Source organism: Ciceribacter lividus, assembly GCF_003337715.1.
GTDB lineage: Bacteria > Pseudomonadota > Alphaproteobacteria > Rhizobiales > Rhizobiaceae > Allorhizobium > Allorhizobium lividum.
In genome coordinates this window covers 56045-111798 of record NZ_QPIX01000002.1, presented here as the reverse complement: position 1 = coordinate 111798, position 55754 = coordinate 56045, and the positions used below count along the sequence as shown (strand labels likewise).

At 64.0% G+C, this 55754-nt stretch carries 55 protein-coding genes and 1 tRNA gene (1 of these 56 cut by a window edge); 30 read left to right on the top strand and 26 right to left on the bottom strand.

Annotated features, from left to right (window positions below):
* Window positions 1–785: the 3' portion of an ABCB family ABC transporter ATP-binding protein/permease gene (locus DFR48_RS04405; protein ID WP_114361946.1), read on the top strand. It extends 1099 nt beyond the left edge of the window; only the last 785 of its 1884 coding nucleotides appear in the window; its start codon lies beyond the left edge, outside the window; the stop codon is at window positions 783–785.
* A gap of 6 nt (window positions 786–791) precedes the next feature.
* Here DFR48_RS04405 and DFR48_RS04400 read toward each other — a convergent pair whose 3' ends face one another.
* Window positions 792–2099, bottom strand: coding sequence for a sensor domain-containing diguanylate cyclase (locus DFR48_RS04400; protein WP_114361945.1), 1308 nt, complete (start codon window positions 2097–2099; stop codon window positions 792–794).
* A 245-nt stretch (window positions 2100–2344) separates the two neighbouring features.
* Between DFR48_RS04400 and DFR48_RS04395 the strand changes: the two genes are divergently transcribed.
* From DFR48_RS04395 to DFR48_RS22345, 3 genes are all read left to right on the top strand, one after another.
* Entirely contained in the window at window positions 2345–3043 is a 699-nt protein-coding gene (locus DFR48_RS04395; protein ID WP_114361944.1) for a phosphatidylserine decarboxylase, read from the top strand.
* Between the two features lie 23 nt (window positions 3044–3066).
* On the top strand, window positions 3067–3918 hold the full coding sequence (pssA, locus tag DFR48_RS04390; protein ID WP_114361943.1) for a CDP-diacylglycerol--serine O-phosphatidyltransferase: 852 nt from the start codon (window positions 3067–3069) through the stop codon (window positions 3916–3918).
* Window positions 3919–4089: 171 nt separating this feature from the next.
* The gene (locus tag DFR48_RS22345) at window positions 4090–4224 is read left to right on the top strand and encodes a hypothetical protein (protein WP_256481253.1); all 135 of its coding nucleotides are present in this window, start codon (window positions 4090–4092) and stop codon (window positions 4222–4224) included.
* Window positions 4225–4238: 14 nt separating this feature from the next.
* On the opposite strand, the gene DFR48_RS04385 is transcribed toward DFR48_RS22345, so the two are convergent.
* Entirely contained in the window at window positions 4239–5003 is a 765-nt protein-coding gene (locus DFR48_RS04385) for an SOS response-associated peptidase (protein WP_114362309.1), read from the bottom strand.
* A gap of 147 nt (window positions 5004–5150) precedes the next feature.
* On the opposite strand from DFR48_RS04385, the gene DFR48_RS04380 reads away from it, so the two are divergent.
* The 8 genes from DFR48_RS04380 (at window position 5151) to DFR48_RS04345 (ending at window position 10195) form a co-directional block, all read left to right on the top strand.
* Window positions 5151–5573 carry an NUDIX hydrolase gene (locus tag DFR48_RS04380; protein ID WP_114362308.1) on the top strand — a complete coding sequence of 141 codons (423 nt, stop codon included), beginning with the start codon at window positions 5151–5153 and terminating at the stop codon, window positions 5571–5573.
* Window positions 5563–6003 (top strand): TIGR02301 family protein, encoded by a 441-nt coding sequence (locus DFR48_RS04375; protein WP_114361942.1) that lies wholly within the window; start codon window positions 5563–5565, stop codon window positions 6001–6003. Before DFR48_RS04380 ends, DFR48_RS04375 begins: the two co-directional genes overlap by 11 nt.
* Before the next feature lie 103 nt (window positions 6004–6106).
* Window positions 6107–6364 carry a hypothetical protein gene (locus DFR48_RS04370; RefSeq protein ID WP_170141799.1) on the top strand — a complete coding sequence of 86 codons (258 nt, stop codon included), beginning with the start codon at window positions 6107–6109 and terminating at the stop codon, window positions 6362–6364.
* Window positions 6365–6383: 19 nt separating this feature from the next.
* Window positions 6384–7151, top strand: coding sequence for a hypothetical protein (locus tag DFR48_RS04365; protein WP_114361940.1), 768 nt, complete (start codon window positions 6384–6386; stop codon window positions 7149–7151).
* A gap of 70 nt (window positions 7152–7221) precedes the next feature.
* Complete coding sequence (gene ygfZ, locus DFR48_RS04360) at window positions 7222–8058, top strand: CAF17-like 4Fe-4S cluster assembly/insertion protein YgfZ (RefSeq protein ID WP_114361939.1); 837 nt, start codon at window positions 7222–7224, stop codon at window positions 8056–8058.
* Window positions 8059–8079: 21 nt separating this feature from the next.
* Window positions 8080–8691 carry an HD domain-containing protein gene (locus DFR48_RS04355; protein WP_114362307.1) on the top strand — a complete coding sequence of 204 codons (612 nt, stop codon included), beginning with the start codon at window positions 8080–8082 and terminating at the stop codon, window positions 8689–8691.
* Window positions 8688–9224, top strand: a complete 537-nt coding sequence (locus DFR48_RS04350) for a tyrosine phosphatase family protein (protein ID WP_114361938.1) — start codon at window positions 8688–8690, stop codon at window positions 9222–9224. Before DFR48_RS04355 ends, DFR48_RS04350 begins: the two co-directional genes overlap by 4 nt.
* A complete protein-coding gene (locus DFR48_RS04345) occupies window positions 9221–10195 on the top strand; it encodes an NUDIX hydrolase (RefSeq protein WP_114361937.1) in 975 nt (324 codons plus the stop codon). The genes DFR48_RS04350 and DFR48_RS04345 overlap by 4 nt, the downstream gene beginning before the upstream one ends.
* Before the next feature lie 11 nt (window positions 10196–10206).
* Here DFR48_RS04345 and nadC read toward each other — a convergent pair whose 3' ends face one another.
* From nadC to nadA, 3 genes are read right to left on the bottom strand one after another with little or no spacing between them, the layout of a single operon-like run.
* Window positions 10207–11115: a carboxylating nicotinate-nucleotide diphosphorylase gene (gene nadC, locus DFR48_RS04340; protein ID WP_114361936.1), complete on the bottom strand. Its 909-nt coding sequence runs from the start codon at window positions 11113–11115 to the stop codon at window positions 10207–10209.
* 24 nt (window positions 11116–11139) lie between these two features.
* Window positions 11140–12732 (bottom strand): L-aspartate oxidase, encoded by a 1593-nt coding sequence (locus tag DFR48_RS04335; protein ID WP_114361935.1) that lies wholly within the window; start codon window positions 12730–12732, stop codon window positions 11140–11142.
* A 43-nt stretch (window positions 12733–12775) separates the two neighbouring features.
* Complete coding sequence (gene nadA / locus DFR48_RS04330; protein WP_114362306.1) at window positions 12776–13849, bottom strand: quinolinate synthase NadA; 1074 nt, start codon at window positions 13847–13849, stop codon at window positions 12776–12778.
* A gap of 245 nt (window positions 13850–14094) precedes the next feature.
* Between nadA and DFR48_RS04325 the strand changes: the two genes are divergently transcribed.
* The 4 genes from DFR48_RS04325 (at window position 14095) to DFR48_RS04310 (ending at window position 17628) form a co-directional block, all read left to right on the top strand.
* Complete coding sequence (locus DFR48_RS04325; RefSeq protein WP_114361934.1) at window positions 14095–14748, top strand: HD domain-containing protein; 654 nt, start codon at window positions 14095–14097, stop codon at window positions 14746–14748.
* Window positions 14749–14757: 9 nt separating this feature from the next.
* Window positions 14758–15606 carry an MOSC domain-containing protein gene (locus tag DFR48_RS04320; RefSeq protein ID WP_114361933.1) on the top strand — a complete coding sequence of 283 codons (849 nt, stop codon included), beginning with the start codon at window positions 14758–14760 and terminating at the stop codon, window positions 15604–15606.
* A 143-nt stretch (window positions 15607–15749) separates the two neighbouring features.
* On the top strand, window positions 15750–16970 hold the full coding sequence (locus DFR48_RS04315) for an MFS transporter (protein WP_114361932.1): 1221 nt from the start codon (window positions 15750–15752) through the stop codon (window positions 16968–16970).
* Window positions 16971–17373: 403 nt separating this feature from the next.
* On the top strand, window positions 17374–17628 hold the full coding sequence (locus DFR48_RS04310) for a hypothetical protein (RefSeq protein WP_114361931.1): 255 nt from the start codon (window positions 17374–17376) through the stop codon (window positions 17626–17628).
* On the opposite strand, the gene recO is transcribed toward DFR48_RS04310, so the two are convergent.
* Window positions 17556–18329 (bottom strand): DNA repair protein RecO, encoded by a 774-nt coding sequence (gene recO / locus DFR48_RS04305; protein WP_114361930.1) that lies wholly within the window; start codon window positions 18327–18329, stop codon window positions 17556–17558. The two genes, DFR48_RS04310 and recO, sit on opposite strands and share 73 nt — an antisense overlap.
* 156 nt (window positions 18330–18485) lie before the next feature.
* On the opposite strand from recO, the gene DFR48_RS04300 reads away from it, so the two are divergent.
* Entirely contained in the window at window positions 18486–19586 is a 1101-nt protein-coding gene (locus DFR48_RS04300; protein WP_114361929.1) for an AbrB family transcriptional regulator, read from the top strand.
* Window positions 19587–19601: 15 nt separating this feature from the next.
* Here the strand turns inward: DFR48_RS04300 and era are convergent, their stop codons facing one another.
* The 8 genes from era to rpoZ all read right to left on the bottom strand — a co-directional run bounded on the left by era (window position 19602) and on the right by rpoZ (window position 26548).
* On the bottom strand, window positions 19602–20549 hold the full coding sequence (gene era, locus DFR48_RS04295; protein WP_114361928.1) for a GTPase Era: 948 nt from the start codon (window positions 20547–20549) through the stop codon (window positions 19602–19604).
* Window positions 20550–20564: 15 nt separating this feature from the next.
* Entirely contained in the window at window positions 20565–21278 is a 714-nt protein-coding gene (rnc, locus tag DFR48_RS04290; RefSeq protein ID WP_114361927.1) for a ribonuclease III, read from the bottom strand.
* Window positions 21275–22018 (bottom strand): signal peptidase I, encoded by a 744-nt coding sequence (gene lepB, locus DFR48_RS04285; RefSeq protein ID WP_114361926.1) that lies wholly within the window; start codon window positions 22016–22018, stop codon window positions 21275–21277. The genes rnc and lepB overlap by 4 nt, the downstream gene beginning before the upstream one ends.
* Before the next feature lie 128 nt (window positions 22019–22146).
* Complete coding sequence (gene acpS, locus DFR48_RS04280; RefSeq protein ID WP_114361925.1) at window positions 22147–22551, bottom strand: holo-ACP synthase; 405 nt, start codon at window positions 22549–22551, stop codon at window positions 22147–22149.
* A 307-nt stretch (window positions 22552–22858) separates the two neighbouring features.
* Window positions 22859–23011, bottom strand: a complete 153-nt coding sequence (locus tag DFR48_RS04275) for a DUF3563 family protein (RefSeq protein ID WP_112686783.1) — start codon at window positions 23009–23011, stop codon at window positions 22859–22861.
* A gap of 161 nt (window positions 23012–23172) precedes the next feature.
* The gene (locus DFR48_RS04270) at window positions 23173–23745 is read right to left on the bottom strand and encodes a hypothetical protein (RefSeq protein WP_147273507.1); all 573 of its coding nucleotides are present in this window, start codon (window positions 23743–23745) and stop codon (window positions 23173–23175) included.
* 87 nt (window positions 23746–23832) lie between these two features.
* Window positions 23833–26052, bottom strand: coding sequence for a RelA/SpoT family protein (locus DFR48_RS04265; RefSeq protein WP_114361923.1), 2220 nt, complete (start codon window positions 26050–26052; stop codon window positions 23833–23835).
* A gap of 100 nt (window positions 26053–26152) precedes the next feature.
* On the bottom strand, window positions 26153–26548 hold the full coding sequence (gene rpoZ / locus DFR48_RS04260) for a DNA-directed RNA polymerase subunit omega (protein WP_112686777.1): 396 nt from the start codon (window positions 26546–26548) through the stop codon (window positions 26153–26155).
* Between the two features lie 298 nt (window positions 26549–26846).
* Here rpoZ and DFR48_RS04255 point away from each other — a divergent pair, with 298 nt between their 5' ends.
* The 3 genes from DFR48_RS04255 to DFR48_RS04245 all read left to right on the top strand — a co-directional run bounded on the left by DFR48_RS04255 (window position 26847) and on the right by DFR48_RS04245 (window position 30331).
* On the top strand, window positions 26847–27431 hold the full coding sequence (locus tag DFR48_RS04255) for a LabA-like NYN domain-containing protein (protein WP_114361922.1): 585 nt from the start codon (window positions 26847–26849) through the stop codon (window positions 27429–27431).
* Window positions 27432–27652: 221 nt separating this feature from the next.
* Window positions 27653–29167, top strand: coding sequence for a globin-coupled sensor protein (locus DFR48_RS04250; protein WP_114361921.1), 1515 nt, complete (start codon window positions 27653–27655; stop codon window positions 29165–29167).
* Window positions 29168–29251: 84 nt separating this feature from the next.
* Window positions 29252–30331 carry a bifunctional transcriptional activator/DNA repair enzyme AdaA gene (locus tag DFR48_RS04245; protein ID WP_114361920.1) on the top strand — a complete coding sequence of 360 codons (1080 nt, stop codon included), beginning with the start codon at window positions 29252–29254 and terminating at the stop codon, window positions 30329–30331.
* Window positions 30332–30356: 25 nt separating this feature from the next.
* Here DFR48_RS04245 and DFR48_RS04240 read toward each other — a convergent pair whose 3' ends face one another.
* Both DFR48_RS04240 and smpB read right to left on the bottom strand, forming a co-directional pair.
* Window positions 30357–30791 (bottom strand): DUF3830 family protein, encoded by a 435-nt coding sequence (locus DFR48_RS04240; RefSeq protein ID WP_114361919.1) that lies wholly within the window; start codon window positions 30789–30791, stop codon window positions 30357–30359.
* On the bottom strand, window positions 30791–31267 hold the full coding sequence (gene smpB / locus DFR48_RS04235; RefSeq protein WP_112686763.1) for an SsrA-binding protein SmpB: 477 nt from the start codon (window positions 31265–31267) through the stop codon (window positions 30791–30793). Before smpB ends, DFR48_RS04240 begins: the two co-directional genes overlap by 1 nt.
* 381 nt (window positions 31268–31648) lie before the next feature.
* Here smpB and DFR48_RS04230 point away from each other — a divergent pair, with 381 nt between their 5' ends.
* The gene (locus tag DFR48_RS04230) at window positions 31649–35230 is read left to right on the top strand and encodes an SIR2 family protein (protein ID WP_114361918.1); all 3582 of its coding nucleotides are present in this window, start codon (window positions 31649–31651) and stop codon (window positions 35228–35230) included.
* 174 nt (window positions 35231–35404) lie between these two features.
* On the opposite strand, the gene dapA is transcribed toward DFR48_RS04230, so the two are convergent.
* The gene (gene dapA / locus DFR48_RS04225) at window positions 35405–36289 is read right to left on the bottom strand and encodes a 4-hydroxy-tetrahydrodipicolinate synthase (RefSeq protein WP_114361917.1); all 885 of its coding nucleotides are present in this window, start codon (window positions 36287–36289) and stop codon (window positions 35405–35407) included.
* A 221-nt stretch (window positions 36290–36510) separates the two neighbouring features.
* Here dapA and DFR48_RS04220 point away from each other — a divergent pair, with 221 nt between their 5' ends.
* Window positions 36511–38577 (top strand): lytic transglycosylase domain-containing protein, encoded by a 2067-nt coding sequence (locus DFR48_RS04220; RefSeq protein WP_114361916.1) that lies wholly within the window; start codon window positions 36511–36513, stop codon window positions 38575–38577.
* Between the two features lie 88 nt (window positions 38578–38665).
* Window positions 38666–39553 (top strand): alpha/beta fold hydrolase, encoded by an 888-nt coding sequence (locus DFR48_RS04215; protein WP_114361915.1) that lies wholly within the window; start codon window positions 38666–38668, stop codon window positions 39551–39553.
* Window positions 39554–39655: 102 nt separating this feature from the next.
* Here the strand turns inward: DFR48_RS04215 and DFR48_RS04210 are convergent, their stop codons facing one another.
* Both DFR48_RS04210 and DFR48_RS04205 read right to left on the bottom strand, forming a co-directional pair.
* Window positions 39656–40642 carry a porin gene (locus DFR48_RS04210; RefSeq protein ID WP_114361914.1) on the bottom strand — a complete coding sequence of 329 codons (987 nt, stop codon included), beginning with the start codon at window positions 40640–40642 and terminating at the stop codon, window positions 39656–39658.
* Between the two features lie 258 nt (window positions 40643–40900).
* Window positions 40901–40991, bottom strand: a tRNA-Ser gene (locus tag DFR48_RS04205).
* 588 nt (window positions 40992–41579) lie between these two features.
* On the opposite strand from DFR48_RS04205, the gene DFR48_RS04200 reads away from it, so the two are divergent.
* A complete protein-coding gene (locus tag DFR48_RS04200; protein WP_114361913.1) occupies window positions 41580–42617 on the top strand; it encodes a porin in 1038 nt (345 codons plus the stop codon).
* Window positions 42618–42900: 283 nt separating this feature from the next.
* Window positions 42901–43833, top strand: coding sequence for a tyrosine-type recombinase/integrase (locus tag DFR48_RS04195; protein ID WP_114361912.1), 933 nt, complete (start codon window positions 42901–42903; stop codon window positions 43831–43833).
* Window positions 43834–43987: 154 nt separating this feature from the next.
* Here the strand turns inward: DFR48_RS04195 and DFR48_RS04190 are convergent, their stop codons facing one another.
* Both DFR48_RS04190 and DFR48_RS04185 read right to left on the bottom strand, forming a co-directional pair.
* A complete protein-coding gene (locus DFR48_RS04190; RefSeq protein ID WP_114361911.1) occupies window positions 43988–44797 on the bottom strand; it encodes an aldolase/citrate lyase family protein in 810 nt (269 codons plus the stop codon).
* 9 nt (window positions 44798–44806) lie between these two features.
* Entirely contained in the window at window positions 44807–46024 is a 1218-nt protein-coding gene (locus DFR48_RS04185) for an NAD(P)/FAD-dependent oxidoreductase (RefSeq protein WP_114361910.1), read from the bottom strand.
* 199 nt (window positions 46025–46223) lie between these two features.
* Between DFR48_RS04185 and DFR48_RS04180 the strand changes: the two genes are divergently transcribed.
* The gene (locus DFR48_RS04180) at window positions 46224–47258 is read left to right on the top strand and encodes a calcium-binding protein (protein WP_114361909.1); all 1035 of its coding nucleotides are present in this window, start codon (window positions 46224–46226) and stop codon (window positions 47256–47258) included.
* Between the two features lie 223 nt (window positions 47259–47481).
* Window positions 47482–48705 (top strand): acyl-CoA dehydrogenase, encoded by a 1224-nt coding sequence (locus DFR48_RS04175; protein WP_114361908.1) that lies wholly within the window; start codon window positions 47482–47484, stop codon window positions 48703–48705.
* Window positions 48706–48772: 67 nt separating this feature from the next.
* Here DFR48_RS04175 and fabF read toward each other — a convergent pair whose 3' ends face one another.
* The 4 genes from fabF to DFR48_RS04155 all read right to left on the bottom strand — a co-directional run bounded on the left by fabF (window position 48773) and on the right by DFR48_RS04155 (window position 52510).
* Complete coding sequence (gene fabF, locus DFR48_RS04170) at window positions 48773–50041, bottom strand: beta-ketoacyl-ACP synthase II (protein ID WP_114361907.1); 1269 nt, start codon at window positions 50039–50041, stop codon at window positions 48773–48775.
* A gap of 92 nt (window positions 50042–50133) precedes the next feature.
* Window positions 50134–50553 carry a MarR family winged helix-turn-helix transcriptional regulator gene (locus tag DFR48_RS04165; protein ID WP_114361906.1) on the bottom strand — a complete coding sequence of 140 codons (420 nt, stop codon included), beginning with the start codon at window positions 50551–50553 and terminating at the stop codon, window positions 50134–50136.
* A gap of 61 nt (window positions 50554–50614) precedes the next feature.
* Window positions 50615–51982, bottom strand: coding sequence for an MATE family efflux transporter (locus tag DFR48_RS04160; protein ID WP_114361905.1), 1368 nt, complete (start codon window positions 51980–51982; stop codon window positions 50615–50617).
* Between the two features lie 87 nt (window positions 51983–52069).
* Window positions 52070–52510: a glyoxalase superfamily protein gene (locus DFR48_RS04155; RefSeq protein ID WP_114361904.1), complete on the bottom strand. Its 441-nt coding sequence runs from the start codon at window positions 52508–52510 to the stop codon at window positions 52070–52072.
* Between the two features lie 301 nt (window positions 52511–52811).
* Here DFR48_RS04155 and DFR48_RS04150 point away from each other — a divergent pair, with 301 nt between their 5' ends.
* Window positions 52812–53159, top strand: a complete 348-nt coding sequence (locus DFR48_RS04150) for a hypothetical protein (protein WP_114361903.1) — start codon at window positions 52812–52814, stop codon at window positions 53157–53159.
* 78 nt (window positions 53160–53237) lie between these two features.
* On the opposite strand, the gene DFR48_RS04145 is transcribed toward DFR48_RS04150, so the two are convergent.
* Window positions 53238–53690, bottom strand: a complete 453-nt coding sequence (locus tag DFR48_RS04145) for a baeRF12 domain-containing protein (RefSeq protein ID WP_114361902.1) — start codon at window positions 53688–53690, stop codon at window positions 53238–53240.
* Window positions 53691–54015: 325 nt separating this feature from the next.
* Between DFR48_RS04145 and DFR48_RS04140 the strand changes: the two genes are divergently transcribed.
* Window positions 54016–54399: a PilZ domain-containing protein gene (locus DFR48_RS04140; RefSeq protein WP_114361901.1), complete on the top strand. Its 384-nt coding sequence runs from the start codon at window positions 54016–54018 to the stop codon at window positions 54397–54399.
* An 85-nt stretch (window positions 54400–54484) separates the two neighbouring features.
* Window positions 54485–55594, top strand: a complete 1110-nt coding sequence (locus tag DFR48_RS04135; RefSeq protein WP_114361900.1) for a pyridoxal phosphate-dependent aminotransferase — start codon at window positions 54485–54487, stop codon at window positions 55592–55594.
* The last annotated feature ends 160 nt before the right edge of the window (window positions 55595–55754 follow it).

Genomic DNA, 55754 nt, shown 5'->3' with positions numbered 1-55754 from the left:
ACGTGCATTTCGCCTATGATCCGCAGCGGCCGATCCTGAAGGGCATCTCCTTCGAGGTTCCGGCCGGCAAGACGGTCGCCGTCGTCGGCCCGTCTGGTGCAGGCAAATCGACGATCTCGCGTCTGCTCTACCGCTTCTACGACATCCAGAAGGGCTCGATCACCGTCGACGGACAGGACGTCCGCGACGTGACGCAGAAGAGCCTGCGCTCGGCGATCGGTATGGTGCCGCAGGATACCGTTCTCTTCAACGACACCATCGCCTACAACATCCGCTACGGCCGTCCCTCCGCGACCGACGAGGAGATCCAGGCCGCAGCCGAAGTCGCCCAGATCGCCCGCTTCATCAGCGACCTGCCGGACGGCTTCCAGACGAAGGTCGGCGAACGCGGGCTGAAGCTCTCGGGCGGCGAGAAGCAGCGCGTGGCGATCGCCCGCACGGTCTTGAAGGCACCGCCGATCCTCATCCTCGACGAGGCGACGTCGGCGCTCGACACGACGACCGAGCAGGAAATCCAGGCCGCCCTCGACGTGGTCTCGGAAAACCGCACGACGCTCGTCATCGCCCACCGGCTCTCCACCGTCATCGGTGCGGACGAGATCATCGTTCTCAAGGGCGGTGAGATCGCCGAGCGTGGTACCCACGGAGAACTGCTCGCGATGAACGGCCTCTACGCCTCGATGTGGAACCGCCAGCGCGAAGCGATCCAGGCGGAGGAGCATCTGCGTCAGGTTCGCGAGAGCGACGACATGGGCGTCGTGGTCCGCCGCACCCCGGCGGTCTGACCGTCGTCAGGCTTCGCTGGCGTAGCCGGACTGCCGCAGAGCGATGCAGATGCGGTTGCGGCCGGAGCGCTTCGCCCGGTAGAGCGCCTCGTCGGCCTCCTTCAGGGCGTCCCAGAGCGTGCCGCGCAACGGATCGAGCTCCGCGACGCCGATGCTGAGCGTGCCGGCCGGCTCGTCGACATCGGGAAGGAAACCGGCATCCGACACCTGCCGGCGCATCGAATCGGCGATCTCAGCCGCCTGCATCAGGGTGAAGCCGGGAAAGAGGGCGTAGAATTCCTCGCCGCCCGCCCGTGCAATGGTGATGCCGTCGCCGGCGCTGCCTTCGAGCAGGGCTGCGGTCGCGCGCAGCACCCGGTCGCCTTCCGCATGGCCGAACTGGTCGTTGATCGACTTGAAACGGTCGAGATCGATGACTGCGACCGAGACCGGACGCCCTTCCCTGCGGGCGAGCTCGATCGCCTCGGTGGCGATCTCGAAGAACTTGCGGCGGTTGTAGGCATTGGTCAGCGGGTCGCGCGCTGCGGCGTCGATCAGCCGCACTTCGAGACTCTTGCGGTCGGTGATGTCGAGCATGGCGCCGGCGATGCCGCGAAGGCGCCCGTCCTCTGAGACGATCGCGGCCTTGTGGAAGGCGACGTGATGGAGCGATCCGTCGGCATAGCGCACCTCGCACTCGTAGACCTGCTCGCCGCCGCGGGCGAGGAGCGCGTCATCGGCCTGCTGATAGCGGCGCGCCAGATCCTCCGGCGCCACGTCGTAGACGGAACTGCCGATCACCTTCTCGGTCGGCAGGCCGATGAACCCCTCGAATGCCTTGTTGCAGCCGACATAGATGCCCTCGCCGTTCTTGAAGAAGATCGGTGTCGGCAGGCTGTCGATGCAGGCCTGCAGGTGGTCGCGCTCGAGTTCGACATGGGCCAGCTCCCGGCGCATCCGCCGCCGTCTCGCAAGCACGGCACGGGCACGGGCGAGGCAGAGGGTCATATCGTCGAGGCGACCGAGCAGCAGAACGTCGTCGAAGCCCGCCTGCAGGATGTCGTCGGCGCGGGGCGCGCCGAAGGCTGCGTCGGCGACGCCGATCAGGTACTCGTCCGGTCCGAGGATCTGGCGGACCGCGACTGCCGTCGACACGGGATGCTCGGCGCCGAGCGGCACGAAGCAGATCGCCACGCCGGCCCCTTCGGGCTTGCCGGGACGAAGGTCGAACCCTTCCAGTTCCGGAGGGATCGAAACCTCCCCGGTGGAATGCCAGTAAAGCGGGGCGGCATCCTGCCGTGCATTCACCTCCGCAGTGCTGCAAAATCCGTGCATGAGGAACACTTCCCAAGTAGAAGGCGCAGCGACGAGCGCCGGAGCCGTGCCTGTGTTCGACGAACCCGCGCCGATACTAATAAGCAACCGTTGATACTTAGTACATGACAGTTGCCAACCCGCGAATGCATCGTCCAAGAATGATACAGATTGCCGCGCGCACTGTCTTTCGAGACTGCGCCATTGCCCCCGGCGGGCTTTCGCGGTAGTCAGCAGGCCTGATTTCCCGCGAGGAGACGATCCCCATGAATTTGCTCGACACCGTCCGCAACACCATCGTTCCGATTCACAAGGAAGGCTATCCCTTTGTCGCCGCCTTCTTTGCAGGGTCCTTGGTTCTCGGCTGGATTTCCGAGCCGCTGTTCTGGGTCGGCATGGTGCTGACCGTCTGGTGCGCCTATTTCTTCCGTGATCCCGAGCGCGTCACGCCGCAGGACGACGATCTCATCATCAGCCCGGCCGACGGCAAGGTGTCCTCGATCCAGATGGTCGTGCCGCCGGAAGAGCTGCAGCTCGGCAACCAGCCGATGCTGCGCATCTCCGTCTTCATGAACGTCTTCAACTGCCATGTGAACCGCGCGCCCGTCCGCGGCCGCATCACCAACATCGCCTATCGCGAAGGCTCTTTCCTCAACGCCGAACTCGACAAGGCGAGCCAGGAGAACGAGCGCAACGGCCTGGTGATCGAAACCACACACGGCAATATCGGCGTCGTGCAGATCGCGGGTCTCGTGGCCCGCCGCATCGTCTGCTGGGCGAACCCGAACGAAACACTCACCGCCGGCGAACGCTTCGGTCTCATCCGCTTCGGCTCGCGTCTCGACGTCTTCCTGCCGGCCGGCGCCGAACCGCGCGTCGCGCTCGGCCAGACGGCCGTCGCCGGCGAGACGGTGATTGCGGAATTCGGCTCGGCCAAGGGCCCCATCGTCAGCCGCCGCAGCTGATCGCCGTCGGCAAGGAGGGCGAGATGGAAGCGCAAGTACCGCCGAGCGAACCGAAGAACAGCCATGACGGCGCCCGTGGCCCGAGGCTCCGGGAAATACCCCTTCGCCTGATCGTGCCGAACCTCATCACGGTGCTCGCGATCTGCTCCGGCCTCACCGGCATCCGGCTCGCCTTCGAGAACCGCTACGAACTCGCGGTGACGCTGGTACTTGCCGCCGCCTTCATCGACGGCATCGACGGGCGCGTCGCGCGGCTGATGAAGGCGACGTCCAAATTCGGCGCCCAGATGGACTCCCTCGCCGACATCGTCAATTTCGGCGTGGCGCCGGCCCTCGTGCTCTACGTCTTCATCCTCGACCAGGCCCGCTCCATCGGCTGGATCGCCGCCCTGATCTACGCGATCGCCGCAGGCCTGCGCCTCGCCCGCTTCAACGTCATGGCGGAGCGCGAGCACAAGGCGCCCTGGCAATCGGAATATTTCGTCGGCGTTCCGGCCCCCGCCGGCGCCCTCATCGTGCTTCTGCCGATCTATCTCGGCTTCCTCGGCGTGCAGCCGACCGCGTCCGTCGCCTATGTCGCCGCCGGTTACACCGTGCTGATCGCCTACCTGCTCATCAGCCGGCTGCCGGTCTGGTCCGGCAAGTCCGAGACGCAGAAGATCCGCCGCGACCTCGTCCTGCCGGTGACGCTCGGCATCGTCGTCTATGTCGCACTTCTGATGAGCTTCACCTGGGAAGTGCTGTCGGTCACCGTCATCGCCTATCTCTGCACGCTGCCCTTCGGCGCCCGCGCCTGGCACAGGCGCTTCGGAACCCTGATCGTCATGGACGACGTCGGCGACGGCAACGAAGCGGAACTTGACCGCGGTCTGTGAAATCTCTATCCGCCTCCGGCCATCATCCGAGCGAATCACCGTCGTGTGCCTTGCTCTCGGATTATGTCCGCGTTGACCAAACGTGATTTGCCGGAACCGTCATTTCGACCAAGTTCTAAGGCAAAACCATAAAAAAATCATAGGGACTGGAAGCAATTCAGGAGAACGGAAATGACTGGGAAGAAGGCGGCTGACGCCGCGCCCCCGAAGCAGAATCTCGACGGCAACTATCGACCGCTCGGCCTGAAGGCCGTGATCGCGGCGGCGCTGATGTTGAAGCGCAATTCCTCGAAGAAGGCCGCATAGCTGATCGACGGCGGTCAGAACAACGACATCTGGCCTGACCCCGCCTCCCCGTCCGTCCTCTCGACCGGCGGCAGACTTTCGGCCACCGCCGCCTGAATTGCGGGCCCCGTGTTGCTCACCTTGTTGACGAGGTTCGACACGGGGACCGCCTCGAAGAAGTCTTCGGCGGGTGCCGCGAGAAGATCGGTGACCTCGCGCGGCTCGTAGGCGCGGCAATCGAGCCAGCGGTCATAGTCCTCCGGTGCGATCACCACCGGCATCCGGTCGTGGATGCGGGCGATGGAACGGTTGGAACCGACCGTCAGGATGGCGCCGGTGTCGACCTCGGAACCGTCCGGCGACGACCAGGTCTCCATCAGGCCGGCGAAGGCGATGACGCCGCCGTTGCGCGGCCTGATCCAGTAGGCCTGCGATTTCTCGTCGCTGCCCTTTTCCGGCCGGTGCCATTCGTAGAAGCCCGAGGCCGGGACGAGCACGCGACGATGGCGCATGGCCGCCTTGAAGGAGGCCTTGCCGATCGCCGTCTCCGCACGGGCGTTGATCAGCAGCGGAAAGTCGTTGGGGTCCTTCACCCAGGACGGCATCAGCCCCCAGCGGACAAGCATCGCCCGGCGCTCCGGCATGTTGCTGCCCGGCTCGCGGCGCTCCGACTGGATGACCACGAGGATCGGCTGGGTGGGCGCGATGTTGTAGCGGGCGGGAAAGGCCTCGAGCTCGAAGAGTCCGAGCGCGTCCCGTACCTCTTCGGGCATCGCCGACAATGAAAAGCGTCCGCACATGCGCGGATTGATGGCACCACCGTGGCGGCCGGTCAAGGAGAGGACGAGGGCATTGCGCGGCGGCGCCGATGCCGCAATACTCCGCGAAGCGGCTCTCATTCGACGGAATCCGGGCCAAGAAGGAGAGGACGACCTATATTCATGAGCATGACGAAGACGTCCTTTGCCTCAGCCTCGTCGGCGATCGTGGGACGTGACGGCCGCATCCTCCTCGTGCGCCGGCTCAATCCGCCGGCCGCCGACCTTTACGCCTTCCCCGGCGGCAGGGCCGAACCGGGCGAGACGCCGGCCGAAACGGCTCTGCGCGAGCTGCAGGAGGAGACGGGCCTGCGCGGCGGGAACCCGCGGCTCTTCCATTTCTACGAGCTCGCGGCCGAGGCGGAAAGCGGCACCGGCGGCTTCTTGCTCTCCGTCTTCCTCGTCGACGTCGAGGACGAGACGGAGGCGCTCGCCGCCGACGATGCCGCCGATCTCGGCTGGTACCGACCGGACGAGATTGCCCGCTTGCCTGTGCCCCCGAGCATTCTCGACTGCCTCGAAAGGCTGGCGCGTGCCCGCGATGACCGCTGACATCAAAGCGCGCTCGCGCGTCTCCGCCACCATGGCCACCGCCCTTCTCGTCGCGTTGCTCGGCGCCCTGCCCGCCGCGGCACAGGAGGCGTCACCGCCGCCGCCCGTGGAGCAGCAGGAAAAGCCCGCCCCCTACGACGCGCAACTGATTCGGCTTTCCGAGATCATCGGCGCCGTCCAGTATCTTCGAAACCTCTGCGGCAATTCGAGCGAGCCGGAATGGCGCCGGCAGATGGAAAAACTGATCGAAATCGAGACGGCGGGAGCGCCGAAACGTCGCGAACGCATGGTCGCGGCCTATAATCGCGGCTATCGCTCCTTTGCGTCGGTCTATACGACCTGCACGCCTTCGGCCGCCACAGCCGCCGAGCGCTACCGTGCCGAAGGCGCAACACTTGCCATGGAAATTGCGACCCGCTACGGAAATTAGCGAATAATTAACCCGTTTCGACACGACCCCGTGTCGTTTCAGGAAAAGGCTGCTAGTGTTGTTAACACGTGAGTAAGAACTGATTGCATCGAGGATGAGTATCATGGAACCGCGCCGCAACGACATCGACGACATGATCGTTCACGAGAAGATGCAGGCCGCCCTCGAGTACCAGAACGAAGCCTGGGCGGACGGCATGGCCGACGGCATCGAGCCGGAAATCATCGCCGACGCCGCCTTCGCACTCGCCATGCGCGAGACGATTCGCATTCACGGAGAGGAAGGCGCCGAGGCCATCCTCGAGCAACTCAAGGCCCGCATGGTCGCAGGCGAGTTCTCCCCGACGCGCAGCATCCAGTAATCGACGAAGAGGGACGGCGATGAAGAAGGCGTCCGCTCGGGCCAGCCGGCATCGCGATCTGCGCCGCCTGGCGACCACTCTTATCGCCGGCGTGATGCTCGTCGGAACCGTCGGCAGCGCCTCGGCACTTTCGGAATTGAAACAGATCGGCGGGCAGCCGGCCGAAGAGCCCGCCCCGACCGTGGAGGATACGCCCGGTGCAGCGCCGCCTTCGGGCGCAGTCATCGGCATACCGGACCCCGACCCGCTGATCAGCACGCCTGACGACAAGGCGGACACGACGAGCGGCGCCGAGGATGCTCCCGAGGACCAGGGACCGCCGCCAGAGGTCATCTACGATATCGAAAAGGCGCCGGAGCCGGTGCGCAAGCTGCGGCAGCTGATTATCGAGGCCGCAGCATCGGGCGATATCGAGCGGCTGAGGCCCCTCCTCAATCCCGGCCCGAACCAGACGCAGGTCATGCTCGATTCGGCCGATCCCGACCCGATCACCACGCTCAAGGGCCTTTCCGGCGACAGCGAGGGCATCGAAGTCCTGGCGATCCTGCTCGACGTTCTCTCCACCGGCTTCGTCCATATCAATGCCGGCACGCCGGAGGAGATGTATGTCTGGCCCTATTTCGCGGAAAAGCCGCTTTCCACGCTGACGGCCCCCGAAAAAGTGGAGCTGTTCCGGATCGTCACGGCCGGCGACTTCGCCGACATGCAGGAATCCGGCAACTACAATTTCTTCCGCGTCGGCATCTCGCCGGACGGTCAGTGGAAACTCTTCACGGCCGGCGACTGACACCGGCGCTTGCCGTTTGCCCGCCAAGCCCTTAACTCTCTGACATCGCAACTTCGGAAAATCGCAGACGATGCCAGCAGCGTTTCTTCCAGATCGCGCCCTGATCCGGGTTTCCGGAGCGGAGGCGGAGCATTTTCTCCAGAACCTCGTCACGACCGACGTGGCGGCGCTGCCTGTCGGCGAAGCCCGGCCCGGCGCGCTCCTGACCCCGCAGGGAAAGATCCTCTTCGACTTCCTGATTTCGCGCGACGGTGACGGTTTCCTTCTCGAAACCGCGGCCGGCCAGCAGGCCGATCTCGTCAAGCGGCTCACAATGTATAAGCTGCGCGCGGCGGTCACCATCACGGCCGAACCGGAAGCCGGCGTCACGGTCTCCTGGGGCGATGAGCAAGACGCGGCCGCCCTTCTCGACAGGCGGTTTGTGATCGCCGGGACGGTGCTTGGCCGCCGGCCGGGCAGGTATGCCGGGGAGGACGACGGCGCCTACCTCGATATCAGGATCGCCGCGGGCATCGCCGAATCGGGCGCCGACTTCGCGCTCCAGGATGCCTTTCCCCACGATGTCCTGATGGACCGCAACGGCGGCGTCGGCTTCAAGAAGGGCTGCTATGTCGGCCAGGAAGTGGTCTCGCGGATGCAGCATCGCGGAACGGCCCGCCGGCGGGTCGTGCTCGTCGGTGGCGGGACGCCTCTGCCGGCGCCGGGAACGGAAATCACCGCCGGCGGAAAGCCGGTCGGCACGCTCGGTTCCGTCCATGGCGAGAAGGGCCTTGCGATCGTCCGCATCGACCGCGTCGGCGAGGCGCTTACTAAGGGCGTACCGGTGCTCGCCGGAGAAACCGCTTTGACCGTTAGCCTTCCGGCCTGGTCGGGTCTCGATTTCCCGACGGTCGCCGAGGAGGCCTGACCGGTGCCGCCGCTCACGCAGATGAAATCGCGGGCCTGGCAGCGGATGCTTTCCGGCCGGCGGCTCGACCTCCTCGATCCCTCGCCGCTCGACGTCGAGATCAGCGACATCGCCCACGGCCTTGCCCGCGTCGCCCGCTGGAACGGCCAGACCTCCGGCGACCATGCCTTTTCCGTCGCCCAGCACAGTCTGCTCGTCGAGGAGATCTTCCGCCGCAGCCACCCGAAGGCGAGCGCCGACGACCTGCAGATGGCGCTGCTGCACGACGCCCCGGAATACGTGATCGGCGACATGATCTCGCCCTTCAAGGCGGTCGTCGGCGGCGACTACAAGGTGGTCGAGAAGCGGCTCGAAGCGGCCGTCCACCTGCGCTTCGGCCTGCCGCCGCATCCCTCGCGCACCCTCAAGGACGAAATCAAGAAGGCCGACCGGATCGCCGCCTATTTCGAGGCGACGGAGCTTGCCGGCTTCGCGCCGGCGGAAGCGCGGAAATTCTTCGGCCAGCCGCGCGGCTTCGACCGCACCACGCTGATGGTCGCGCCGCTCCCCGCCTTCGAAGCCCAGCGACGTTTCGTCGAGCGCTTCGAGGCGATCGAAGCGGCGCGGGCGCAAGCCAGGAAGGCGGCACCGTGAGCGCGATCGTCGTCTCCCCCCTCGCCCGCATCGCCGAAATGGCCGTTCGCCACAAGGCGCGGGAAATGATCAGCCTGCTCGCGGAAGGGCAGGATTTCCATCGGCCCGGCGTGATCGACCCGGCGCGCCACCTGAAGCTCGGCATCCACGACATAACCTTCGCCGGTACCGGCGATCTCGTTGCGCCGCAGGAGGTCCACGTCGCGCAGATCATCGATTTCGCCCGCAGCTGGGACCAGGCTTCTCCCCTCGTCGTCCACTGCTGGATGGGGGTGTCGCGCTCGCCGGCGGCAGCACTCGTCGCCAGCCTCGCGGTCCGGCCGGACGACGACGAGGTGGAACTCGCCACACGCCTCAGGCAGGTCTCGCCCTACGCCACGCCGAATGCCCGGATCGTCGAGATCGGCGACCGGCTGCTCGGGCGCGGTGGCCGGCTCGTCGCGGCGGTGAAAGCGATCGGCCGCGGTGCGGATGCCGACGGAAACGCGCCCTTCGTGCTGCCGCTCTCGCCTTCCGGAGACCGCCTGCCATGACGGCGGCAAGCTCGCCGATCGAGATCAGCCTCGACGCGGCGATCGTCGCCGTTTCCGGCGGCAATCCGCAAATTCTCGTCGTCAGCGACCCGGCGAGCGAACTCGAAAGCCTGCCGTTCGGGCCGTTCGATCCGGGGCGCTACCGCACCATGGAGATGTCGCTGCGCGTCGCCGTCGAGGCGCGGACCGCGCTCCACATGGGCTATATCGAACAGCTCTATACCTTCGGCGACCGCGGCCGGCACAAGATGCCGGGCGATATGGGCCCGCATCTCGTTTCCGTCGGCTATCTGGCGCTGACGCGCATGGATCCGGAGCGGACAGCGACCCTTTCCGCCGCCGGCGTGCACTGGCGCGACTGGTACAATTATCTTCCCTGGGAGGACTGGCGTCAGGGGCGCCCGGTCCTCCTCGATCAGGTCATCCTGCCGGCACTGCGGCAATGGGCGGAGGAGGCAGGCGGCGATGCCGCGGGTGCCGCCCGGCTCTCACGCCGCTCGCGCCTGAAGCTCGCCTTCGGGCTCGATGACTTCCCGTTCGACGAGGAACGGGTGCTCGAGCGCTACGAACTGCTCTACGAAGCCGGCCTCATCGAGGAGGCCGTCGCCGACGGTCGCGTCTGGCACACAGGGCTTGCGGCCCGGCTCGGCGTGCCGATGCGCTTCGACCACCGCCGCATCATGGCGACGGCGATCGCGAGACTTCGCGGCAAGCTCAAGTATCGCCCGGTCGTCTTCGAACTGATGCCGCCGGAATTCACTCTTACCGAATTGCAGGCGACGGTGGAGGCGATCTCCGGCCGCCATCTCCACAAGCAGAACTTCCGCCGCCTGGTCGAGGGCGCCGAGCTGGTCGAGCCGACCGGCGGCACTATGGCGGCAACCGGCGGTCGCCCGGCCGCCCTCTTCCGCTTCCGCCACCAGATTCTCGAAGAGCGCCCCGCGCCGGGACTGAAGGTCGGAGGACGCTGAACGCTTCCGCCTCAGGCGATCGTAATGTCCAGCCCGATGTCCAGCGTCGGCGCGGCCATGGTGATCTTCGAGGTCGAGATGTAGTCGACACCCGTCTCGGCGATCGCCCGGATCGTCGAGAGATTGACGTTGCCGGAGGCTTCGAGCATCACGCGGCGGCCCGCAGTCCAGTAAGCCGCCTCGTCGAGACCGCTATGGGCCCGGTTGATGGCCACCGCCTGGCGCAGCGTCTCCGGCCCCATGTTGTCGAGCAGGATCACGTCCGGTTCCGCCGTCAGCGCCTCACGCATCTGCTCAAGTGTGTCGACCTCCACCTCGACCTTCACCAGATGGCCGGCATAGCTGCGGGCCGCGCGCACCGCCTCGGCCACGCCGCCGCAGACGGCGATGTGGTTGTCCTTGATGAGGATCGCGTCATCGAGCCCGAAGCGGTGGTTCGAGCCGCCGCCGAGCCGGACGGCATATTTCTCCACCGCCCGCAGCCCCGGCAGCGTCTTGCGGGTGCATGTGACCCTTGCCCGCGTATGGGCAATCTCGGCGGCGAAGCGCGCCGTGTAGGAAGCGACGCCCGAAAGATGCATGAGGAAATTGAGCGCCACGCGCTCGGCCGAAAGCAGCGAGCGGGCGGGGCCGCTCACCCGCGCGATCGGCGTCCCCGGACCAACCCGGTCGCCGTCCGCGGCGATCGCCTCGAAGACGACGGCGGGATCGACGATGCGGAAGGCCGCGCGCGCAAGCTCGATGCCGGCGACGACACCCTCCTCGCGGCTGTTCATCTCGGCCGTCGCGACGCGCTCCGGCGCGATCGTCGCATAGGTGGTGATGTCGCCGGCGCGGCCGAGATCCTCGGCGAGCGCCGCCTTCACCTGATCCTCGATCATCAGCGCCGGAAGGACGGGGCGGAAGGTCTCTGCGGTCATGGTGGCATTCCCCTTCTTGTCACGTTACCCGGCAATCTCGGCGGCCGTCCGCTCGGCATCCTTCAGCGTCATGTAGGTGCGGTGACGCCAGCTCTCGACCGTATAGGGGCAGTCCGAGCGGAAATGCCCGCCGCGGCTCTCCTCGCGACGATAGGCGGCGGTCGCAATCAGCTTTGCCGCCGCGACCATGTTGGAGAAACGGATGCGGGTGTTCTCGCGCTCCAGCCGCGCTATGTCGCGGATGAGGGTCTTCAGCCCCTCGCCCGAGCGGATGACGCCCGCTTCCGCCGACATCCGCCGGCGCAGCTCGGCAAGCTGCGGGCTATCCTCCAGCGTGACGAGCTCGTCGTTCTCCCCGGCGTTCTTCGGCCATTCGTAGAGGGTCGATTCCGGCAGCATGCCCTTGATGTTCTCGGCGATGCGGGCTGCGAAGACCACGGCCTCCAGCAGCGAGTTCGACGCCAGGCGGTTGGCGCCGTGCACGCCGGTCGAGGTCACTTCGCCCGCCGCCCAGAGCCCGTCGACGGTCGTTTTGCCATCGGCATCCACCAGCACGCCGCCCATGTGGTAGTGCACGGCCGGAACAACCGGGATCGGCTGGGTCACCGGGTCGATGCCCGCTTCCATGCAGGAGGCGTAGACGGTCGGGAAGCGCTCGCGGAAGTGCGCGCCGACCGCCTTGGTGCAGTCGAGGAAGGCGCCGCGGCCCGCCTTCACCTCGGCGAAGACGCCGCGGGCGACCACGTCACGCGGTGCAAGCTCGGCATCGGGATGCAGGTCGGTCATGAAACGATGGCCGGCGGCGTTGACGAGGATCGCGCCGTCACCACGGAGCGCCTCGGTCGCGAGCGGTGCCGGATCGCGGCCGATGTCGATCGCGGTCGGATGAAACTGCACGAATTCCGGGTCGGCGATCATCGCGCCCGCCTTCGCCGCCATGCCGAGACCTGCGCCGCGCGCCTCCGCCGGATTGGTCGTCACCTGGTAGAGATGGCCGATGCCGCCCGAGCACATCACCACCGCGCGCGCCGGGAAGGCAACACGGGTCTTGGACTTGCCGGCGTCCGGCCTTGCGATGACGCCCGAGACGAAGCGGCCTTCGACCACCAGCTCCTCGACGACATAGCCTTCCATGACGCGGATCGAGGGTGTGTTGCGCACCGCGGCGATCAGCGCCTCCATGATCGCCTTGCCGGCCTGGTCGCCCTTCACGCGCACGATGCGGCGCTCGGAATGGGCGGCCTCGCGCGAGAGAAGGAGCTGGCCTTCGAGGCCGCGATCGAAGGGAACGCCGTAGGAGAGAAGGTCGCGGATGCGGTCCGGCCCTTCCGAGATCATCAGCCGGGCGATCTTCTCGTCGACGATCCCGGCACCGGCGGCGAGCGTATCGGCAAGGTGCTTCTCGACCGTGTCGCCTGGGCTCATCGCCGCGGCGATGCCGCCTTGCGCCCAGGCGGAAGAGGCGCCGTGACCGATCGGTGCTGCGGCGAGCACCGTGACCGGACGCGGCGCGAGCTTCAGCGCGCAGAACAGGCCGGCAAGCCCGCCCCCGACGATCACGATGTCGTCGATGCCCTGCCACGACTGCGGCCGGATGGATTCGATATTGGTGGGCATCAGACTGGTCTCCCCCGGCCCAGGGCCGATCTTGCAGGCAATGCTATTGCTTCAGGTTGATCATCCGCTCGACGGCGAACCGGGCGCGGCCGGCGATCGCCGGATCGACGGTGACTTCCTCGGTCATGAAGAGCAGGCTGTCGAGGATCTTCGGCAGCGTGATCCGCTTCATGTGCGGACAGAGGTTGCACGGCTTGACGAAGTCGACGCCCTTCACCTCCGCCTGGATGTTGGAGGCCATCGAGCACTCGGTGACCAGCAGCACGCGGCCGGGGCGCTTCGTCTTGACGTAGTCGATCATGCCCGCGGTCGAACCGGCATAGTCGGAGACGGCAAGCACGCTCGGATGGCACTCCGGATGGGCGACGATCTCGATCGACGGATCGGCAGCCTTGTATTCGAGAAGCTCCTCGGCGGTGAAGCGCTCGTGCACCTCGCAGTGCCCCTGCCACGTCAGGATCTTCTTTTTCGTCTTCTTGGCGACGTTCATCGCCAGGTATTCGTCCGGGATGCAGAGCACGGTGTCCGATTCGAGGCTGTCGACGACCGCGACCGCGTTCGACGAGGTGCAGCAGATATCGGTTTCCGCCTTCACGTCGGCCGAGGTGTTGACGTAGGTCACGACCGGCACGCCGGGATAGCGCGCCTTCAGCGCGCGCACGTCGTCACCGGTGATCGATTCCGACAGCGAGCACCCCGCGCGCCCATCCGGGATCAGCACGGTCTTCTCCGGATTGAGCAGCTTCGACGTCTCGGCCATGAAGTGAACGCCGCACTGGATGATGATCTCGGCGTCGACGCGGGTCGCGTCGCGGGCAAGCTGCAGCGAATCGCCCTTGATGTCTGCGACGCAGTGGAAGATTTCCGGCGTCTGGTAATTGTGGGCGAGAATGACGGCGCCACGCTCCTTCTTCAGCCGGTTGATCGCGTGCACATAGGGCGCGAAGACCGGCCATTCGATCGCCGGGATGAAGCCCTTCACGCGCTCGTAGAGATGTTCGGTTTCCTTGGCGACGGCCGGAGTGAAGGAGAGGTCCGGGCGCTCCAGAACTCCGTATCGTTCGGCGGCACTGCGTACCGGGACGATGCCGGCTCCCGCGCTTTGCACCTCTTGCATCCTGATCTCCCCGCCGTCGCCGGCTTCCATTTATGCTCAATTTGAGCATAATCAAGGTCAAAGAAAACCGGCGCGTGCCGGTACGCTCGATTTAGAAACTTTTGTGACAAGTTGCAAGGGGCGGCGTCGCTTCGACGACATGCGACATATCGGCATGGCGCGCACCGGAACCGGCATTGCGCTCCGGCCGCGACCCGGTTACGTGGTGATGGAAATCGCCTTTCCCCTCCTTGAGGTCCCCGCCGATGTCCTCTCCGCCGATCGCCGATGCCTTCGCCCCGCACGAGGCGCTTGCGGCCGAACTCCTCGCCCACGCCACGGAAAGCGATGACGGCTCGCACGACGTCGCCCACGTGCTGAGGGTGTTCCGCAACACCATGCGGATCGCCGAAAGCGAGGGCGGCGACACCCGGATTCTTTCCGCCGCGGTCCTCCTGCACGACTGCGTGGCGGTCGAGAAGAACTCGCCGCTCCGGGCAAGCGCCTCGCGGCTGGCGGCGGAGAAGGCGGCAAAGATTCTCGCCGGTCTCGGATGGACGGAGGCCGACATCGGTCGCGTCAGCCACGCGATCGAGGCCCACAGCTTTTCCGCCGGCATCGCGCCCGAGACCCTGGAAGCAAAAATCCTGCAGGATGCCGACCGGCTCGACGCCATCGGCATGATCGGCGCGGCGCGCTGCTTCTACATCGCCGGCCGGCTCGGCTCGGCGCTCTACGACCCCGCCGATCCGCTCGGCGCAAACCGCGCGCTCGACGACAAGCGCTTTGCCATCGACCATTTCGAGACGAAGCTCTTCCGGCTCGCCGACGGCTTCCAGACGAAAAGCGGGCGCGCGTTCGCACGCGAGCGGCACGAGCGCCTCCGCCACGTCCTCGACCTCTTCATCGACGAAATCTGAGGGATCATCATGCAGGTCAGCGAACTGAACATCTATCCCCTGAAGAGCGCCCGCGGCATTCCGTTGCCGGTCGCCACTATCGACGCCCGCGGACTTGGCGGCGACCGCCGGATGATGCTGACGGGGCCGGACGGTCATTTCGTCACCCAGCGCGAACTGCCGGATCTCGCCCGACTGCTGGCACTGCCCGCCTCCTCCCACCTCATGCTGCGCCTCGACGACGGCCGCGAGATGATGGTGGCGCCGCCCCATCCCGAGCGCCGCATGAACGTCGCCGTGTGGAAATCGATCGTCAGCGCCGCGGTCGCCGACGACAGCGTCAACGCCCGGCTTTCGGACTGGTTCGGACGGGAGCTGAAGCTCGTCTTCTTCGACGGCGAGGCACACCGCACCGCGAGTGCCGAATGGGCAGGCCCGGATACGCCGGTCGCGTTCGCCGACGGCTATCAGGTACTGGTGACGACCACCGGATCATTGAAGGCGCTCAATGCCGACATGGAGGCTCATGGCGAGGGCACCGTCGGCATGGAGCGTTTCCGCCCGAACATCGTCGTCGACTGCGACGAGGCCTGGGCCGAAGACCGCTGGGCGGCCATCGAGATCGCCGGCCTGCGGCTCGATCTCGTCAAACCCTGTTCGCGCTGCGTCATCACCACCCAGGACCAGCAGACCGGCTCTCGCGAGGGCGCAAGTCCGATGCCGGCAATGGGCCGCCTGCGCATGTCGGCCGACCGCCGCGTTCCGGGTCCGCTCTTCGGCTGGAACGCCGTGCCCCGCGGCGAGGGAAAGATCGCGATCGGCGATGCCGTGACCGTCATCGACACGCGCGCCGAAGGCTGGGCGATCAAGCAGCGGTGACCACCGCCGCGCCTCGACCCATCACCTCTCCGCACCCCAACATTGACAGCCATCAATTCCTCTGATGATTCCTTCAGGAAAACGCGCTTTTCCGTCTTCCTGACGCGCTCTATCGTCTGCTGCCGAAACAGGAGACGGAATCCATGACCACGACCACGCGAAACCCCATGCCCTGGCTGATCATCGTCAGCGGCTCGCTGATCGCGATGATGACCTTCGGACCCCGCTCGGCCATGGGCTTCTTCCAGTTGCCGATGCTCTCCGACACCGGCTGGGACCGTTCGACCTTCGGCCTTGCAATGGCGATCCAGAACCTCGCCTGGGGCCTCGGCCAGCCGTTCTTCGGCGCGCTCGCCGACAAGTACGGCACCGGGCGGGTGCTGACCCTTTCCGGCCTGCTCTATGCCGCGGGCCTGACCGTCATGGCCCACGCGTCCTCGCCGGTCTGGCTGCATATCGGCGGCGGCCTGCTGGTCGGCCTTGCGGTCGCCTCGGGCTCCTTCGGCATCGTGCTGTCGGCGTTTGCCCGCAACGTCACGCCCGAGCAACGCTCCTTCGCCTTCGGCATCGGCACCGCCGCGGGGTCGGCCGGCATGTTCCTGTTTGCGCCGCTCAGCCAGGCGCTGATCTCGAACTTCGGCTGGTCGGACAGTCTCGTCTGGCTCGGCGCGCTGATGCTGATCGTGCCGCTGCTCGCCTACCCGCTGCGCGGCAACGCCAATTCCGGCACCCAGTCGAAGGCGCAGGCGCAGCAGACCGTCGCCGAAGCCCTGCGCGAAGCGCTCGGACACCGAAGCTATCTGCTGCTGACCAGCGGCTTCTTCGTCTGCGGCTTCCAGGTCGCCTTCATCACCGCCCATTTCCCGGCCTATCTCGGGGATATCGGCATCGACGCCCGCTACGCGGTGATCGCCATGGCGCTGATCGGCTTCTTCAACGTGATCGGTTCGCTCGCCTCGGGCTTCATCTCGCAGCGTTATTCGAAGCCGTACTTCCTCGCCTTCATCTATGTCGCCCGTTCGGTCGCGGTCACGGCTTTCCTGCTCCTGCCGCAGACGCCGTTCTCGGTGATCGTCTTCGCGATCGTCATGGGACTGCTGTGGCTCTCCACCGTGCCGCCGACCAACGCGCTCGTCGCCATCATGTTCGGCACGCGCCACCTCGGCCTGCTCGGCGGACTGGTGTTCCTGTCCCACCAGATCGGCTCGTTCCTCGGCGTCTGGATGGGCGGCTATCTCTACGACCGGATGGGCTCCTACGACACCGTCTGGTGGTTCGGCGTGGCGCTCGGCGTGTTCGCCGCGATCGTCCACTGGCCGATCGCCGAACGTCCCGTGGACCGCGCGCTGCCGGCGGCGGCGTGAGAGGTCACGATCGAACACATTTTTTAGCAATTGCGGCAAAGCCGATGATTTTTTGCCGCAATGCACCCACAATCCCGGTGTCACAAAATATTATTTTATTTTTCACCCCCTGAAGGTTGACGGAGAAGCACCTCGCGCCTACCTTGAGCCAGCTGGTTCGAACAGAGAACCGACTTAACGTTTCAGCCCGGGATGTTCGATCAACGAGCTCCCTGCCAAAAGGAGGTCAGAATGCGTGTTGTCTTTCTTCATGCCGCCCGTCCTTGGCACCTCTCCCCCAACGGCGTGCACACGGCCGGCAAATGCCGATCCGTGTGTCGAATGTGACGCCGAACAATCACTGAACTTCACAAGCTGAGTCCAACGATTGTCCGCGCGGAATGCGCGGGCGGGGATACTGATTATGGAAAAGAGAGTTATCGAGTACGCCGGTATACCGGTCGGAATTTCCGTTCCTGACGGGGACCGGGTCAAGTTCATCGCCGTCAAGTTTCCGGTCATCGATCTGGATGGCGGCACCTACCGCAACATCGTCGAGCTGCAGCTCGCGATCCACGACCACATGAAGAAGAACGGTGCGGACGGTCAGGCCATGTTCTCGCACGCCGCCAATGCACTGTCCGGCTCGCCGGCGCGCAAGGCCTTCAATGCAGCCTGAAGAAAACCCTCGCGAGCCGCGCCGGGCGTGATGCCCCGCGGCTCGTAGACATGCCTGCCGAGAAAGAACCCTGTCAGGCGAAACGCATCGGTCAGGCTTTCGGCCGTCGCAGCACTCGACGCCCCGGCGGAAAGAAAGGGCGGCAGGGCCAGCATCTTGTCCGCCCAGGGCTCTCCTGCCTCCCGGCAGACGGCCCGCCCCGATTTCGGAGAGACATAGACGAGCTCCTCCCGCGCGCCGGTCGCCGCACACTGGGCGAGGTCGAGCCCGAAACCCAGATCGTTCAGCACCGCAAGCTCGAAGCGGATGAAGAGTTCGCCCGCCGAGCGCGCCTCGTGCAGGTGGTCGAGGATGATGTCGAGCATTCCGAAGAGATGCGGATGGGGATCACGCTCGGGAAGGAGCCGGAGCAGCGCCGCGAGCGCCTGCACGCCGTAAACGGCGGTCGCGCTCTCCATCAGCCGGGCGGCGCGCAGCGTCAGCGGCTCCACCCGATATTCGCCGAGATGCTCGTCGAGGCGCGCGCGCCAGACGACGTCGAGCCGGTTTCCGGGCTGCAGCATCGGCTGCATGGTGCGGGAACGGCCGCCGCGCACGAGGCCGAGATGCCGTCCGTGCTCGCGGGTCATCATCTCGGCGATGATGCTCGTCTCGCCGTGGCGCCGGGCGCCCAGGAATATCGCTTCGTCGGTCCATTGCATGGTTTCGTTCTACACCAGATCGACCGCCGGGCACAGGTCCGCCGGCAGGAGGAAAGCGACCGGACTGCGATTTCCCGCCACGTGCGCGATACATTTCATTAGGAATCGGTATAGTAGCCGCAGCACGACGCCCTTCCCGATGCGAGCCTCCCCCGAATGTCATCTGACGACCGTCCGTCGACCGAACCCGCACTGGAACCCGGCCTGCTGACGCGGCTGCCGGTGCCGCTGCGCTGGGCGGTCCTCCTCCTGCTTTCGGTCGTGCTTGCCGCGATACTGGAAGAGATCGGCATCCCCGGCGCCCTGCTTCTCGGCCCCATGCTGGCGGCGATCGCGGCCGCAACCAACGGCGCGCGTCTCTCCGTGCCGCGCCTTCCCTACTTCGCCGCCCATTCGATGATCGGCTGCGTGATCGCCCGCGCGCTGGACCTCAAGATTGCCGAGACCTTCCTGCACGGCTGGCCGCTCTTTCTCTCGGTGGTGCTGGCAATCGTGCTCGCCAGCACGGTCACGGGTTATCTCATGGCCCGCAGCGGCATCCTGCCGGGAACGACGGCGATCTGGGGGACGTCGGCCGGCGCCGCCTCGGCGATGATGCTGATGGCGGAGGCCTACGGCGCGGATGCGCGCCTCGTCGCCTTCATGCAGTATCTGCGGGTGGTCTGTGTCGCCTCCGCCGCATCGGTGATCGCGGCGCTCGCCTTCCATGCCGCCGGCGGCGAAGCCCAGCCGATCGACTGGTTCCGCCCGGTCGACACGCTTGCCCTTCTCGAAACGCTCGCCGTCGCCTTCGCGGCGAGCGCCGTCGGCGCGCTCCTCAATATCCCGGCCGGCACCATGCTGCTGCCTATGATCGCCACCGCCGCACTCTCGACGACGGGCCACCTGCAGATCGAGCTGCCGCCATGGCTGCTCGCCATTTCCTACGGCGTGCTCGGCTGGAAGATCGGCCTCGGCTTCACCCGGCGAATTCTCCGCCACGCGACGAGCGCGCTGCCGCAGATAATGCTCTCGATTGTCGTGCTGATCGCCTTTTGCGGCGCGCTCGCGGTCCTGCTCTGGGCGACGCTCGGCGTCGACCTGCTGACCGCCTATCTGGCGACCAGCCCCGGCGGGCTCGATTCGGTCGCGATCATCGCCGCCTCGACGCCGGTCGACATCTCTTTTGTGATGGCGCTGCAGACCGCGCGTCTCTTCATCATCATCCTGATCGGCCCCCCGATCGCCAGGATGGTGGCGCGGCGGCTGAAGACCTGACCTCAGTCTTGCCGGTCAGCCCTTGGGGAATTCGAGGCCCATTTCGCGGTAGCGCTCGGGATCGTTGCCCCAGTTTTCGCGGACCTTGACGAACAGGAAGAGGTGCACCGGCTGCTCGAGGATTTCCGAGAGCTCCTTGCGCGAGGCGGTGGAAATCGCCTTGATCGCCTCGCCGGCCTTGCCGAGAACGATCTTCTTCTGGCTCTCGCGCTCGACATAGATCACCTGCTCGATGCGTACCGAGCCGTCCTTGCGCTCCTCCCACTTCTCCGTCTCGACATGGGAGGCGTAGGGGAGTTCCTGGTGCAGCCTGAGGAAAAGCTTCTCGCGGGTGATCTCGGCGGCGAGCTGGCGCATCGGCAGGTCGGAGATCTGGTCCTCCGGATAGTACCAGGGGCCTTCCGGCAGCGTCGTCGCCAGATAGTCCATCAGGTCGTCGCAGCCGGAACCCGTCGTCGCGGAAATCATGAAGGTGCGCTCGAACCGAACCGCCTCGTTGGCAGCGGCGGTGAGCTTCAAAAGCTGTTCCGGCTGCACCCGGTCGATCTTGTTGAGGACGAGGATCTTCGGCTGCGGAACCTCCTTCAGGCCCTCCAGGATCGCCTCGGCATCGCCGCGCAGTCCCCGTTCGCTGTCGATCAGCAGCAGGATCAGGTCGGCATCCTTGGCGCCGCCCCAGGCCGACGTCACCATCGCCCGGTCGAGCTTGCGGCGCGGCTTGAAGATGCCGGGCGTATCCATGAACACGATCTGCGCGTTCTGGTGAATGGCGATGCCGCGCATCACCGCGCGCGTCGTCTGCACCTTGTGGCTGACGATCGACACCTTGGCGCCGACCAGGCGGTTGACGAGCGTCGACTTGCCGGCATTGGTCGGGCCGATCAGGGCGACGAAGCCCGAATGGGTCGGCTGATCGCCGGAATGCTCGCCGCCGGCGGCGGCCATGTTGTCATTGTCGGTCATAGATATCCATCAGCCTCAAGGGGCGGTTTTCTGCCAGACGCCCTCGCGCTCCAGCATCTTCGTGGCGGCGACCTGCTCGGCCGCGCGCTTGGAACGTTCGGTTCCTGTTTCGGGGGCGATCCCCGGAATTTCCACCGTCACGGTGAAGCGCGGATCATGATCCGGTCCGCTGCGTTCCGCAACCTTGTAGACGGGCGTGGCGGCATGTTTGGCATGCGCCCATTCCTGCAGCTCCGTCTTGGCGTCGCGCCGCGCACCGTCGGCCCGGGCAGCCCTCGCGCTCCAGTGCTTCAGCACGAAGCCACGCGCCGCTTCGAGGCCGGCATCCAGATAGATCGCGGCAATCAGGCTTTCCACCACGTCGGCGCGGACGTTCAGCATGTTCTTGCCGGTCAGCTTCTTGACGTCGGCACCGGTGCGGATGAAGCGGTGAAGCTCCAGCTCGTCGGCGATCGCCGCACAGGCCTCGGCGCTGACCAGCTGGTTGAAGCGGACGGAAAGCTCGCCCTCGGTCGCATTTCTGAAGGAGGAAAACAGGAGCTCGGCGATGCAGAGGCCGAGCACGCGGTCGCCTAGGAACTCCAGCCGCTCGTAGTCACCACCCCTGGCGAGCGTCGCGCTCGCATGGGTGAGCGCGCGGTCCAGCCGTTCCTTGTCGGCGAAGGCGTAGCCGATGGCCGCCTCCGCCCGCGCCCGGTCCTCGGCCGAGAGCCCCTTTACCTTCTTCATTGAACGACCTTGAACAGACGGTCCCAACGCATGTTGGCCGGCCACTTCCAGACCTCGCGGAACGACGTGTCGTTGCCGAGCGAGAAGAAGATCACCGACGCGCGGCCGACGAGGTTCTCGGCAGGCACCATGCCCACGTCGAAACGGCTGTCGAGCGAGTTGTCGCGGTTGTCACCCATCATGAAGTAGTGGCCTTCCGGCACGATGAACTCGCGGGTGTTGTCGCCGCGCGAAGTCGGCGACTGGTCGAGCGTGTCATAGGTCACGCCATTGTCGAGCGTTTCGCGGAAGACCGGTACATCGGCGCCCGGATCGAGCCGGTAGTCGGAGGTGAAGCTGCCGTCGGGCTCGCGCGGCACCGGCTTTCCATTGACGAGCAGCACCCCGCCCATGACCTGGATGCGGTCACCCGGAAGCCCGATCAGGCGCTTGATGTAGTCGATGTCGGGGTTCGGCGGGAAGCGGAAGACCACGATGTCGCCGCGCTTCGGTTCGCTGGCGAAGAACCGGCCTTCGAAGAGGTCAGGCGAGAAGGGCAGCGAATATTTCGAATAGCCGTAGGCGAACTTGTTGACGAAGATGTAGTCGCCGACGAGCAGCGTCGGCATCATCGAGCCGGACGGAATGGTGAAGGGCTGGAAAAGGACGGTGCGAATGATCACCGCCAGCAACAGAGCCTGGATGATGACCTTGATGTTTTCCCACAGCCCACTGTGCTTCTTTTCAGCTTGCTCGGTCACGCCGTTTGGTTCCTTTTTCGCGAAATTACGCCCTGTCTAGTCGGTTCGGCCCGCCGCGGCAACGGGAAAGCCCGTGAAATTCCGCCGCACCGCCGGCGCCACGGCGGGAAACAGGCCCCGATGTTCCATTACGGATCAACCGGCCGCGCCTCGATGACCACGAAGGCCTGGGCATAGGGAAATTCGTCGGTCATGGTCAGATGGACCACCGCCTCGTGACCTGCGGGGGTCATGGAGCGCAGGAGCTCCGCCGTCGCACCGGTCAGCACGAGCGACGGCTTGCCGTGCACGGAATTGACGACGCCGATATCCTTCCAGAAGACGCCTTGCGACATGCCGGTGCCGAGCGCCTTCGACAGCGCCTCCTTGGCAGCGAAACGCTTGGCGTAGGAGGCCGCGCGGTTCTTGCCAGCATCGGCGCGTTCGCGCTCGGCATCCGTGAAGCAGCGCCCGGTGAAGCGGTCGCCGAAGCGTTCGATCGAGCGCTCGACACGCCGGATGTCGGCGAGATCGCTTCCTATACCGATGATCATGAAGCCCCCTGCGCCGCGGACATCATCGCGGCTCCGGCCTGCCGGGCCGCGAGAGGCACGACGGTATCCGAAGCGGCAGGTCCAGGCCGCCTGACGTCTCCGCCGGCAGGGAAAGCGGCGAGACGGACACTGCACACGCACCCGGCAGGGGCGCATGAAAATCCGGAGCTTTGCGGCGACGACGAGACATGGGCCACATTTAGTGTATCTGCCCGTCGTCACACAAGGGCGGACAGGCTTCAAGCACCGGATCGTCACCGTTTCCTGGCTTGCGCGCCCTTTCCGGGCGCGCAGAGCATGCCGACGATCAGCGGCCGTTGCGGAACAGGCCGCGGTCGATCTGCCGCTGGCGGTATTCCAGGTCGACCAGGTCGCGCGAGCCGTTCAGATAGGCTGCTTCGCGTTCGGCGATGGTCGGGACGTGCAGGGCGCGGGCCAGTTTACGAATGGGAGCAAACATTGTCTTCCCTCTCTTCTTTCATCATTTCCACTGACCACGAATATAATGGTGCAGCGCACAAAGCACCACGCATGGAAGCGGTACCCAGCCATGCAGGAATCGCATAACGACATACATCGAGCAGCAGTTCTGCTTAATTGCGAGGCAGAACGCCCCTCCGCTCAGCGCGAGCCGGACTGCAGCAGCTTCGGTCGGATTTCGTCGTCCCAGACCAGATCGCGACAGGTGGCGATCTCCGCCATGCCGAGCCGGAAACGGCGGTCGTCGGACCCGAAGCGCGCGCCCGCCGGCAGAGCCTCGTCCCCATCGCAGAGTGCAAGGCCGGCTGGAATGTCGACCATCAGGGAACCGGAAGCCTCCCGCCGGATCGAGAAGAGGCCGCCATCGCATTCGACGGCACAGTCGAGCACTTTCGCCTTGCCGGCGACCGGGCGGCAGCCGCCCGAGAGCTGGAACGCTTCGGAAACGCCGCGGAACCGGAATTCGAGGTTGATGATGCTCTCCGCCTGCGGCCAGTCCGGCCGGTAGGAGAGAATGCGCATCTCCGTCACGTTCTGGTGCGGATGGCTGCCCAGATGCGCCTTGTCATAGCGACGGGCGAAGCACGTTGAAGCGATTTCTCCGCGCTGGAGTTGCCGGCCATAGAGCAGCGTCTCGTCACCGTCGGCGGCAAAGACCGGCGCCGGCAGCGCGGCCACAAACATCACGAGCACGGAACCGATTGCCGTCTTCATCACCATCGTCTCCCCTTCCCCATCCCGCGCAGTTGACCACAGCCTTCGGGCGGCGTCCAGCGGGTCGGCGACCGAGCAAAATGCAGCTCAGTCGTAGACGCGCTTGACGGTCGAGATGCATTCGAGATCCTTCAACTGGGCGATCAGCTGGTTGAGCTGGCGCAAGTCCCAGACCTCGACGTCGATCGCCATTTCGGTGAAATCGGTGGCGACGCTCGTCATCGTGAGGGTGCGAATGTTCACGTCGAGGCCGGCCATGGTCTGCGCGACCTTGGCGAGCGCGCCCGGCTCGTTGAGCGCGTTGATCAGGATGCGGGCGACGAAGCGCGCCTTGTTGGCCTCGTCGAGATCCCAGCGGACATCGATCCAGCGTTCGGGCTCCTCGTCGAAGCGCTGCAGCGCCGAGGCCTGGATCGGATAGATGGTGATGCCCTTGCCGTCTTCCATGATGCCAACGATACGGTCGCCGGGAACGGCGCCCGCCGGCGAAAAATGCACCTGCGCGCTGCCCGAAAGCCCGCGGATCGGCAGCGGTTCCGGCCCCTCGGCCGCGCCTTCCGCCAGCTTGCCCTTGTTCGGCAAGCGGAAGACCATGCTGTCGGCGCCGCTCATGTTGAACCAGCCCTCGTCGCTCGCCGGCTTCACAGTCACGCGCTCGTCCTGGTAATCGGGGAAGACCGCCCGCAGCACGTCGATCGACGACATCTCGCCACGGCCGACAGCGGCGATCGCATCCTCGACATCCTTGTGGCCGAGCCGATGCAGCACCGGCCGCAGCGCATCGCGCGAGAAAATCTTGCCGGCACGTTCGAAGGTGCGTTCGAGAATGCGATGACCGAGGCCGGAATACTGCTTGCGGATCGCCATGCGGGTCGCGCGGCGGATCGCCGAACGGGCCTTGCCGGTGACGACGATCTCCTCCCAGGCCGCCGGCGGAACCTGCACGCCGGAGCGGATGATCTCGACCTCGTCACCGTTGTTGAGGCGGGTGACGAGCGGCATGATCGAGCCGTTGATCTTGGCGCCGACCGTCGTGTCGCCGATGTTGGTATGGACCGCATAGGCGAAGTCGATCGGGGTCGCGCCGCGCGGCAGCGCGATCAGCTTTCCCTTCGGCGTGAAGCAGAAGACCTGGTCCTGGAAGAGTTCGAGCTTGGTGTGCTCGAGGAATTCCTCCGGGTTGTCACCTTCGGCCAGCGCCTCGATCGTGTGACGGAGCCACGAATACGCATTGCTTTCGCGCGACAGCAGTTCGCCGTCGCCGCCACCCTCGCCGTCCTTGTAGAGCGCGTGGGCGGCGATACCGTATTCGGCGATCTCATGCATCCGCTTGGTGCGGATCTGCAGTTCGATGCGCTGGCGCGACGGGCCGACGATGGTGGTGTGGATCGAGCGGTAGTCGTTCTGCTTCGGCGTCGAGATATAATCCTTGAAGCGGCCGGGAACCACACGCCAGCGGGTGTGGACGATGCCGAGCGCGCGATAGCACGACGGAATGTCGTCGACGATGATGCGGAAGCCGTAGACGTCGGAGAGCTGCTCGAAGGAGAGCGACTTCGACTGCATCTTGCGGAAGACGGAGTAAGGCTTCTTCTGCCGCCCCTTGACTGCCGCGTTGGTCAGCCCGTTTGCGACCAGGAGATCGCGCAGCTCGTCCTCGATCTTCTTGATCAGGCCTTCGTTGCGACGGGAGAGCTCGGCAAGCCGCTCGGTGACCGTCTCGTAGGCTTCGGGATTGATGTAGCGGAAGGAAAGGTCCTCCAGCTCCTCGCGCATGTCCTGCATGCCCATGCGGCCGGCGAGCGGCGCATAGATCTCCATCGTCTCTTCGGAGATGCGGGCGCGCTTCTCGGGCTTCATGTGCTCGAGGGTGCGCATGTTGTGCAGGCGGTCGGCGAGCTTGACCAGCAGCACGCGCACGTCGTCGGAAATCGCCAGCAGCAGCTTGCGGAGATTTTCCGCCTGTTTGGCCTTCTTCGTGACGAGGTCGAGCTTCTTGAGCTTGGTCAGTCCCTCGACCAGGCGGCCGATGTCTTCGCCGAAGAGTTCATCGATCTCGGCGCGGGTCGCCGTGGTGTCCTCGATGGTGTCGTGCAGCAGCGCGACGGCGATCGTCGATTCGTCGAGATGCATCTCGGTAAGGATCGCGGCGACTTCGAGGGGATGGGAAATATAGGGGTCGCCGCTCGCACGGGTCTGCTTGCCGTGCTTCTGCATCGCATAGACGTAGGCTTTGTTCAGCAGCGCTTCATTGGCGTCGGGCTTGTATTTCTGAACCCGCTCCACGAGCTCGTATTGCCGCATCATCCAAAGCCACTCCAACAAACGAAAAGCGCGCCAACCCGTGGGGTCGGCGCACATGAGCACATTGTCGTCGGCGCAAGCTTAGCCCGACATTGCTTGACGATTAGTAATCGTCGCTCTTTTCCGGCGGAACCAGACCTTCGATGCCGGCGAGCAGGTCTTCTTCCGACATCTGGTCGAAGGTGACGGTCTCCGGCATGTCTTCCTCTTCCTCGCTGCGGACGGCAGCGGTGGAAAGAAGTGCGCCTGCATCCTGCTCCGGCTCGTCGACTTCGACATGCTTCTGCAGCGAATGGATGAGGTCCTCCTTGAGGTCGCCCGGCGAGAGGGTCTCGTCAGCGATCTCGCGCAGGGCGACGACCGGATTCTTGTCATTGTCGCGATCGACGGTGATCTGCGAACCCTGCGAGATCTGCCGTGCGCGATGGCTGGCGAGCAGAACGAGCTCGAAGCGGTTCTCTACTTTGTCGATGCAATCTTCAACGGTGACACGGGCCATAGCCTGTCCTTTACGGTCATGATCTTTCGGGATTAACACGCCCGATACAATCAATGGCCGGCGAATTCAAGTTTTTCCTTGATCGCAGCGCTACATTGCGCTCCGGATGGCGGTGCAATCAGCGTGGGAAATTTTCACACCTCAACCAAAACGTGCTTGGAATGTGATCCGTCGTGCACTACATGATTCTTATATGAACAGTTCATAATTTTACCGGACTGCTCATACCCGAAGGACAACGTCCTGACTTTGCATAGGTTTTCCGCTTTGCTCGTTTAAATCCAAAGGGATATTGCGCATGTTTGATCCACGCGAAAAGCTCGCTCTCTTCATCGACGGCGCGAATCTCTACGCGGCCTCCAAGAGCCTCGGTTTCGACATCGACTACCGGAAGCTGTTGAAGGCTTTCCAGAAGCGGGCTTACCTGCTGCGCGCCTACTATTATACGGCTCTGATCGAGGATCAGGAATACTCCTCCATCCGCCCGCTGATCGACTGGCTCGACTACAACGGATACAAGGTCGTCACCAAGCCGGCGAAGGAGTTCACCGACTCGATGGGCCGCCGCAAGGTCAAGGGCAACATGGACATCGAGCTTGCCATCGATGCGATGGAGCAGGCGGAAACGGCCGATCACCTGGTGATCTTTTCCGGCGACGGCGACTTCACCACGCTCGTGGAAGCGCTGCAGCGCAAGGGCCGCAAGGTCTCGGTGGTTTCGACGATGGCCACACAGCCGCCGATGATCGCCGACGACCTGCGCCGCCAGTCCGACCATTTCATCGATCTCGTCAGCCTCAAGGCCGAGATCGGCCGCGACCCGAGCGAGCGCATGGCCCGCGCGCCGGTCGAGCCGGCGACCGGAGAAGACATCGAGGAATAGAGCTTCGCTGTTCCATAAGGCGTCCGCGCCCGGCACCGCAGCGTGCCGGGTGATTTTGCATCTGCACCTTTTTCCGGCAACAATCCGACACGGAAAGGTAGTATTCACGCTATTTATTTGTTTCTTAAGCATTTGAGAGAAGGATGCGACGAGGAAGAATTGCTTCCGGTAGTCGCCTGGCGGCTCGCCACCGCACAGCATTAACAGATAGCAGTAGAGCAATGACCAGTTCCTTCCGGACCCGTTCCGACCTTACCGACCGCCTCTCTTTTCTAAAAATTGACAAAGCGCAAGTTGAAACGCTGATCGCCCTGCAGCCGGTCATCAGCGCCTCCATCGGTCCGGCACTCGACGGCTTCTACGCCGCAGCCAAGGCCAGCCCCGAAACGGCGCGCTTCTTCTCGAGCGACGCTCACATCGCCCACGCAAAGGACAAGCAGCGCAATCACTGGTCGCTCATCACCTCGGGCCGGTTCGACGACCAGTATGTGAATGCCGTGACCGCCATCGGCCGCACCCACGCCCGGCTCGGGCTCGAGCCGCGATGGTACATAGGCGGCTATGCGCTGGTGCTCGAAGGCCTTCTCGACGCCGTTGTGAAGAACGAATTGAAGGGCATGCTGCAGGCCAAGAAAGCCAGGCGCATTTCGGACGGCATCAGCGCCGTCCTGAAGGCCGCGATGCTCGACATGGACTATTCGATTTCCGTCTACCTGCAGGCGCTCGCCGAAGAGCGCGAGAAGGCCGAGCAGGAACGCCAGAAGCTGGAGGCGGAGCAGGACGAGGCGATGGCCGCCATCGACCAGGCGCTCGACGCTCTGAGGACGGGCGACCTGACCTCCAGCATCGAACAGCCGCTCTCGCCGCGTTTCGAGCGTCTGCGCGACAACTATAACCAGGCGCTCGACGCGCTCAGCACCGCGTTTGCGGCGATCGTCGACGAAACGGCCCGCGTGTCGATGAGCACGCACGAGCTTTCGGCGGCAACCGACAACATGGCGCAGCGCACCGAGCAGCAAGCCGCAGCGCTCGAAGAGACGGCCGCCGCCCTCGACGAGATCACGGCCGTTTCCCGGCAGGCCACCCAGCGCACCGAGGAGGCGATGTCCGTCGTGCACGCCTCGGCACAGGAAGCCGTGCGTTCCGGCGAGATCGTCGACGAGGCGATCAACGCGATGGGCGAGATCGAGCAGTCGTCGCGCAGGATCACCCAGATCATCGGCGTCATCGACGAGATTTCGTTCCAGACCAACCTCCTTGCCCTCAATGCGGGCGTGGAAGCGGCCCGTGCCGGCGAAAGCGGACGCGGCTTTGCCGTCGTCGCGCAGGAAGTCCGGGAGCTTGCCCAACGCTCCGCTTCGGCGGCACGCGAGATCAAGCTCCTGATCGATCGCTCCTCGCAGGACGTGGCGCACGGCGTCTCGCTCGTCAACCGCACCGGCGAGGCGTTGCGCACGATCGGCGGCCAGGTGCATTCGATCAACGAGCACATCACGGCGATCGCCACCTCCTCGCAGGAGCAGTCCTCCGGTATCAGCGAGATCAACAAGGCGATCAACAGCATGGATCAGATGACCCAGCAGAACGCCGCGATGGTCGAGGAAACCAATGCCTCGACGCATGAGCTCAACCAGATCGCCGAACACCTGAACAGCCTGCTGTCGCGCTTCAACGTCTCGCGCTCGCAGGTCCACACGCCGGCCTCGACGCAGTACCGCCCCTCCTACGCGGCCTGACACGCCTACCCGCCGCCTGAAAAAGAGAAAATCCGTGCTCTTTTTCCGGCGGCGCGTACCGCGGTTCCGGGTTAGAACAGAGGCATGCTGTTCGACCGACCCACCGACGACATCCTCTACGAAGCGCTTTTAAAGCGCGATGCGGCCTATGAAGGCTTCGCCTGGGTCTGCGTCACCACGACGCGGATCTTCTGCCGGCTGACCTGCCCGGCCCGCAAGCCCAAGCGCGAGAACTGCGTCTTTCAGGAGAGCATCGCCGCCTGCCTCGAAGCGGGCTTCCGACCCTGTCTCCGCTGCCGGCCGATGCTGCGCTACAAGGGCAACGACGCGACCGTCACCGCACTTCTCGAAGCGCTGGAGCGCGAGCCGGAACGGCGCTGGCGGGAGAGCGACCTTCTTGCGATGGGGCTTGATCTTTCCACGGTGCGGCGCGCCTTCAAGCGGCAGTTCGGCATGAGCTTTCTCGAAATCGCGCGGCTGCGTCGCGTCGGACTTGCCGCAGAGACGCTCACCGGGGGCGCTCCGGTCATCGAGGCGCAGCTCGACGCCGGCTTCGAATCGGGCAGCGGTTTTCGCGCCGCGATCACCCAGCTCATCGGCAGCGCGCCGCGTCACCTGCGCGGCAAGGGCCTGCTCAGGGCCGACTGGATCGAAACGCCGATCGGCCCGATGATGGCGATCGCCGACGAGCACGCGCTGCATCTCCTCGAATTCGCCGACCGCCCTGCCCTGCCGAACGAGATCCGGCGCATCAGGGAGAGAACGGGCTGCGGCATCGTCATGGGCCGCACCCCGATGACGGACCAGATCGAGCGCGAGCTCACCCGCTATTTCGACGGCCATGACGACGGTTTCGAAACGCGGATCGCCGGCCACGGCACGCCGTTCGAGCGGATGGTATGGAGCGAACTGCGCCGCATTCCCACAGGCGGCATCCGCAGCTACACCGAACAGGCCAAGGCGATCGGCCGGCCCGGCTCCGTCCGGGCGGTGGCGTGCGCCAACGGCGCCAACCAGATTGCGATCGTCATCCCCTGCCACCGGGTGATCGGCGCCGACGGCGGGCTCACCGGCTACGGCGGCGGATTGTGGCGAAAGCGCTGGCTGCTCGAACACGAGCGGCGGATGGCCGCCGGCCAGCGAACGGCCGAAGCCGCGGAATGACTGCGGCGCGCGGGAACGAAACCGGTTACGCCGAGAACGCTTCGAAAACGATGGCCTGAGCGCCCTGCCAGAGCACCATGCGGCCCATGGCCTCCAGGTGCTCGCGGCCTTCGACAATGGTCAGGAAGTGATTGCCGGCGAGCACGCCCATCTTGCTTGCAAACTGCGAGCTGCCATAGGCGAAGAGCAGCTCGGTTTCGCTGAACCCGCCCGGATAGAGCAGGATGTCGCCGCGCGAGGGGTGGCTGGTATGATTCTCGAAGCCGGCGCCGAACGCGAAATTGCCGAGCGGCACCCAGACCGCCTCGCCGCTCCAGCGGGAATGGATCGTCTGGTTGCGGAACGGCAGGAAGCTTTTGAAGATACGGCAGGTTTCCGGCGCCTTCTCCAGCTCGAAGCGGGCGACGAAGACGAAGGGACCGACCGTCACCTTCAGGAGTTCAGCAGGGGTTCCGCTCATCAGCCGGCCTTCAGCAACCGGCTCTTCTGGCGGTTCCAGTCGCGTTCCTTCTCGGTCTCGCGCTTGTCGTGCAGCTTCTTGCCCTTGGCGAGCGCGAGTTCGAGCTTGGCGCGGCCCTTTTCGTTGAAATAGACCTTGAGCGGGACGAGCGTCATGCCCTCACGGTTGACGGCGGCGCGCAGGCGGTTGATCTCGCGCTTCGACAGCAGAAGCTTGCGGCGACGGCGCGGCTCGTGGTTGAAGCGGTTCGCCTGCAGGTATTCCGGGAGATAGGCGTTGATCAGCCAGATCTCGTCACCCTCGTCGGAGGCATAGGATTCGGCGATGTTGGCCTTGCCTTCGCGCAACGACTTGACCTCGGTGCCGGTCAGGACCAGCCCCGCTTCATAGGTGTCGATGATCTCGTAATTGAAGCGGGCCTTGCGGTTCTCCGCGACAATCTTGTTGACCGTGCGCTGGCTGCCTTTGGGGGCCATGATCTCGTCTTCCGTTCTGCCCATGATTTTGTGGTGTTTCGGCCGCGCTGCGGGCCGGGCGCGGCGGTTGTCATGGGTATGTAATGGAGGATGGAGGGGAAATAAAGGTGGTGAGTGGGCGGCTACGCGCCATGTCGGCCATTCAATTATGAGTGGCGGTTGCCGCGATGCAGACGTTCTCAGAAGACGGAAGCCGGAAACGTTGTCGCGTATTTCGGATAAGTATAAGGTTCGAAACAGAAACTCTATGGCGATTCCGCTCTTGCTAATCTGTCGGTAGATAATTTGAAGTTCAGAGACAACGGTCCCAACATCCCGAACGAACTTGTGGAAGCCCAAGAGCGGGGTGAAACGATCTTTGTGTGCGGGGCCGGAGTATCGATGGCTTCGGGTCTGCCATCCTTCAGGGAACTGGTCGAGAAAATCTACGCGGACCTCGGAGAAAACTGGTCGCTACATGCCGCCGAGCTTGAAGGCATGCGGGAGAACGGCATTCTGTCAGGTCAGTATGACCGAGTGTTGAGGTGCCTTGAACGCCGACTCTCAGGAACTAATCCCATCCACAATCGCCGCATGCGCGAGCGTATTCGATCAGCGGTGCGCGCAGCACTCAACGTATCAACCGCGGGTTCCTTGGAAAACCATTTGGCATTGATGGAACTATCACGCGACGAAGCGGGAAAGTCGCGGCTGCTGACGACCAACTTCGACACACTGTTCGAAAGATCATGGAAGGTGGGACGTGGCGACGCAATCGCTTCGCATGCAGGTGTTGCGCTTCCACCACCACGAGGGGCGGGATTTTCCGGAGTTTTACATCTGCATGGGCGCCTTTCCGATCCGGATGCGGCCCTGAATCTCTCTGAGACTGACATCGTTTTGACCAGCGCAGAGTTCGGGGACGCATATCTGCGTACCGGTTGGGCATCTAGGTACATGTATGACCTTGCCCGATCACACACGCTAGTTCTCATTGGTTATCAGGCAGAAGATCCGCCAATGCGGTATCTTCTTGAAGCACTTGAGGCGGATAGGGAAAGGTTCTCCGATCTAAAACAGGTATACGCCTTCGCCCCAGCAAAGGATGGAGACGGGCAATTGCAGGAAGCGCTCTGGAGGGCAAAAGGTGTGGTTCCCATCTTGTACCGCACGGCTGGCCACGATCATTCCGCTTTGTACAACACTATCCTTGAGTGGTGGACTTATTCCCGAGATCCCACCGCTTGGCGCACTCAACGCTTGGCTGTGATACTGGGAAAAGAACCGGATAGCGCAACTGACGATGAAATGGCAGAGTGCATTGCACTGTTAAGCCACGGCGATGCCTCGGAGATACTTGGATCGATCCGACCTGACGCTAAATGGGTCAAACCGTTGGTCGACCGCCGAGTATTCCGAAGTGGTGGTGCGCATCTCGGTAGCTGGGCAGCTGCGAAAGTCAACGATCCGGATATGGCTCGCGCTTGCGCGCCTCATAGTATTGCTGATGAACGGGGACGGTGGCTATTGCGGCGAGCGCTCGGCGATCAAAAGCAAACCATTCCGACCGCCATCGGCCAGGCGTGGCGTCTCATGCTTCGCCAACCTAGCCCGGGGGAAAATCAACTTGGGCAGGAGTGGTTCCACGCGGTTCCGTTAATAAAGCGCGGCATCACCGATTTTGACGTTCGATCAACAATCGCACAAATCTTTAGGCCGCGCCTGCGGCTTAGTACGCCTTTCCGATACGAATTGCATGAGCAGGGCGATGACGAACCCGAAGATGCAGAAATTCGTATTTCAGACCTCATAAGGGTAGATTTCGAAGGGGCTACTTATCCTTCCACATCGGATGTTATGGAAATTTGGCCTTCTGACTCCGGTCATGTCAGGCAGTTACTCAACACTCTGGATCGTGCCTTGCTTGATTCACTTGAAGAGGCCGGCGACGTCGAATTCTTGTCCGGTTGGGACCGTGCTAGCAGCGACGTCGCCTCCGTAGCTAAACACCCTCAAAACTCTCACCGTTCTGGTTTTTATCCCATCACACGGTTGGTAGCCGATCTCTGGGATAAGCTTGCAACACTTGATTCCGAAGCGGCACGTGGAATTGCCCTGCGCTGGCGCCGGTCGCAATTCGAATTGGTGCAGCGCCTTTGGTTGTATACCTTACACAACCCGATATTCGATGCAGACGTTGCAGCGGATGCTGTTATCGAACTAAGTGATAAGGTGTTCTGGGGCAGTCACTCGCCGGTCGAAATGATGAGAATGCTGGTCGGCAGATGGTCCGACATTCGGCGTGAAGCGCGAGAGCGCATAGAAGATCGATTCCGTTCGGGAATCCCGCAGTCTTTCTATGCAATTGAAATTGCTGACGACACAGAAAAGTGGCAGTCCATCCAAGACTCATTGGTCTTCCGGCGCCTCGGGCGGCTTCAAAGTTCAGGCTGTGAGCTAACGCAAGACAGCGTGGACCTGTTGAACCAAGTTCGGATGCGGCATCCCGAGTGGGCAAGTCGTCCTGGAGAAAGAGACGACTTTAGCCACTGGATGGAAATGCATTCGGGACCCGATGGTGAAGCCGAAAAACTAGCCAACGTTTCAGAGGAAAGGTTGGTTGATGAGGCTATGCGTCTTCAACGCGAAGACAGCTTCCACCAAGGCGATATCTGGCGGGTATTCTGTGCAGCGGACCCTGCTCGGGCATTGCGGGGTTTGTTATCAGAAGCGCAAGCCAACAACTGGAATTCCGAAGCCTGGCGCAGTCTATTCAATGCTGCGATGAATGTCGAAGCAACCGACTTTCAAAATACGCTGGCCGATGCAGTTCTTGACATGCCAGATGCAACGTTGACCGAAATCTTGACCCCCGCCACCCAATGGCTTGAGCGCAAACGCGAATCCATCGGAACGCATTTTCTTGCGCTTTGGGACAAAATGGGGACGTTGGCCTATCCAGAAGCGGACGTAGAATCTGAAGAATCGCAAGACGATTCTGATCTGATGTTTGAAGTCCTTAATCGACCCGGCGGAATACTCGCTTGGTCGATGCTCGATGCGCTAGGAGCATTGCAGCCGGCGAAGGACTCTGGCTTGCCAGAGAATTTCCGTGATCGGTTCAACAAGATGGTAGCTGCCGAGGGGCGTGCAGGTTTGCTAGCAAGGGTCCTGATAGCTGAGCGGCTCAACTATCTAGACTACATCGATTCAGATTGGGCGCATGAGAATCTGATACCGAAACTTGAATGGGATCACAGTGAAGCAAAGGCGCTGTGGCAGGGTTACGCAAGAAGTCGCATCGGAGCCGCGGACATTTTCAACCGGCTTAAGCCAGCCATGATTGAGGCTATCGAAAAACGAAAGCTCGGGGACAATGAACTTGAGAACATCCTGGCAAATCTGGTCAGCGTTGCCATATGGCACCATAGTGGCGAAGGTGCAGAATTTGAGCTCTTGGATTCTGAACTGAGGCGATTGCTGACGCTAGGACCGGCAAGCCTCCGGCGTCACGTAAGTTGGATGCTTTGGCGCGTCGTGTCAGATGTAGACGACGGAACAGACGATCAGCCGTCATCACCATCGAATCTATGGAATGAAGTTGTTGGCCCACTGTTCTCTTCGATTTGGCCACTAGATGCCAGCCTGCGTGACGAGCAAACATCACAAAACCTAGTCCACATGGTCCTTGATTGCGGCGATGCACTGCCAAACGCCGTATCGAGAGTTTCCGATTATTTGATGCCTTATCAACTGTACGAGATCTCTCATACCTTGCGGTTGGATGAAAAGCATGACGTTTTAGTGGGGCGCTACCCGTTGACGTTTATCGAGCTGGCTAATGTACTCATCGACCCAACCGCGTATCCTGTGCCACGAGATCTCCGAAAATTGCTAGACGACTGTGCAGCGGCAGACCAAAGCGTGAAGCATCATGACGCCTACATCAGGCTAGATGGGCTAGCACGCCAGGCCAGCGCGTAGCGCCACTGCACAAATGTGTCTAACGATACTGCGAATTGTTGGGTGACGTGGAGGTAGCTTTCCTGTGTTGCGACAGCCTATTGTCGTCAGCGTGCTAAAAGCTGCCCGCCTCCTCCTGCCCCTTGCCTGTCGTCCAACAAAAAAGGCCGGGTCACCCCGGCCTCTTCGCGTCCCTCAGCCCAACAGCCCCGCATGCGCGAGTGCCGCGTCGATGGCCGCTTCGGTGGCGGGTTCCAACGTCGGCAGCAGCGGCAGGCGCACCGTGCGGCTCATCCGGCCGAGCTTCGAGAGCGCGTATTTGACGCCGCAGAGGCCGGGCTCGATGAAGATCGCCTTGTGGAGCGGCATCAGCCGGTCCTGGTATTCGAGCGCCTTCTTGTAGTCGCCGGCGCGCGTCGCCGCCTGGAACTCGGCACAGAGCCGCGGGGCGGCGTTCGCCGTCACCGAGATGCAGCCGACGCCGCCGTGCGCGTTGAAGCCGAGCGCCGTCGCGTCTTCGCCGGAGAGCTGGATGAAGTCCGGCCCGCAGGTGATCCGCTGCTCGGAGACGCGCTCGATCTTGCCGGTCGCATCCTTCACGCCGACGATGTTCTTGTGCGCCCTGGCGAGCTTGCCCATGGTTTCCGGGCTCATGTCGATCACCGAACGGCCGGGGATGTTGTAGATGAAGATCGGCAGCTTCACCGCATCGGCAACCGCCGCAAAATGGGCGAAGAGGCCCTTCTGCGTCGGCTTGTTGTAATAGGGGGTGACGACGAGCAGCGCATCGGCGCCGACGGCTTCGGCATGCTGCGCAAGCTCGATCGCCTCGTTCGTGTTGTTGGAGCCGGCGCCGGCGATCACCGGGACGCGCTTCTTTGCCGCCTCGACGCAGAGTTCCACGACCCGTTTGTGCTCCGCATGGGAAAGGGTCGGCGATTCACCCGTCGTGCCGACCGGCACGAGACCGGTCGAGCCTTCGGCGATCTGCCATTCCACATGCGCTGCGAAAGCTGCCTCATCGACCGCACCGGTTTCGGTGAACGGCGTCACGAGAGCAGGAATGGATCCCTGGAACATGCATAAAACTCCTCACGGCCGGCATTCATGCTTCGGCCGCATTCCTCGGTTACGAACGCGCGCAGCTTATTGCGGCCTCCGGGCCGCGGCAAGCGCACCGGGCGCGGTTTTATGACAGTTTCACCCGGCGTAAAAGCGGGAAAATCTGGTGCTGCGGTAAGGTTCCGTTAATATGCTCGGCAACTAATGGAGATATTCCACATCTGCCATCGGGTACGGGGATGAAAAGAGCGCTTCTGCTGACCTCCGCCTTCGGTTTCGGGCTGGCGGCCGCTGTCGCCATGGCCGGCCCGCCGGACGGCGGCGCCGTGCCCCTGCCGATGCCGAAGCCCGACATGCGCCCGGTCGAGGCTGCCCTGATGCCGACCTTCGAGATCACCGGCGCAATCCCGCGGATGGGACGCCTGCCGGCCGCCGATCCGCGGCTGAAGGCGGGGCTCGACGCGCTCTCCAACAAGGACGGTGCCGGGGCGCTCGCCATCCGCGACCGGATGGAAGCCTCGCTCGACCGGCATATGCTCACCTGGTCGATCGCCATGTCCGGTCTGCCGGGAATCCCCTCTTCCGCCATCGCCGCAGCGCAACGCGAGCTCGACGGCTGGCCGGGGCTTTCCGCCTTCCGGGCCAATTCCGAACGCGCGCTCTACCGCGAAAACCCGCCGGCCGATGCCGTGCTTTCCGCCTTCGGCGCGACGAAACCGGAAACGCCGGAGGGCGCGGTGATCCTGGCGCGGGCAGAGCTCGCCACCGGTGACCGGGCAGCGGCCACCCGCACGCTCCGCGCGATCTGGCACGGCGAAGCGCTCGACAAGACGATGGAGGACAGGATCCTCAAGGAGTTTTCTGGGCTCCTCACCACCGCCGACCACAAGACCCGGATGGACTATCTCCTCTATCGCGGGCGGGTGACGCAGGCCAAACGCTTCTCCACCCTCGGCGAGGCGCAGTCGCTCTATAATGCCTGGACGGCGGTGCTCAACCGCTCCTCGAAGGCCGGCCAGTTGCTCGCCGCCGTCGACCCGCGCTGGGCCAAGGACCCTGCCCTGCTCTTTGCGCGGATCGAAAATCTCCGCCGGCAGGACAAGTACGAGGAAGCCGCGAGCCTGCTCGCGAAGGCGCCGCGCGATGCCGCGGCACTCGTCAACACCACCGAATGGTGGAACGAGCAGCGCATCGTCGCCCGCGGTCTCGCCGACCAGGGCGACTTCAAGGCGGCCTACCGGGTTGCGGCGCGCCATACGGCGGCCGAATCGGGCGACATCGTCGATGCGGAGTTCCATGCCGGCTGGTATGCGCTGCGCGGGCTCGGCGACGCCGAGACCGCCGCCGCGCATTTCCGCAAGATCCTCACCGTGTCGCAAAAGCCGCTTTCGGTTTCGCGGGCCTGGTACTGGCTCGGCCGCGCCGCCGAGGCGGGCGGCAAGGCGGATGCTAAGGACTTCTTCCTGAAGGCGGCGCGCTACCCGAGCACCTTCTACGGCCAGCTTGCCGCCGCGCGGCTCAAGTCGCCGGGGCTTACGATTCCCTATCCCGAGCCGACACCCGAGGAGCGACGGACCTTCGCCAGTCGCGAGGCGGTGCAGGCGATCGCGCGCTTCGAGGCGGCCGGTCACGGCTGGCGGGCGGAAAGCCTCTACCGGGCGCTCGCCCAGCAACTCGACAGTCCCGGTGAGCTCGCGCTGCTTGCGGCCAAGGCCGAGAAAAGCGTCGGCCACCAGCTCTCGTTGCAGGTCGGCAAGACAGCCTATGCGCGCGGCATCGACGTGCCCGCGCTCGCCTTCCCGATCGGCGTCATTCCGAGCTCCGCCAACATCGCGGGTTCCGGCAAGGCGCTCGCTTACGCGATTGCGCGGCAGGAAAGCGCCTTCAATCCGGCTGCCGTCTCGCCGGCGGATGCCCGCGGCCTCCTGCAACTGATGCCGGGCACCGCGAAGGGCGTCGCCGGGCGCTACGGTCTCGCCTATTCGCCGGAAAAGCTTACCTCCGACGCCGGCTACAATGCGACGCTCGGAGCACACTATCTCGGCGAACAGATCGACAAGTTCGGCGGCTCCTACGTGCTCACCTTCGTCGCCTACAATGCCGGGCCGAAGCGCGTGCCGGAATGGATCGCCCGCTACGGCGACCCGCGCGGCAAGTCGATCGACGACGTCGTCGACTGGATCGAGCGCATTCCCTTCCCCGAGACGCGCAACTACGTGCAGCGGGTGATGGAGAACTACCAGATCTACAAGACCCGCCTCGGACAGACGGCCGACATCGTCCACGACCTGCGCTACGGGCGCTGAGGCCGTCTCTCGACAACCCTCTGTTTTCGTGGAACTTTGCGACATGGCGTCCGCATGGCCGCCTTGCAGGCAAGACCGGGAGGATGGCATGGCGGCGGACGGAACCGAGGATTTCGCAGCGTTCGAGGTAACGGTTCCCGACGGGCTCACGCTGCGCGGCCGCATCTTCGGAGAGGAGATCGGCGGAACGCCCGTCGTCTGCCTCGCCGGGCTCACCCGCAACGGCCGCGACTTCGCGCCGCTCGCCCAGTGGCTGGCGGACCATCCCGAGCGCCCCTTCAAGGTCGTGACGATCGATTCGCGCGGCCGCGGCGCATCCGATCGCGATCCAGATGCGAGCCGCTACACGGTTCCGGTCGAAACCGGCGACGTCATCGCCGTCTGCGAGACGCTTGGCATCGCCCGCGCCGCCTTCATCGGCACCTCGCGCGGCGGCCTCATCCTCCATATCCTCGCCGCCCTCAGACCCGATCTCATTGCGGCTGCGGTCTTGAACGATATCGGCCCGGTCATCGAGGCGGAAGGACTGCGGCACATACAGGCCTATCTCGGCCGAAACACCCAGCTTTCGAACTTCACGCAGGCGGCTGACCATCTGCAGGCCGTCCACGGACCGCATTTCCCGGCCCTTTCCGGGGACGACTGGCAGGAGATGGCACGCGCCATCTATCGGGAGCAGAACGGGATGATAGAGGCGGACTGCGATCCGGCGATCGCCGAAGCGACGGTCGCTGCGGATTTCAGCGCTCCGCTGCCCGACCTCTGGCCGCAGTTCGAGGGCTTCGCCGACTTGCCGCTGATGGCGATCCGCGGCGAGCATTCGACGCTTCTGTCCGAAGAGACGGTCGAGGAGATGGGGCGGCGCCACCCTGCCCTGCGGCGGTCGACGGCGAGCGGCCAGGGGCATGCACCGCTCCTGCATCTCGGCGACCTGTCCCGAAGCATCCATCGCTTTCTCGCCGAAAGCGTCGGCTAGTTCGTCATCGCCCGCTCGAAGAGCGGACATGGAACCCTTTGTTCCAAAACGAAAAAGCCCGGCGCGAAGGCCGGGCTTTCCCTATAAGATCAGGTGATCCTATTAGAACGAACGCTGCAGGCGGAAGTAACCACCCCATGCGCCGTCGTCGCCAGCGACGTCGGTGTCCTTGTACTGTACCGAAACCTTGGCAGCGAGACCTTCGGCGATCTTGTAGTCGAGAGCGACGCCGGCCTTCCACTGGTCGACGTTGGCAAAGCCAACGTTCCACCAGTACTGAACACCGGGGGTCAGGGTCAGCTTGTCGGTGAGCTTGGCAGCGTACGAAGCGGCAACGGTCCACTCGGAAGCACCGTAGTACTGGTTGTAACCGCTCGAGTAGATCGCGGCAAAGCCGAGCGTGCCCGGGCCGACTTCGGCTTCTACGATACCGCGGACAGCACCTTCGCTGTTGGCGAAGTCATAGCCGCCGAGCAGGTAGGCGGTAACCGGACCGAAGGTGGCCGAAACCTGGCCTTCGATGCCGACGCCGTCGTTGTTGCCGACAGAAGCGTGCAGTTCGTCAACGAAGACGCCGACCTTGAAGGCGTCGGCAGCATATTCGTAACCGATCGAGTTGATCAGGTTCGAGCCGAGTTCGTCGGTTTCGCCGGCGAGGCCGTTATCCCAGTAGTTGTAGAAGTAGCCGACCTTGAAGCCGCCGACGGTGATGGAAGCTTCGTCGAGAACGAAGGTACCGTCCTGGCCGTCTTCGTCACCCCAAGCGTAGAGAACGATGGTCGAACCGATCGTGCCGATTTCCGAGTCGTTCTTGGCGTCGAACTGGACGAGGCCACGCGACTTGGCGTTCCAGTCGCTGGTGTTGGTGTTGTTGTCGTACGACCAGCTGAGCTGGGCGCGGACCGAACCGCTGATCTTGAGGCAGGTTTCGGTGCCGGGGATGTAGAAGTAGCCGGTGCCGAAAGCGTCGCAAACGCGAACGTATTCCATCGGCTCGGGCTCGGCAGCAACGATAGCGTCGGCAGCCTGAGCGCCGGAAACTACTGCGAGAGCAGCAGCGGAGCCGAGAAGAAGGCTCTTGATGTTCATATTGACCTCCAGTCAATTTTAAGGGGAGGTCATAACAAGTCTGGTGCAATTTTGTTTATATTCAATAACTTACATGAAATGACAACCTGCCGCACAGGCGACGACGCGACGTTCGGCGCAGTTTTCGATGACGTCTGGTGCGTGAAATGCGCGACATCACGGACGCTCGAGACGATGCTCCACTGGCGCTTCGGTCAAAGAAAAACGGTGAGGATGGAGTGTGCCTTGTGGGGCGTCGGTGTCGATGCCAGCCAGAAATGGCGGAGAGGAAGGGATTCGAACCCTCGATACGCTTTTGACGTATACTCCCTTAGCAGGGGAGCGCCTTCGACCACTCGGCCACCTCTCCGGTGCGGCTTGATTATTTGCATAAGGGTCCGATTGCAAGGCCTTTTCGCCGGATTTCACATTTTCCGCAGGCTTCGACGACCACGAGCTGCTCCAGCGGAGAATCGGCCGGCCGAGCGCCAGGACGATTCGGCGCGAAATCCCACCGAAAGCCGATTTTGCTCCCCGATCCGGCGTGTCGGCGTGCCAAGTTGGCACAGCCCTGCCGCCCGATCGGCATGCCTCCAGTCCGGAAAGCCTCTCTCTCTTCGGCGGAAAACCGCAGAATCATGACAATCGGCGGCGGTAGCTCTTCCCCGAAGCGCATCGCTAAGTGCCGCATACGAAAGGACTTTCTTAATAAGGGGTAAAGAAGCGCGCGGCTCGGAGGGTCGGTTTGTGTCCTTTCGGCAACAGCCCGTTGGGAAGGGGGGTGCGATATCTTCCTTTCGGCTGTTTGGTGATTGCATGACCGGTCGCGTTTTGTATTTTCAATCTCGGAAGCGAGGCGGTGGATCGTCCGTCTTCTGAAACCGACGGGGATGGGGCAGGGAATGCTGTCCTTCAGCCAAAGAACCCAGACCCATACGAAACTTGACTGGAGGTCAATATGAACATCAAGAGCCTTCTTCTCGGCTCCGCTGCTGCTCTCGCAGTAGTTTCCGGCGCTCAGGCTGCCGACGCTATCGTTGCTGCCGAGCCCGAGCCGATGGAATACGTTCGCGTTTGCGACGCTTTCGGCACCGGCTACTTCTACATCCCCGGCACCGAAACCTGCCTCAAGATCAGCGGCTACGTTCGTGCTCAGCTCGACTGGCAAAATGACCCGAACGTTCCTGCCGGCACCGACGAGTTCTCGATGGATGCCCGCACCCGTGGCTATCTCGCGATCGAGGCCAAGAACGACTCCGAAATTGGCACGATCGGTTCCTACTTCGCGTTCAAGTCCTGGGGTAATGGCGACTACAGCAACTCCGCCTTTGAACTCGACGAAGCCTACATCACGGTCGGCGGCTTCAAGGTCGGCTACATGTACAACTACTGGGATAGCGGCCTCAACGGTGAAACCGACGATCTCGGCTCGAACCTGATCAACTCGATCGGTTACGAATATGCTGCCGACGCCTTCAAGGTCGGCGTCTTCGTTGACGAACTGACCGACACCTACAGTGGCTGGCCGGTTAGCTACGCCGGTACCGACGGTGTCGGTATCGAAGGCCAGGTTTCGGCCACCTTCGGCCCGGTTACCGCCTACCTGCTCGGCGGTTACGACTTCGCGGCTGACAACGGTGCCATCCGCGGTATCGTCGAAGCTGAAGTCGGCCCTGGCACGCTTGGCGTTGCCGCGATCTGGTCGTCCGGCGCGAATGCCTACTACGACCTCGCGGAGTGGACTGTTGCCGCTTCGTACGCTGCCAAACTCACCGACAAGCTGACCCTGACCCCCGGTGTCCAGTACTGGTGGAACTACGGCCTGATCGGCGTTGACAACTTCAGCGGTGACGACGCCTGGAAGGCTGGCGTAACCCTCGACTACGCAATCGCTTCCGGCCTCGCTGCCAAGGTTTCGGTTCAGTACAGCGACAGCAATGCTGCCGGCGTAGACGGCGTTTGGGACGGCTTCTTCCGCCTGCAGCGTTCGTTCTGATCGTCAAGCGATCACGTGAAATTGAGGTCCGGCTTTCGAGCCGGATCTTTCCCGGTCGTGGGAGGCGTCGGGTTTGAAGATCTTTCCTTTGTTCACAGCGGTTTCGGCATCAGAGATCATATCTGAAAGAGAGAAGGAGGTCTGGATAAGTCCACAGTCTGCATTGGCATGGAATGAGTACCCCGCGCATTTGCATGGTTGTTGAAGATAAATTTTAGGCATAACTTTATGAGCCCGCACTTTTGCGGGGCGAAGGTTTTTTGCGTTTTTGAGGAATGTGAGCGTGAGCAAGGCGGAGACGAAGACACTGGATTTCGATCAGCAGGTCGAGCTGCCGTCCTATCTTGTTCACTACCAGTATCGCCTCAATACGCCGATGGAGGTGAAGGAGACCTCGCTGCGAGCCATGTTCGGCAAGTATGGCGACCTCCTCTGGCTCAACGGCAGCCATAAATACAATGTCACCAATTTCATTAGTGAGCTTCACGATCTTCTGGATAATCCGAGCTTTTCCTCCTTCTCCCAGGAAATGCTCGACCAACTGATTGGTAAGTTGCGCAAGCGCGGTAACAGCAATGCCACCATCAACCGCAAGATGGCGGCCTTAAGCAAACTACTGCGAAAGGCGTACAAGATGGGCGACATACACAGTCTGCCGGAGTTCAAGCGGCAGAAAGAAAAGGCCGGACGCATCCGTTTCCTCGACGGAGAGGAAGAGATCGCGCTGTTCAACGAAATCCGGTCGCATTCCGAACTCTATCAACGCTTCTGCATCTTCCTGGTCGATACCGGTGCGCGCCTGAGCGAAGGCCTCGACCTGCGCTGGGGCGACATCACCGAAAGCCGCGTCACCTTCTGGGTCACCAAGTCCGGGCGCAGCCGCTCGGTTCCCCTCACCCATCGTGCCGCGAAGGCGATCGCCGCCTCGGACAAGCGCAAGCCGGGCCCGTTCAGCGACATCGACCAGCAACGCTTCCGCATCGCCTGGCACCAGGCGAAGGACGTGATCGGTCTCGGCGACGACAAGGACGTCGTTCCGCACATCCTGCGCCACACCTGCGCCTCGCGCCTCGTGCAGGGCGGCATCGACATCCGCCGCGTCCAGATGTGGCTCGGCCACCAGACCCTGCAGATGACCATGCGCTATGCGCACCTCGCCTCGCATGACCTCGACATGTGCGTTCCGATCCTGGAGCGTGCGGCTTCCGGCAAGTAATCGCCGCGGAAATCCCTTCCGCAGCGCCATCGTCAGCCCGCCAGGGCACGCCTTCTTTCCAAACTCGCAGATATCCCGAAGAGCGCACCGCAAAGGTGCACGAGATTGCGGCTCCTCGCCGTCCGGCTTCCTGTCGCGGCCTTCGTTCGCTGCGTCAGTAACCCGGCCGCGAGGAAGTGACGGTCTTCGCCCCCTCGCCGTCGCGATAGCGCGACCGCAGGGTGCGCAGCGCGCCGGAGAACTCGGTGACGTCGGCCCCGACGGCGACATAGCTCGCGCCGAGCGTGATATAGCGGCGGTTGAGCTCCTCGCTGAAGGTCAGGATGCCGGCGGCCTTGCCGGCCTTCACGATGGTGGCGATCGCGCTTTCGATCACCGACTGCACCTCCGGCGCGTCCATCCGGCCGAGGAAGCCCATGTCGGCGGCGAGATCGGCCGGCCCGATGAAGACGCCGTCGACCCCGTCCACGGCGGCGATGTTTTCAAGATCCGCAATCGCCGCCCGGCTTTCCGCCTGGACGAGAAGGCAGATGCCGTCGGAGGCCGTGTCGGCATAGTCGGGAATGGTGTTGAAGGCCGAGGCGCGGGCAACGGCCGCCCCGACGCCGCGCACGCCATGCGGTGGATAGCGGACGGCGCGCACCAGTTCCCGCGCCTGTTCGGCCGAATCGACCATCGGAATCAGCAAGGTTCGCGCCCCGATGTCGAGCAACTGCTTGATCATCCAGGTTTCACCGACCGGCGCGCGCACCACCGGCTCGGCGGAGGATGACGAGAGCGCCTGAAGCTGGGCGAGAATGCTGCGCAGATCGTTCGGGCCGTGCTCCCCGTCGATCACCAGCCAGTCGAAGCCAGCGTGACCGGCGATCTCGGCGGCAAGCGCATCGGCCATGTCGAGCCAGAGGCCGATCTGCGGCCGGCCTTCGCGGATTGCCCTCTTGAACAGGTTTTCACGGACAGCCATCGGTTCCCCTCAGGAAAGCAGTGTCTTGAGATCGAAGGCGGGATCGATGACCGCCACCTTGTCGGCGTTACGGCCGAGTTCCAGCAGCTTCTTGCCGGTCACATAAGCCTTGGCGTCGTTGATCGCGTCGACGGCGATCAATTGTCTCTCTTTATAATACCAGACGGAGAGGCTTTCCTCGCGGGCACCGGGCCGCACCACGGTTTCGTCATAGCCCATATTGAAGCCGGCGATCTGCAGCTTGACGTCATACTGGTCCGACCAGAACCACGGCTTCGGATCGTAGGGATCGGAGCCGCCGGCGATGACGGCAGCGGCCGCCTCCGCCTGGTCGACGGCGTTCTGGACCGATTCGAGCCGCACCTGCGCGCCCCTCCAGGTGAAGACCGTACAGTCACCGGCCGCATAGATCGACGGATCGGAGGTGCGGGCAAACGCATCGACAACGATGCCGCCCGCAGTCTCGAGACCGGCATCGACGGCCAGCCGGTCGTTCGGCGTCACGCCGATGCCGACGATCACGAAATCGACGTCGAGCACCGAACCGTCGGACAGCTCGGCCCCCTTGACCCTGCCCGCGTCACCGATCAGGCGCCCGAGGCCGGTCTTCTCGCGAATGTCGACGCCGTTCTTCCGGTGGATGGCGCGCATGGCGTCCGCTGTCTCCTTCGCGGCGACGCGCTGCAGGATGCGGTCGGCCATTTCGATCAGCGTGACCTCGACGCCGAGCTTGCGGGCAACAGCCGCCGCCTCGAGGCCGATATAGCCGCCGCCGATGATGAGAAGCCGTCGCCCCTCTTTCATCTCTCCGGCCATCCTGTCCGCATCCTTGCGGTCGCGAACGGTATAGACGCCGTCGAGATCGCCGCCGATCGCCGCCGGCAGCCGTCGCGGCGTCGCGCCGGTCGCCAGCACCAGCGTCTCGTAGGGGATCGCATTACCGTCGAAGAGACGCACGACCTTCTCATCGCGGACGATCTCCTCGACCGGCGTCGACAACCGGATCTCGACCGCGTTCTCGGCGAACCAGTTTTCGGGACGGAACAGCAGCCGGTCGAAGGTCATCTCGCCCAGCAGGTATTTCTTGGAAAGCGGCGGGCGCTGGTAGGGAAGGCAGTCCTCCGCGCCGAGGATGGTGATCGGCCGCATGTCCTTCAGTATCCGGAGCTTGGCGGCGACGGCAAATCCTGCCTGACCTGCCCCGACGATGACCAGTCTGCCCGTCACGTTGCTCTCCTGCAAAATCCGAAAAATGGCGTGGAAGGTCGCCGGCGCACCGGCAGAAGGAATGGTTTCAAGGGGTACCGCCAAAGCCGCAGGGCCGTCAAGCAAGCAGCGGCCGTGCCCCGACAATTCCGCCGTTCAGCCTGCATTCAGCCATGCGGGGCGACTATCCCTGCCAAGCCTGCATCCAGGAGGTATCCCGATGGCAACCAACATCTACGGCACGAGCTACAACGACGTCATCTATCAGGACGGCTACCCATACGTGAACATCTACGCCTATGGCGGCAACGACCGGATCTACCTGAACCTGGGCGGCAACTATGGCGGCTTCAACTATGTGAACGCCGGCAGCGGCAACGACCGCGTCGAGAACACCTTCGAGGGCGGCAACCGCATCTATCTCGGCACGGGTGACGACGTCTATATCGGCACCGGCTTCTCGACTGCGGCGGATTACGTCGACCAGGTGAACGCCGGCGATGGCAATGACGCGATCCAGGTCTACACCTACCAGAGCATCTATAACGGCGAGGCCGGCAACGACCGCTTCTACTCCGTCGGCTGGGAGAACACCTTCCACGGCGGCACCGGCACCGACCTGATCAGCTACAAGATCCAGGACGGAGACGCCGACCTCAGGGGCTACGGCATCAAGATCGATCTCGGCAACGGCTATGCCACCGCCACCGGCTACGAAACGGAAACGCTGATCAGCATCGAGAACGCCGTCGGCACCGGTTATGCCGACACGATCCTCGGCTCGAGCGTCGCCAACACGCTCTGGGGCGACAACGGCAATGACCTTCTGAACGGCTACGGCGGCAACGACATCCTGCTGGGTGGCAACGGCAACGACCGCATCGACGGCGGTTCGGGCAACGACCGGATCTACGGGGATGCCGGCTACGATGCCATGACCGGCGGCACCGGCGCCGACACCTTCCATTTCACCAAGATCACCGACACCCGCGTCGGCGCCTATCGCGACGTCGTCAGCGACTTCCATCGCAGCGAGGGCGACAAGATCGACCTTCGTTCGATCGACGCCGACACCCACCATACAGGCAACCAGACCTTCGACTTCATCGGCACGGCCGCCTTCAGCCACACCGAGGGCGAACTGCGGTTCTCCGGCGGCGTGCTCTCCGGCGACGTGAACGGGGACGGCGTCGCCGACTTCCAGGTCGGGGTCTCCGGATTGACCCGCATGTATGCGAGCGATTTCTATCTCTGATCCACCAGGGATGAAGCGAAGGCCCGGCACCTCGCGAGAGGTGTCGGGCCTTTTTCGTTTCATCTCAAGGGATTGATCAAACTCATTCCGCCATGGAATGACATCATGCGCTCATAAAATTCAAACGATTTTGGCTAATCGCCGCAAATTTAAGGCTTTTCCTTCCACGAAAGGTGATGTAGCAATAGGCCAAAATCCGTTGAATTCATGCAGGGACGGCGACATGACAGACCACCATCCAGCAACTCCGGAACAGGCACGCGCCAAGATGGCCGCCTTCGTCTGGGACGACCCCTTCCTCCTCGAGGAGCAGTTGACCGACGAAGAGCGTATGATCCGCGACACCGCGCGCGCCTACTGCCAGGACAAGCTCGCGAGCCGCGTGACCGAGGCCAACCGCCACGAGGTCTTCCATCGCGAGATCATGAGCGAGATGGGTGAACTGGGTCTGCTCGGCCCGACCATTCCGGAGGAGTTCGGCGGCGTCGGCGCCAATTACGTCTCCTACGGGCTCGTCGCCCGCGAGGTCGAGCGCGTCGATTCGGGCTATCGCTCCGCCATGTCGGTACAGTCGTCGCTCGTCATGCACCCGATCTTCGCCTACGGCACCGACGAACAGCGCGCCAAGTACCTGCCGAAGCTCGCAAGCGGCGAGTGGGTCGGCTGCTTCGGCCTCACCGAGCCCGACCACGGCTCCGATCCGGGCTCGATGATCACCCGCGCGAAGAAGGTCGACGGCGGCTATCTCGTCTCCGGCGCCAAGAACTGGATCACCAATTCGCCGATCGCCGATGTCGCGGTGGTGTGGGCGAAGTCCGACGCCCATGACGGCAAGATCAAGGGCTTCATCCTCGAACGCGGGATGAAGGGCTTCGAGACACCGAAGATCGAGGGCAAGTTCTCGCTGCGCGCCTCCGTCACCGGCATGATCCAGATGGACGAGGTCTTCGTTCCCGACGAAAACCTGCTGCCGCACGTCGCCGGTCTCGCCGGCCCGTTCGGCTGCCTCAACCGCGCCCGCTACGGCATCGCCTGGGGTGCGCTGGGTGCCGCCGAATTCTGCTGGCACGCCGCGCGACAGTATACGCTCGACCGCAAGCAGTTCGGCAAGCCGCTCGCCGCCACCCAGCTCGTCCAGAAGAAGCTCGCCGACATGGAGACCGAGATCGCCCTCGGACTTCAGGGCGTTCTGCGCCTCGGACGCCTCTTCGACGAGCATCGCGCACCCGCCGAACTCATCTCGATGATGAAGCGCAACAATTGCGGCAAGGCGCTCGACATCGCCCGCGTCGCTCGCGACATGCACGGCGGTAACGGCGTTTCGGACGAATACGGCGTCATCCGCCACGTCATGAACCTGGAAGCCGTCAACACCTATGAGGGCACGCACGACATCCATGCGCTGATCCTCGGCCGCGCCCAGACCGGCCTGCAGGCGTTCCAGTAAGCCTCGGCGACGTTCCCGACTCAAGAGAAGCCGTGCCGGGCGACCGGCGCGGCTCTTTCTTTAGGCGTCATGCGAAGCGACTGAACACCAGGGCGGCATTCACCCCGCCGAAGCCGAAGGCGTTCGACAGGACATGGTCGACCCGAACCGGCGACGCCTTGCCGCGCAGCAGGTTGAAACCTTCCGCCTCGGGCGCCGGCTCCTCGATATTGAGGCCCGCCGGCAGCAAGCCGTCGCGGATCGCGAGGATCGAGAAGACCGCCTCGATCGCGCCGGCCGCTCCGAGCATGTGCCCCGTCGCCGATTTGGTCGAACTGACGGCAACGCCGCCGCCACTCGGTCCGAAGACCCTTTCCAGGGCTGCCAGTTCCGCCGCGTCACCAACCGGCGTCGATGTTGCGTGCGCGTTGACGTAACCGATCTTCTCCGGCGCGAGCCCTGCCGCGGCAAGCGCCAGCTCCATCGCCCGGGCCGCCTCGCGCCCGTCGGGCCAGCCCGCCGTGACGTGGTGGGCGTCGGTGGTGGTGCCGTAACCGGACAACACCGCCAGCGGACGGGCGCCGCGCGCCTCGGCATGGCCGAGCCGCTCGATCACCAGCATGGCGGCCCCCTCGGACAGGACGAAGCCGTCATGATGCGCATCGAACGGGCGGGAGGCGCGATGCGGTTCATCGTTGAAGCCGAAGGAGAGCGCCTTTGCCGCGGTAAAGCCGCCGATCGCGACCGGGTCCACGCAGGCTTCCGTGCCGCCGCAGAGTGCAATGTCGGCCTCGCCGCTGCGGATCAGGCGCATGGCATCGCCGATCGCCTGCGCGGAGGCGGCGCAGGCCGTAACCGGAGCCCCTGACGGACCGTGAAAGCCGAAGCGGATGGAAACCTGCCCGGTCGCGAGATTGGGCAGGAAGGAGGGAACGACGAAAGGGGAAAGGCGCCGCGTGCCGGAGGTGCGGATCAGTTCCGTCGCCGCGGTGATCGCAGGCACGCCGCCGACGCCGGTGCCGATGATGGTCGCCGTGCGCATGCCGTCCGCCGGGTCTTCCGGATGCCAGCCGGCCTGGTCCAGCGCCTCCTTCGCCGCCGCCATGGCATAATGAATGAAAAGGTCGGTCCGCCGGAGTTCCCGCGGGTCCATCGCCGCCTCGGGATCGAAGCCCTGCGGGTCGTCCGTATGGCTCGGCACCAGACCGGCAATCCGACATTTCCAGCCTTCGGTGTCGAAGCGCGTATTGGTGCGAATGCCGCTCTCGCCGGCAAGCAACCGGCTCCAGGTGGCATCGACGCCGGCGCCCAGGGGCGAGACCGCACCGAGGCCCGTTATGACGATTGGTTCATGCATCCGCGATCTCCCGCTTGTATTGCATCAGTATCGTGCATTTACACTGTGCATATGCACTATACAAGCGGCAACTTGGCGGCCGGACCGAAGCCTCATCGTGCCAGATGCCGGGCGACCTTGAGATAGGTGGCGACCTCGTCGGCGGAAAGGCCGGTCAGCAGGCCGGGCTGGGCGTCGCGCCACGCGACGAGGAGTTGCTCGAGCAGCGCGTCGCCCTCCTCCGTCAGCGTACAGAACCTGGCATTGCCGGAGGGGCCGGGGAGACGGCGCACGAGCCCCTTGCGTTCGAGGAGGTCCAGATTGCGGGTCAGGCTGGTGCGGTCGAGCGAGATGCGCTGTGCCAGCGAGGCCACGGGCTCCTCCGGGTGGGAGCGGATTGCCCCGAGAAGCGAAAACTGCTGCACCGTGACGCCGAAGGGCTTCAGCCTGGCATCATAGCGGCGCAGCAGAGACCGCGCTGCGGAAACCGTATTGAGGACGAGGCAGTCGGCGAGTTCTTCGGGCATCGGCATGGGCGAACCTTGCGGTGACTTCGCGCGCCGTGTCAATGCCTTACGCCGGGACCTCCGCCGCTCAGCGCGGCAGCAGGCCGTAAGGCAGGCCGCGGCGCCGGCCGTGCATCATCACCAGCGCCGTCAGCGCCAGCATGCCCGTCTCCGCAAAGAGCGCGACCCGCCAGATCCCCGCCTCGCCGAAGAAGAACGGCAGGAGGAAGGTGAGCGGAATCGAGAGCAGATAAGGCCGCGCCAATCCGAACAGCGCCGCCCGCCCAGCATCGCCGATCGCCTGGAAATAGGCGCCGAGCATCATCACCGGGCCGAACAGGACATAGACCGCGAGCATCCACGGGATGATCCGTACGAACTCGGCCGCCACCAGCGCATCGCCGGAAAACGCCCGGCCGATCGGCCCGGCCGCCAGCACGACGAACACCTCGACGGTGAGGCAGTAGAGGAAGGCCGAAACGACCGCGATAACAAGGCTCCCGGCGACCCGTGGACGCTCTCCGGCGCCGAAATTGTTGCCGCAGATCGTCTGGAAGGCGAGCCCCAGCCCCATCAGCGGCAGGTAGGCGAAGGAGAGGATGCGGGTCACGATGCCGTAGGCGGCCACCGTCTCGACGTAGTGCACCGTCTGCCACCGCGCGAGATTGACGATGATCGCCGCCGAGGCGAGCGAAATGCCGAGAAAGCCGAGACTTGCCGGCGCTCCGAGGGCGAGAATACCGCGCATGTCACCGAGGCTCGGCCGTCCGCTCTCCATCGCCTCGCCCGCCGCGTGACGCCTGCGCCATGTGAGGACGGCGGCGAGGCATGCCGCCTGCGCGGTGGCGGAACTCAGCGCCGAGCCCGCCGCTCCCAGACCGAGCACCGTGATCATCAGCCAGTTGAGGAGAATGTTGAGGAGCGCTGCGGCGACCGTGATGCGGGTCATGGTTGCGATCCTCCCCTCGCAACGCAGCCGGTCGATCTCGACGGCGAGGAACATGGCCACGGGCTGGGCCGCCACGGCGACCGCCATGAAGGCCTCGGCAAGCCTCGCCACCTCGCCGTCGCCACCGGCCGCGAGAGGGATGAGATCGCGGCCGACGGTCCAGTATAAGAGGTTGAGAAGGGCCGCTATCGCGAGTGCCAGCCGGCGAGCCGAGACGACAACAGAAAGGGCAACCGCCGCTTCTCCCGCACCGAGGCGCCGGGCGAGAATGCTCGCCATGCCGGAGGCGACGAGCGCCTGCAATGCCAGCATGGCCATCAGCGCGGGAAAGAGAAGCGTGACCGCGGAGAGTGCCGCAGCACCCACATAGGCGCCGAGGAACCAGGCATCGACGATCACGTAGAGCCCATTCAAAAGCATGATGGCCACGATCGGCGTGGCCGTGCGCAGGAAGAGCCGGGAAATGCTTCCGGCGAGATAGGGATTTCCAAAGGACTGAGATGTCATGACGAATCCTGACGACGGGCGCCGGACCGGCAATGAAGCCGTTCCGGACCGCGTCTTTGAACTTGATAAGGGTGGCACCGACCGGCGCTAAGCGTCGAGCACGATGTGCGGACGGCCGTTCGAGGTGCGCTGGGGAGAGACCCCTCGCCCGTCGATCGTGCCACTGACGCGCTGGCGAAACGCCGAGAAGCTGTCGAAGGTCACGATATCGACCGGTTCGTCGAAATGCAGCGTGATCGCGTGGTAGTCGCTGTTCGAGAGCTTGCGCATCGCAAGCACCTTGGCGCGGAAACGCTGGCCGAGATACTCGCCGGTCACGACCGCGCCGACGGTGGCCGGCGGCGCCGGTACGTTGTCGGTCCTGGCGGCGAGTGTGGACAGCGTGTTCCAGTCGCGCGCGCCGTGGCTCTTCGCGACGAGTTCGAGCGCGGCGCTGTGGGTGAGCGGCGTTCCCGCCGCGGACATCGCCTCGCGCAACCGGCGGGCCTGGGATTTCAGATCGTCAATGGTCAGATGGGCCATGCTCATGGCAGCCTCCTTCTTCCGTCGCACGCGTATCTTGAACAGGGGGCTCGCATTGCCCCATGACGCATGCACGTGATGGGCTTTCCATGAACGAGGGAGGACTTCACCAAAGGTTTTCACCCGCGAGCGGCCGGCGCCTCAACCGGCCCTTTTAATGGGGTGCCGGCGCCGGTCTGTCAAGGAGCGCCGCGGGGACGGACACGGGCGACCGCCCCGAAGCGGGAAAAATTGAGCGGCGGCGTTGAGAAAACGTCAGTAATCTTTCGCTAGATTGATGGCACGACGTCAATTCAGGGAGGGTGAAATGCCTCTGAGGATCGCACCGGACGCCAAAAGAGAGATTCCGCAGGACCAGGTCTACGAGAAATACTCGGTCGACCGGCCCGGCAAGATCATCTTCGTCGGCCGTCATCTGAGCACCAAGAACTCGCTGCGCTGCCTCGTCAGGACGATCTCGCTCTACGGCGCCGAGGTCGAGCTCAGCCCGCACGTGATGCTGCCCAACCACTTCTTCCTCGAAATCCTCGGCATTCACGACGAGATCGGCTGCACCTTCATCCGCCGTGAGGAAGAGAAGGTGACCGTCGGCTTCAACATGCTGATCGATCCGGAGTTCCTGCACCACGTGGTGCGGCTCTCGTTCGAGCTCTAGAAACGCCTGCGCCCGCAAACGAAAACGCCTCCGGCCGCAAGACCGGAGGCGTTCTTTTTCTTGTCTTCTCGCCCGCGGTTACGCAAGTGACGCGAGGTGCTTCTCGATCTCCGGAACCGTCTCCTTCACCATGTCCTTGGCCACCTCGGCGCGGATGACACCCTCCGGCAGCCCGTCCAGCGCGTCGCGCAGAACGCCGAGCGCCCTCGGCGGCGCGACAAGGATGAGCGCCGTGATCTCATGTGCCTCTACCAACTCGGAGACCTTTGCGGCGATGTCCTTCAGGAACTCCGTCTCGGCCTGGTCGTGCCAGTCGGTTTCCCCCATGCTGCTGCGCCTCGCTCCCGCCGAGGAGAAGGCGCGGCCCGGCTGGTCGACGCCGAGATCCCGGGTCGCCTCGACATGCTGGCCCATGTGATCGGCGACCGTCAGGTTGACGAGATCAGCGTCCCCGTCATTGCGCAGGAACAGCGCCTTGCCGCCGTCGCATACGACCACCCAGGCTTTCCGACCAATTACGATCCCGCTCATGTCTGCCTCCTTGGTTGCGGGGCCGTTCGCCCCTTTTCGTGATTGTAGGCATCTCGTCCGGCCTGTTCAAGCAAGCGCGAATATACCTGCCCCGGTATCGCCCTCCCGCACGCGGCGACAAGGGTGTCCGTTCTTTCGAAAGCTAGGCCAGTCGGAACCTCGCAACATTGATTGTGATCAAATTATAACGCTCTGTGCGACGTCCCGCACCCCGGAAACCCGGCAAAATGTCATTTCGCTAAAAAGCGATGGATTCCGTTGACGGCAAGACAACGGTTTTGCTGCAGCCTCGACAAAAGGCGCCATCTTTCGGGGGTTTGGGAACGTGAGCATGCTGCGCGCGACGCATCTGGCGAAGGTGCAATCGGAAATGTACGAACGGCGATGGGAACGCTTCTACGTGAAGCGCCCGGCCCGCATCGTCGCGGTGAACCGCGGCCTTTCCGGCATCACCATGCGTCACTGCGAGATCGTCGACATCTCGCAGGGCGGTGCAGGCATCCATGTCTCGACCACGATCGGCCTGCCGGAACACTATTACCTGCAGGTACCCGGGATTTCCGAGCGCATCGGCTGCGCCGAGGTCTACCGCAACGGCAGCCGGATCGGCGTGAGGTTCATCATGGCATTGCCGGAAAACATGCTGCACCGGATCGTGCGCGCCGATTTCATGATCGGCGAGAAAATGGAACGGGCACAGCGCCGGTGAACCGAAGGCCGGCAATCCGGCCTTGCGTCCGCCGCCGTTGTTTCTATTGTACCGGCGTTTCGCAACTCGCCGGGAAATTTGCCGAATGACCGCCTTCTCGCGCTTCACGCCGCTGATCAGCGCCCTGCCCTCCACCGTTCCCTTCGTCGGCCCGGAAGCCATCGAGCGCCAGCGCGGGCGGCCTGTGCTCGCCCGTATCGGCGCCAATGAAAGCGGCTTCGGCCCGGCGCCTTCGGTGCTTGCGGCCATCGCCGCCAGATCCGGAGAAATCTGGAAATACAACGATCCGGAAAACCACGCCCTGAAGGCGGCACTCGCCACCCATCTCGGCACGGCACCGGCAAACATCGCGGTCGGCGAAGGCGTCGACAGCCTGCTCGGGCTGATCGTGCGGCTCGTCATCGAGCCCGGAATGCCGGTCGTCACCTCGCTCGGCGGCTATCCGACCTTCAACTTCCACGTCAACGGCTTCGGCGGCCGGCTGGTCACCGTACCCTATGTCGACGACCGCGAGGATCTCGACGGCCTGTTCGCGGCGGTGAAGCGGGAGAACGCGCCGCTCGTCTATTTCGCCAATCCGGACAATCCGATGGGAAGCTGGTGGGATGCGGCGAGCATCACCGCCTTTGCCCGCGCGCTGCCGGAAACCACCCTGCTGGTGCTGGACGAAGCCTACTGCGAGACCGCGCCCGCCGGCTCCACGCCGCCGATCGCCGACCTCATCGACCTGCCGAACGTCATCCGCACCCGCACCTTCTCGAAGGCCTACGGGCTTGCCGGCGCCCGTGTCGGCTATGCGATCGGCACGCCCGGTACCGTTTCGGCCTTCGACAAGATCCGCAATCATTTCGGCATGGCGCGGCTGTCGACCGAAGCGGCGCTCGCTGCACTCGCCGACCAGACCTATCTCGCCGAGGTGCTCGGCCGCATCTCCGCCGCCCGCGATCGTATCAGCGCGATCGCGCGGGCGAACGGGCTCGATCCGCTGCCTTCGGCGACGAACTTCGTCGCGATCGACTGCGGCGGCGACGGCATCCGCTCGCGTGCCATCGTCGACGGGCTGATGGAGCACGGCGTCTTCATCCGCATGCCGGGCGTGGCGCCGCTCAACCGCTGTATCCGCGTCAGCGCGGGCCTTGCCGCCGACCTCGATCTCTTCGAGGAAAGCCTGCCGAAGGTGCTGAAAACGCTCTGAGCGGCCGAGGCTTTCCCGGAGAAACGAAAAGGGCCGCGCCGGCTTGCCGGTCGCGGCCCTTTCGTCATTCGGATTCCGTTTCCGAAACCCTCCCACGTACCCCCGTTTCCCCCAGGGTCGTGTCTCAGGTCCCCCGGCGGGCGCCGGGGGAGAATTGCTG

Excerpts from the sequence above, each read along its gene's own strand:
- DFR48_RS04400 (WP_114361945.1), bottom strand. The coding sequence starts at position 2,099 with ATGCACGGATTTTGCAGCACTGCGGAGGTGAATGCACGGCAGGATGCC.
- DFR48_RS04395 (WP_114361944.1), top strand. The coding sequence starts at position 2,345 with ATGAATTTGCTCGACACCGTCCGCAACACCATCGTTCCGATTCACAAG.
- pssA (WP_114361943.1), top strand. The coding sequence starts at position 3,067 with ATGGAAGCGCAAGTACCGCCGAGCGAACCGAAGAACAGCCATGACGGC.
- DFR48_RS22345 (WP_256481253.1), top strand. The coding sequence starts at position 4,090 with ATGACTGGGAAGAAGGCGGCTGACGCCGCGCCCCCGAAGCAGAATCTC.
- DFR48_RS04385 (WP_114362309.1), bottom strand. The coding sequence starts at position 5,003 with ATGTGCGGACGCTTTTCATTGTCGGCGATGCCCGAAGAGGTACGGGAC.
- DFR48_RS04380 (WP_114362308.1), top strand. The coding sequence starts at position 5,151 with ATGACGAAGACGTCCTTTGCCTCAGCCTCGTCGGCGATCGTGGGACGT.
- DFR48_RS04375 (WP_114361942.1), top strand. The coding sequence starts at position 5,563 with ATGACCGCTGACATCAAAGCGCGCTCGCGCGTCTCCGCCACCATGGCC.
- DFR48_RS04370 (WP_170141799.1), top strand. The coding sequence starts at position 6,107 with ATGGAACCGCGCCGCAACGACATCGACGACATGATCGTTCACGAGAAG.
- DFR48_RS04365 (WP_114361940.1), top strand. The coding sequence starts at position 6,384 with ATGAAGAAGGCGTCCGCTCGGGCCAGCCGGCATCGCGATCTGCGCCGC.
- ygfZ (WP_114361939.1), top strand. The coding sequence starts at position 7,222 with ATGCCAGCAGCGTTTCTTCCAGATCGCGCCCTGATCCGGGTTTCCGGA.
- DFR48_RS04355 (WP_114362307.1), top strand. The coding sequence starts at position 8,080 with ATGAAATCGCGGGCCTGGCAGCGGATGCTTTCCGGCCGGCGGCTCGAC.
- DFR48_RS04345 (WP_114361937.1), top strand. The coding sequence starts at position 9,221 with ATGACGGCGGCAAGCTCGCCGATCGAGATCAGCCTCGACGCGGCGATC.
- nadC (WP_114361936.1), bottom strand. The coding sequence starts at position 11,115 with ATGACCGCAGAGACCTTCCGCCCCGTCCTTCCGGCGCTGATGATCGAG.
- DFR48_RS04335 (WP_114361935.1), bottom strand. The coding sequence starts at position 12,732 with ATGCCCACCAATATCGAATCCATCCGGCCGCAGTCGTGGCAGGGCATC.
- nadA (WP_114362306.1), bottom strand. The coding sequence starts at position 13,849 with ATGCAAGAGGTGCAAAGCGCGGGAGCCGGCATCGTCCCGGTACGCAGT.
- DFR48_RS04325 (WP_114361934.1), top strand. The coding sequence starts at position 14,095 with ATGTCCTCTCCGCCGATCGCCGATGCCTTCGCCCCGCACGAGGCGCTT.
- DFR48_RS04320 (WP_114361933.1), top strand. The coding sequence starts at position 14,758 with ATGCAGGTCAGCGAACTGAACATCTATCCCCTGAAGAGCGCCCGCGGC.
- DFR48_RS04315 (WP_114361932.1), top strand. The coding sequence starts at position 15,750 with ATGACCACGACCACGCGAAACCCCATGCCCTGGCTGATCATCGTCAGC.
- DFR48_RS04310 (WP_114361931.1), top strand. The coding sequence starts at position 17,374 with ATGGAAAAGAGAGTTATCGAGTACGCCGGTATACCGGTCGGAATTTCC.
- recO (WP_114361930.1), bottom strand. The coding sequence starts at position 18,329 with ATGCAATGGACCGACGAAGCGATATTCCTGGGCGCCCGGCGCCACGGC.
- DFR48_RS04300 (WP_114361929.1), top strand. The coding sequence starts at position 18,486 with ATGTCATCTGACGACCGTCCGTCGACCGAACCCGCACTGGAACCCGGC.
- era (WP_114361928.1), bottom strand. The coding sequence starts at position 20,549 with ATGACCGACAATGACAACATGGCCGCCGCCGGCGGCGAGCATTCCGGC.
- rnc (WP_114361927.1), bottom strand. The coding sequence starts at position 21,278 with ATGAAGAAGGTAAAGGGGCTCTCGGCCGAGGACCGGGCGCGGGCGGAG.
- acpS (WP_114361925.1), bottom strand. The coding sequence starts at position 22,551 with ATGATCATCGGTATAGGAAGCGATCTCGCCGACATCCGGCGTGTCGAG.
- DFR48_RS04275 (WP_112686783.1), bottom strand. The coding sequence starts at position 23,011 with ATGTTTGCTCCCATTCGTAAACTGGCCCGCGCCCTGCACGTCCCGACC.
- DFR48_RS04270 (WP_147273507.1), bottom strand. The coding sequence starts at position 23,745 with ATGAAGACGGCAATCGGTTCCGTGCTCGTGATGTTTGTGGCCGCGCTG.
- DFR48_RS04265 (WP_114361923.1), bottom strand. The coding sequence starts at position 26,052 with ATGATGCGGCAATACGAGCTCGTGGAGCGGGTTCAGAAATACAAGCCC.
- rpoZ (WP_112686777.1), bottom strand. The coding sequence starts at position 26,548 with ATGGCCCGTGTCACCGTTGAAGATTGCATCGACAAAGTAGAGAACCGC.
- DFR48_RS04255 (WP_114361922.1), top strand. The coding sequence starts at position 26,847 with ATGTTTGATCCACGCGAAAAGCTCGCTCTCTTCATCGACGGCGCGAAT.
- DFR48_RS04250 (WP_114361921.1), top strand. The coding sequence starts at position 27,653 with ATGACCAGTTCCTTCCGGACCCGTTCCGACCTTACCGACCGCCTCTCT.
- DFR48_RS04245 (WP_114361920.1), top strand. The coding sequence starts at position 29,252 with ATGCTGTTCGACCGACCCACCGACGACATCCTCTACGAAGCGCTTTTA.
- DFR48_RS04240 (WP_114361919.1), bottom strand. The coding sequence starts at position 30,791 with ATGAGCGGAACCCCTGCTGAACTCCTGAAGGTGACGGTCGGTCCCTTC.
- smpB (WP_112686763.1), bottom strand. The coding sequence starts at position 31,267 with ATGGCCCCCAAAGGCAGCCAGCGCACGGTCAACAAGATTGTCGCGGAG.
- DFR48_RS04230 (WP_114361918.1), top strand. The coding sequence starts at position 31,649 with ATGGCTTCGGGTCTGCCATCCTTCAGGGAACTGGTCGAGAAAATCTAC.
- dapA (WP_114361917.1), bottom strand. The coding sequence starts at position 36,289 with ATGTTCCAGGGATCCATTCCTGCTCTCGTGACGCCGTTCACCGAAACC.
- DFR48_RS04220 (WP_114361916.1), top strand. The coding sequence starts at position 36,511 with ATGAAAAGAGCGCTTCTGCTGACCTCCGCCTTCGGTTTCGGGCTGGCG.
- DFR48_RS04215 (WP_114361915.1), top strand. The coding sequence starts at position 38,666 with ATGGCGGCGGACGGAACCGAGGATTTCGCAGCGTTCGAGGTAACGGTT.
- DFR48_RS04210 (WP_114361914.1), bottom strand. The coding sequence starts at position 40,642 with ATGAACATCAAGAGCCTTCTTCTCGGCTCCGCTGCTGCTCTCGCAGTA.
- DFR48_RS04200 (WP_114361913.1), top strand. The coding sequence starts at position 41,580 with ATGAACATCAAGAGCCTTCTTCTCGGCTCCGCTGCTGCTCTCGCAGTA.
- DFR48_RS04190 (WP_114361911.1), bottom strand. The coding sequence starts at position 44,797 with ATGGCTGTCCGTGAAAACCTGTTCAAGAGGGCAATCCGCGAAGGCCGG.
- DFR48_RS04180 (WP_114361909.1), top strand. The coding sequence starts at position 46,224 with ATGGCAACCAACATCTACGGCACGAGCTACAACGACGTCATCTATCAG.
- DFR48_RS04175 (WP_114361908.1), top strand. The coding sequence starts at position 47,482 with ATGACAGACCACCATCCAGCAACTCCGGAACAGGCACGCGCCAAGATG.
- fabF (WP_114361907.1), bottom strand. The coding sequence starts at position 50,041 with ATGCATGAACCAATCGTCATAACGGGCCTCGGTGCGGTCTCGCCCCTG.
- DFR48_RS04165 (WP_114361906.1), bottom strand. The coding sequence starts at position 50,553 with ATGCCGATGCCCGAAGAACTCGCCGACTGCCTCGTCCTCAATACGGTT.
- DFR48_RS04160 (WP_114361905.1), bottom strand. The coding sequence starts at position 51,982 with ATGACATCTCAGTCCTTTGGAAATCCCTATCTCGCCGGAAGCATTTCC.
- DFR48_RS04155 (WP_114361904.1), bottom strand. The coding sequence starts at position 52,510 with ATGAGCATGGCCCATCTGACCATTGACGATCTGAAATCCCAGGCCCGC.
- DFR48_RS04150 (WP_114361903.1), top strand. The coding sequence starts at position 52,812 with ATGCCTCTGAGGATCGCACCGGACGCCAAAAGAGAGATTCCGCAGGAC.
- DFR48_RS04145 (WP_114361902.1), bottom strand. The coding sequence starts at position 53,690 with ATGAGCGGGATCGTAATTGGTCGGAAAGCCTGGGTGGTCGTATGCGAC.
- DFR48_RS04135 (WP_114361900.1), top strand. The coding sequence starts at position 54,485 with ATGACCGCCTTCTCGCGCTTCACGCCGCTGATCAGCGCCCTGCCCTCC.